Annotated in this window: 54 protein-coding genes and 1 pseudogene (2 of these 55 cut by a window edge); 35 read left to right on the top strand and 20 right to left on the bottom strand. The window is 74.6% G+C overall.

Annotated elements, in window-relative coordinates:
* From nusA to QDR37_RS14020, 4 genes and pseudogenes are all read left to right on the top strand, one after another.
* On the top strand, positions 1–167 hold the 3' portion of the coding sequence (nusA, locus tag QDR37_RS14035; RefSeq protein WP_279714406.1) for a transcription termination factor NusA. It extends 832 nt beyond the left edge of the window; only the last 167 of its 999 coding nucleotides appear in the window; the start codon falls outside the window, past its left edge; it ends in the stop codon at positions 165–167.
* Positions 168–475: 308 nt separating this feature from the next.
* A pseudogene (gene infB, locus QDR37_RS14030) lies at positions 476–3249 on the top strand (translation initiation factor IF-2).
* A 125-nt stretch (positions 3250–3374) separates the two neighbouring features.
* The gene (rbfA, locus tag QDR37_RS14025; protein WP_279714405.1) at positions 3375–3812 is read left to right on the top strand and encodes a 30S ribosome-binding factor RbfA; all 438 of its coding nucleotides are present in this window, start codon (positions 3375–3377) and stop codon (positions 3810–3812) included.
* Positions 3809–4198: a DUF6804 family protein gene (locus QDR37_RS14020; RefSeq protein ID WP_279714404.1), complete on the top strand. Its 390-nt coding sequence runs from the start codon at positions 3809–3811 to the stop codon at positions 4196–4198. The genes rbfA and QDR37_RS14020 overlap by 4 nt, the downstream gene beginning before the upstream one ends.
* A 6-nt stretch (positions 4199–4204) precedes the next feature.
* On the opposite strand, the gene QDR37_RS14015 is transcribed toward QDR37_RS14020, so the two are convergent.
* Positions 4205–5068: an A/G-specific adenine glycosylase gene (locus tag QDR37_RS14015; protein WP_279714403.1), complete on the bottom strand. Its 864-nt coding sequence runs from the start codon at positions 5066–5068 to the stop codon at positions 4205–4207.
* Positions 5069–5124: 56 nt separating this feature from the next.
* On the opposite strand from QDR37_RS14015, the gene QDR37_RS14010 reads away from it, so the two are divergent.
* Entirely contained in the window at positions 5125–5778 is a 654-nt protein-coding gene (locus QDR37_RS14010; RefSeq protein ID WP_279714402.1) for a uridine kinase, read from the top strand.
* Positions 5779–5870: 92 nt separating this feature from the next.
* On the opposite strand, the gene QDR37_RS14005 is transcribed toward QDR37_RS14010, so the two are convergent.
* A complete protein-coding gene (locus tag QDR37_RS14005; protein WP_279714401.1) occupies positions 5871–6866 on the bottom strand; it encodes a 2-dehydropantoate 2-reductase in 996 nt (331 codons plus the stop codon).
* 50 nt (positions 6867–6916) lie between these two features.
* Between QDR37_RS14005 and truB the strand changes: the two genes are divergently transcribed.
* Genes truB through QDR37_RS13985 form a run of 4 tightly spaced genes read left to right on the top strand, consistent with a single transcriptional unit; the run spans position 6917 to position 9563 of the window.
* Entirely contained in the window at positions 6917–7792 is an 876-nt protein-coding gene (gene truB / locus QDR37_RS14000) for a tRNA pseudouridine(55) synthase TruB (RefSeq protein WP_279714400.1), read from the top strand.
* A complete protein-coding gene (locus tag QDR37_RS13995; protein ID WP_279714399.1) occupies positions 7789–8157 on the top strand; it encodes a hypothetical protein in 369 nt (122 codons plus the stop codon). Before truB ends, QDR37_RS13995 begins: the two co-directional genes overlap by 4 nt.
* 43 nt (positions 8158–8200) lie before the next feature.
* A complete protein-coding gene (locus tag QDR37_RS13990) occupies positions 8201–8626 on the top strand; it encodes a hypothetical protein (protein WP_279714398.1) in 426 nt (141 codons plus the stop codon).
* A gap of 1 nt (position 8627) precedes the next feature.
* Complete coding sequence (locus QDR37_RS13985) at positions 8628–9563, top strand: bifunctional riboflavin kinase/FAD synthetase (RefSeq protein WP_279714397.1); 936 nt, start codon at positions 8628–8630, stop codon at positions 9561–9563.
* A 7-nt stretch (positions 9564–9570) separates the two neighbouring features.
* Here the strand turns inward: QDR37_RS13985 and deoC are convergent, their stop codons facing one another.
* Positions 9571–10296: a deoxyribose-phosphate aldolase gene (deoC, locus tag QDR37_RS13980; RefSeq protein WP_279714396.1), complete on the bottom strand. Its 726-nt coding sequence runs from the start codon at positions 10294–10296 to the stop codon at positions 9571–9573.
* An 83-nt stretch (positions 10297–10379) separates the two neighbouring features.
* Here deoC and QDR37_RS13975 point away from each other — a divergent pair, with 83 nt between their 5' ends.
* Positions 10380–10955: a GDSL-type esterase/lipase family protein gene (locus QDR37_RS13975; RefSeq protein ID WP_279714395.1), complete on the top strand. Its 576-nt coding sequence runs from the start codon at positions 10380–10382 to the stop codon at positions 10953–10955.
* A 111-nt stretch (positions 10956–11066) separates the two neighbouring features.
* Positions 11067–12641, top strand: coding sequence for a stealth conserved region 3 domain-containing protein (locus QDR37_RS13970; protein ID WP_279714878.1), 1575 nt, complete (start codon positions 11067–11069; stop codon positions 12639–12641).
* Here the strand turns inward: QDR37_RS13970 and QDR37_RS13965 are convergent.
* Positions 12616–13623: a phosphodiesterase gene (locus tag QDR37_RS13965; RefSeq protein ID WP_279714394.1), complete on the bottom strand. Its 1008-nt coding sequence runs from the start codon at positions 13621–13623 to the stop codon at positions 12616–12618. The two genes, QDR37_RS13970 and QDR37_RS13965, sit on opposite strands and share 26 nt — an antisense overlap.
* A 233-nt stretch (positions 13624–13856) precedes the next feature.
* Between QDR37_RS13965 and QDR37_RS13960 the strand changes: the two genes are divergently transcribed.
* Together QDR37_RS13960 and QDR37_RS13955 are read left to right on the top strand one after the other, a co-directional pair.
* Positions 13857–15311, top strand: a complete 1455-nt coding sequence (locus QDR37_RS13960; RefSeq protein ID WP_279714393.1) for an FAD-dependent oxidoreductase — start codon at positions 13857–13859, stop codon at positions 15309–15311.
* 178 nt (positions 15312–15489) lie between these two features.
* Complete coding sequence (locus QDR37_RS13955) at positions 15490–17589, top strand: DEAD/DEAH box helicase (protein ID WP_279714392.1); 2100 nt, start codon at positions 15490–15492, stop codon at positions 17587–17589.
* A 101-nt stretch (positions 17590–17690) separates the two neighbouring features.
* Here QDR37_RS13955 and QDR37_RS13950 read toward each other — a convergent pair whose 3' ends face one another.
* From QDR37_RS13950 to QDR37_RS13925, 6 genes are all read right to left on the bottom strand, one after another.
* Entirely contained in the window at positions 17691–17903 is a 213-nt protein-coding gene (locus QDR37_RS13950) for a hypothetical protein (RefSeq protein ID WP_279714391.1), read from the bottom strand.
* 203 nt (positions 17904–18106) lie between these two features.
* Positions 18107–18730, bottom strand: a complete 624-nt coding sequence (locus QDR37_RS13945; RefSeq protein ID WP_279714390.1) for a DUF559 domain-containing protein — start codon at positions 18728–18730, stop codon at positions 18107–18109.
* 395 nt (positions 18731–19125) lie between these two features.
* Positions 19126–21264: a S9 family peptidase gene (locus tag QDR37_RS13940; protein ID WP_279714389.1), complete on the bottom strand. Its 2139-nt coding sequence runs from the start codon at positions 21262–21264 to the stop codon at positions 19126–19128.
* Positions 21261–22643: a phosphotransferase gene (locus tag QDR37_RS13935; protein ID WP_279714388.1), complete on the bottom strand. Its 1383-nt coding sequence runs from the start codon at positions 22641–22643 to the stop codon at positions 21261–21263. Before QDR37_RS13935 ends, QDR37_RS13940 begins: the two co-directional genes overlap by 4 nt.
* A gap of 39 nt (positions 22644–22682) precedes the next feature.
* Positions 22683–23108, bottom strand: coding sequence for a hypothetical protein (locus tag QDR37_RS13930; RefSeq protein ID WP_279714387.1), 426 nt, complete (start codon positions 23106–23108; stop codon positions 22683–22685).
* 126 nt (positions 23109–23234) lie between these two features.
* Complete coding sequence (locus tag QDR37_RS13925; RefSeq protein ID WP_279714386.1) at positions 23235–25688, bottom strand: ATP-dependent DNA ligase; 2454 nt, start codon at positions 25686–25688, stop codon at positions 23235–23237.
* Positions 25689–25867: 179 nt separating this feature from the next.
* Between QDR37_RS13925 and QDR37_RS13920 the strand changes: the two genes are divergently transcribed.
* Together QDR37_RS13920 and QDR37_RS13915 are read left to right on the top strand one after the other, a co-directional pair.
* Positions 25868–26695, top strand: coding sequence for a Ku protein (locus tag QDR37_RS13920; protein ID WP_279714385.1), 828 nt, complete (start codon positions 25868–25870; stop codon positions 26693–26695).
* Positions 26696–26756: 61 nt separating this feature from the next.
* Positions 26757–27254: a hypothetical protein gene (locus QDR37_RS13915; RefSeq protein WP_279714384.1), complete on the top strand. Its 498-nt coding sequence runs from the start codon at positions 26757–26759 to the stop codon at positions 27252–27254.
* Between the two features lie 320 nt (positions 27255–27574).
* On the opposite strand, the gene QDR37_RS13910 is transcribed toward QDR37_RS13915, so the two are convergent.
* Positions 27575–28090, bottom strand: coding sequence for a DUF6328 family protein (locus tag QDR37_RS13910; RefSeq protein WP_279714383.1), 516 nt, complete (start codon positions 28088–28090; stop codon positions 27575–27577).
* A gap of 55 nt (positions 28091–28145) precedes the next feature.
* Here QDR37_RS13910 and QDR37_RS13905 point away from each other — a divergent pair, with 55 nt between their 5' ends.
* Positions 28146–29528, top strand: a complete 1383-nt coding sequence (locus tag QDR37_RS13905; RefSeq protein ID WP_279714382.1) for an FAD-linked oxidase C-terminal domain-containing protein — start codon at positions 28146–28148, stop codon at positions 29526–29528.
* A complete protein-coding gene (locus QDR37_RS13900) occupies positions 29525–31264 on the top strand; it encodes a glycoside hydrolase family 15 protein (protein WP_279714381.1) in 1740 nt (579 codons plus the stop codon). The genes QDR37_RS13905 and QDR37_RS13900 overlap by 4 nt, the downstream gene beginning before the upstream one ends.
* Before the next feature lie 10 nt (positions 31265–31274).
* Here QDR37_RS13900 and QDR37_RS13895 read toward each other — a convergent pair whose 3' ends face one another.
* The gene (locus QDR37_RS13895; RefSeq protein WP_279714380.1) at positions 31275–32075 is read right to left on the bottom strand and encodes an SDR family oxidoreductase; all 801 of its coding nucleotides are present in this window, start codon (positions 32073–32075) and stop codon (positions 31275–31277) included.
* A 94-nt stretch (positions 32076–32169) separates the two neighbouring features.
* On the opposite strand from QDR37_RS13895, the gene QDR37_RS13890 reads away from it, so the two are divergent.
* Together QDR37_RS13890 and QDR37_RS13885 are read left to right on the top strand one after the other, a co-directional pair.
* On the top strand, positions 32170–33042 hold the full coding sequence (locus tag QDR37_RS13890) for an SMP-30/gluconolactonase/LRE family protein (protein WP_279714379.1): 873 nt from the start codon (positions 32170–32172) through the stop codon (positions 33040–33042).
* Entirely contained in the window at positions 33039–34190 is a 1152-nt protein-coding gene (locus QDR37_RS13885) for a PrsW family intramembrane metalloprotease (protein ID WP_279714378.1), read from the top strand. Before QDR37_RS13890 ends, QDR37_RS13885 begins: the two co-directional genes overlap by 4 nt.
* A 10-nt stretch (positions 34191–34200) precedes the next feature.
* Here the strand turns inward: QDR37_RS13885 and QDR37_RS13880 are convergent, their stop codons facing one another.
* Complete coding sequence (locus QDR37_RS13880; RefSeq protein ID WP_279714377.1) at positions 34201–35511, bottom strand: MFS transporter; 1311 nt, start codon at positions 35509–35511, stop codon at positions 34201–34203.
* A gap of 64 nt (positions 35512–35575) precedes the next feature.
* Here QDR37_RS13880 and QDR37_RS13875 point away from each other — a divergent pair, with 64 nt between their 5' ends.
* From QDR37_RS13875 to QDR37_RS13860, 4 genes are all read left to right on the top strand, one after another.
* Positions 35576–35944 (top strand): FKBP-type peptidyl-prolyl cis-trans isomerase, encoded by a 369-nt coding sequence (locus tag QDR37_RS13875; RefSeq protein ID WP_279714376.1) that lies wholly within the window; start codon positions 35576–35578, stop codon positions 35942–35944.
* Between the two features lie 160 nt (positions 35945–36104).
* Entirely contained in the window at positions 36105–36632 is a 528-nt protein-coding gene (locus tag QDR37_RS13870) for an adenine phosphoribosyltransferase (protein ID WP_279714375.1), read from the top strand.
* Positions 36633–36726: 94 nt separating this feature from the next.
* The gene (locus QDR37_RS13865) at positions 36727–37905 is read left to right on the top strand and encodes a DUF4192 family protein (RefSeq protein WP_279714374.1); all 1179 of its coding nucleotides are present in this window, start codon (positions 36727–36729) and stop codon (positions 37903–37905) included.
* 72 nt (positions 37906–37977) lie between these two features.
* Positions 37978–40176, top strand: a complete 2199-nt coding sequence (locus tag QDR37_RS13860) for an AAA family ATPase (protein ID WP_279714373.1) — start codon at positions 37978–37980, stop codon at positions 40174–40176.
* 389 nt (positions 40177–40565) lie between these two features.
* Here QDR37_RS13860 and QDR37_RS13855 read toward each other — a convergent pair whose 3' ends face one another.
* A complete protein-coding gene (locus QDR37_RS13855) occupies positions 40566–41747 on the bottom strand; it encodes a MarP family serine protease (protein ID WP_279714372.1) in 1182 nt (393 codons plus the stop codon).
* A 192-nt stretch (positions 41748–41939) separates the two neighbouring features.
* Between QDR37_RS13855 and rpsO the strand changes: the two genes are divergently transcribed.
* The 3 genes from rpsO to QDR37_RS13840 all read left to right on the top strand — a co-directional run bounded on the left by rpsO (position 41940) and on the right by QDR37_RS13840 (position 43409).
* A complete protein-coding gene (gene rpsO / locus QDR37_RS13850; protein ID WP_279714371.1) occupies positions 41940–42209 on the top strand; it encodes a 30S ribosomal protein S15 in 270 nt (89 codons plus the stop codon).
* A gap of 93 nt (positions 42210–42302) precedes the next feature.
* The gene (locus tag QDR37_RS13845; protein ID WP_279714370.1) at positions 42303–42665 is read left to right on the top strand and encodes a nuclear transport factor 2 family protein; all 363 of its coding nucleotides are present in this window, start codon (positions 42303–42305) and stop codon (positions 42663–42665) included.
* A 36-nt stretch (positions 42666–42701) separates the two neighbouring features.
* Entirely contained in the window at positions 42702–43409 is a 708-nt protein-coding gene (locus tag QDR37_RS13840) for an SDR family NAD(P)-dependent oxidoreductase (RefSeq protein WP_279714369.1), read from the top strand.
* Positions 43410–43486: 77 nt separating this feature from the next.
* Here QDR37_RS13840 and QDR37_RS13835 read toward each other — a convergent pair whose 3' ends face one another.
* A complete protein-coding gene (locus tag QDR37_RS13835) occupies positions 43487–43903 on the bottom strand; it encodes a transferase (protein WP_279714368.1) in 417 nt (138 codons plus the stop codon).
* Positions 43904–44021: 118 nt separating this feature from the next.
* On the opposite strand from QDR37_RS13835, the gene QDR37_RS13830 reads away from it, so the two are divergent.
* The 3 genes from QDR37_RS13830 to QDR37_RS13820 all read left to right on the top strand — a co-directional run bounded on the left by QDR37_RS13830 (position 44022) and on the right by QDR37_RS13820 (position 45729).
* Positions 44022–44441, top strand: coding sequence for a hypothetical protein (locus tag QDR37_RS13830; protein ID WP_279714367.1), 420 nt, complete (start codon positions 44022–44024; stop codon positions 44439–44441).
* Positions 44442–44489: 48 nt separating this feature from the next.
* Positions 44490–45467, top strand: coding sequence for an aldo/keto reductase (locus tag QDR37_RS13825; RefSeq protein WP_279714366.1), 978 nt, complete (start codon positions 44490–44492; stop codon positions 45465–45467).
* Between the two features lie 88 nt (positions 45468–45555).
* Positions 45556–45729 carry a hypothetical protein gene (locus QDR37_RS13820; protein WP_279714365.1) on the top strand — a complete coding sequence of 58 codons (174 nt, stop codon included), beginning with the start codon at positions 45556–45558 and terminating at the stop codon, positions 45727–45729.
* A gap of 5 nt (positions 45730–45734) precedes the next feature.
* On the opposite strand, the gene QDR37_RS13815 is transcribed toward QDR37_RS13820, so the two are convergent.
* Positions 45735–46523, bottom strand: a complete 789-nt coding sequence (locus QDR37_RS13815) for a siderophore-interacting protein (RefSeq protein ID WP_279714364.1) — start codon at positions 46521–46523, stop codon at positions 45735–45737.
* A 51-nt stretch (positions 46524–46574) separates the two neighbouring features.
* Positions 46575–46973 carry a hypothetical protein gene (locus QDR37_RS13810; RefSeq protein WP_279714363.1) on the bottom strand — a complete coding sequence of 133 codons (399 nt, stop codon included), beginning with the start codon at positions 46971–46973 and terminating at the stop codon, positions 46575–46577.
* 146 nt (positions 46974–47119) lie between these two features.
* Here QDR37_RS13810 and QDR37_RS13805 point away from each other — a divergent pair, with 146 nt between their 5' ends.
* The 4 genes from QDR37_RS13805 to QDR37_RS13790 all read left to right on the top strand — a co-directional run bounded on the left by QDR37_RS13805 (position 47120) and on the right by QDR37_RS13790 (position 50389).
* Positions 47120–48181: an LLM class flavin-dependent oxidoreductase gene (locus QDR37_RS13805; protein ID WP_279714362.1), complete on the top strand. Its 1062-nt coding sequence runs from the start codon at positions 47120–47122 to the stop codon at positions 48179–48181.
* Positions 48178–49278, top strand: coding sequence for an FUSC family protein (locus QDR37_RS13800; protein ID WP_279714361.1), 1101 nt, complete (start codon positions 48178–48180; stop codon positions 49276–49278). Before QDR37_RS13805 ends, QDR37_RS13800 begins: the two co-directional genes overlap by 4 nt.
* 9 nt (positions 49279–49287) lie before the next feature.
* A complete protein-coding gene (locus QDR37_RS13795; protein ID WP_279714360.1) occupies positions 49288–50049 on the top strand; it encodes a metallophosphoesterase family protein in 762 nt (253 codons plus the stop codon).
* A gap of 97 nt (positions 50050–50146) precedes the next feature.
* Complete coding sequence (locus tag QDR37_RS13790; protein ID WP_279714359.1) at positions 50147–50389, top strand: glutaredoxin domain-containing protein; 243 nt, start codon at positions 50147–50149, stop codon at positions 50387–50389.
* A 17-nt stretch (positions 50390–50406) separates the two neighbouring features.
* On the opposite strand, the gene QDR37_RS13785 is transcribed toward QDR37_RS13790, so the two are convergent.
* From QDR37_RS13785 to QDR37_RS13775, 3 genes are all read right to left on the bottom strand, one after another.
* Complete coding sequence (locus tag QDR37_RS13785; RefSeq protein WP_279714358.1) at positions 50407–51201, bottom strand: hypothetical protein; 795 nt, start codon at positions 51199–51201, stop codon at positions 50407–50409.
* Between the two features lie 92 nt (positions 51202–51293).
* Positions 51294–52022, bottom strand: coding sequence for an aldolase/citrate lyase family protein (locus tag QDR37_RS13780; RefSeq protein ID WP_279714357.1), 729 nt, complete (start codon positions 52020–52022; stop codon positions 51294–51296).
* Positions 52019–52813 carry a putative protein N(5)-glutamine methyltransferase gene (locus QDR37_RS13775; RefSeq protein WP_279714356.1) on the bottom strand — a complete coding sequence of 265 codons (795 nt, stop codon included), beginning with the start codon at positions 52811–52813 and terminating at the stop codon, positions 52019–52021. The genes QDR37_RS13780 and QDR37_RS13775 overlap by 4 nt, the downstream gene beginning before the upstream one ends.
* 80 nt (positions 52814–52893) lie before the next feature.
* Between QDR37_RS13775 and QDR37_RS13770 the strand changes: the two genes are divergently transcribed.
* Together QDR37_RS13770 and QDR37_RS13765 are read left to right on the top strand one after the other, a co-directional pair.
* Positions 52894–54114 carry an MFS transporter gene (locus QDR37_RS13770; protein ID WP_279714355.1) on the top strand — a complete coding sequence of 407 codons (1221 nt, stop codon included), beginning with the start codon at positions 52894–52896 and terminating at the stop codon, positions 54112–54114.
* Positions 54115–54375: 261 nt separating this feature from the next.
* On the top strand, positions 54376–55772 hold the 5' portion of the coding sequence (locus QDR37_RS13765; RefSeq protein ID WP_279714354.1) for a polyribonucleotide nucleotidyltransferase. It continues 817 nt past the right edge of the window; only the first 1397 of its 2214 coding nucleotides appear in the window; the start codon lies at positions 54376–54378; the stop codon falls past the right edge of the window.

The following is a 55772-nucleotide window of genomic DNA, read 5'->3' as shown; positions in this document are numbered from 1 at the left end:
CGAGCGCGTTCGTGATCGACCGGAGCACGAAGGCCGTCCGGGCGCTCGTGCCCGACTACCAGCTCTCGCTCGCGATCGGCAAGGAGGGGCAGAACGCCCGACTCGCCGCGAAGCTCACGGGCGCGAAGATCGACATCCAGCCCGACTCGATCCTGGAACAGGACTGAGTCCACGGGCGCAGCCGGTCCTGGAGCAGCACTGAGCACGAGGCGCCGAGGCCGGCGCCTGGAGCGCACGGGAATGCGGGCGGCGACCGCCGTGTTCCCTCCACGTCGCCGCAGGACCGTCCGAAGTCGGTCCCGCGGACGGTAGACTCTCGATCCGTCGGCCTCGGCCGGCGTTCTCAGGCCCGGATCCGTCCGGGCATCCTCCCCGTAGAGGTGGAACAGGCACATGGACAAGCGATGAGCGACTCGAGATGAGATCCGCACCGCACTAACGGCCTGCCTGTCTGGCAGGTCCAGACAGGAGAACTGTGGCGAAACCACGCGTCCACGAAATCGCATCCGATCTCGGCATCGACACGAAGCTCGCACTCGCGAAGCTGAAGGAGATGGGCGAGTTCGTGAAGGGCCCGTCCTCGAGCGTCGAGCCCCCCGTCGTCCGCAAGCTCCGGGCGAAGCTCGCCGCTGACGGCATCCCCATGGGCAACGGCGGCGCCGCACCGGCGACCCCCGGCCCCCAGCGGCCCGTCGCGCAGGCGCCGCGGCCGCAGGGCGTCGTGCCCGGCCCGAGCGCGCCCGCCGCGCCGCAGCCGTCCGCGCCGGCCACCTCCGGCTCCCGCCCGACCCCCGGCCGCTGCGGGCGGCACCCCAGCAGCCCGCGCCGCAGCAGGCGCCCCAGCAGGAGCGTCCGTCCGCGGGCGGCACCGAGGCGCGCCCGGTTCCGGACGGCGCCGCGCGCCCGACGCCGAACAACGCGATCCCGCGTCCGCAGCCGCGTCCGGGTCAGCCGCGCCCGGGCAACAACCCGTTCGCCTCGAGCCAGGGCATGGGCCGCGCGCCCCGTCCGGGCAACAACCCCTTCGGCGCGAACCAGGGCATGCGACCCGGTGCCGGTGGCGGTGCTGGCGGCGCGATCCCGCGTCCGGGCGCTCCGCGTCCCGGCGCCCCGCGACCCGGCGCTCCGCGTCCGGGGGGTCCCGGCATGGGCCAGCGCCCGACCGGCTTCGGTCAGCGTCCGGGCGGCTTCCAGCGTCCCGGCGGTGCCGGCGGCGGTGCCGGAGCACGCCCCGGCGGTGCCGGCGGCGGCTTCCAGCGTCCCGCGGGCGGCTTCAGCGGCCCGCGTCCCGGTGGCGGCGGTCGTGGCCGCGGTCCCGGCGGCGGCACCGCGGGTGCCTTCGGCAAGGGCGGCGGCAAGTCCCGCCAGCGCAAGTCGAAGCGGACGAAGCGCGCCGAGTTCGAGATGCGCAGCGCCCCGACCCTCGGTGGCGTCAGCGTTCCCCGCGGCGACGGCAGCACGGTCATCCGGCTGCGTCGCGGTGCGTCCATCACGGACTTCGCCGACAAGATCGACGCGAGCCCGGGCAATCTCGTCACGGTGCTGTTCCACCTCGGTGAGATGGCGACGGCGACGGAGTCGCTCGACGAGGCGACCTTCCAGGTCCTCGGCGAGGAGCTCGGCTACCGCATCGAGATGGTCTCGCCCGAGGACGAGGACCGCGAGCTGCTCGAGGGCTTCGACATCGAGTTCGAGTACGACGAGGACGACGAGGATCTCGAGATCCGGCCCCCGGTGGTCACCGTCATGGGCCACGTCGACCACGGCAAGACGAAGCTGCTCGACTCCATCCGTAACGCGAACGTCGTCGCGGGTGAGGCGGGTGGCATCACCCAGCACATCGGTGCCTACCAGGTGTGGACGGAGCACGAGGGCTACGAGCGGGCCATCACCTTCATCGACACCCCGGGCCACGAGGCGTTCACCGCCATGCGTGCCCGCGGTGCCCAGGTGACCGACCTCGCGATCCTCGTGGTCGCCGCGGACGACGGCGTCATGCCGCAGACCGTGGAGGCGCTGAACCACGCCCAGGCGGCCGGTGTGCCGATCGTCGTGGCCGTGAACAAGATCGACAAGGAGGGCGCGAACCCGGCGAAGGTCCGGCAGCAGCTCACCGAGTTCGGTCTCGTCGCGGAGGAGTACGGCGGCGACACCATGTTCGTCGACGTCTCGGCGCGGAACAACATCGGCATCGACAGCCTGCTCGACGCGGTGCTCCTCACCGCCGACGCGGGGCTCGACCTCCGGGCGAACCCGGATCGGGACGCCCGTGGTGTGGCCATCGAGGCGCGGCTCGACAAGGGCCGCGGCGCGGTCGCGACGGTGCTCATCCAGACGGGCACGTTGCACGTCGGTGACGCCATCGTGGCGGGCACGGCCTACGGCCGCGTCCGGGCGATGACGGACGAGAACGGTGTGGCGCTCACCGAGGCGGGCCCGTCGCGGCCCGTGCAGGTGCAGGGCCTCTCGACGGTCCCGCGGGCCGGTGACACGTTCCTCGTGACCGAGGACGACCGCACCGCCCGCCAGGTCGCCGAGAAGCGTGAGGCCGCGGAGCGCAACGCGCAGCTGGCGAAGGCCCGCAAGCGCATCTCGCTCGAGGACTTCATGGGTCAGATCGAGGCCGGCAAGGTCGACTCGCTCAACCTGATCATCAAGGGCGACGTCTCCGGTGCCGTCGAGGCGCTCGAGGAGTCGCTGCTGAAGATCGACGTCGACGAGAGCGTCCAGCTGCGGATCATCCACCGCGGCGTCGGCGCCGTCACCGAGAGCGACGTGAACCTCGCCACGGTCGACAACGCGATCATCATCGGCTTCAACGTCCGCCCCGACCCGAAGGCCCGCGAGCGCGCTGCGCGCGAGGGCATCGACGTCCGCTTCTACTCGGTGATCTACTCGGCCCTCGAGGACGTGGAGAACTCGCTGAAGGGCATGCTGAAGCCGGAGTTCGAGGAGGTCCAGTCGGGCCTCGCCGAGATCCGCGAGATCTTCCGCTCGTCCAAGGTGGGCAACATCGCGGGTGTCTACGTCCGCAGCGGCACGATCACGCGCAACGCCAAGGCGCGCGTCATCCGCAACGGCGTCGTGGTCGGCGACAACCTCGCCATCGACTCGCTGCGCCGCTTCAAGGACGACGTCACCGAGGTGCGTGCGGACTACGAGGCCGGTATCGGGCTCGGCCGCTTCAACGACATCCAGATCGGTGACGAGATCGAGACGATCGAGACGAGGGAGAAGGTCCGGGCCTAGCGGTCACGGATCCGGAGCTCCCTCGCGGATCCGGAGCTCCTCGACGGCGCGCCGCCCGCTCACCCGAGTGGGCGGCGCGTCGGCCGGGGGCTCCGGGTCCGCGTCTCGTTCAGAAGGAGGAGGACATGGCCGATCACGGACGCGCCGCGAAGCTCGGCGACCGCGTGAAGGAGATCGTCGCGAAGCGCCTCGAGAAGGGTCTGCGCGACCCGCGCCTCGGCTTCGTCACGATCACGGACGTCCGCATGACGGGCGACCTGCAGCACGCCTCGATCTTCTACACGGTGTACGGCACCGAGCAGGAGCGCGAGGACAGCGCGGCCGCGCTGAAGGCCGCCACCGGCCTGCTCCGCACGGAGGTCGGCCGGAACATCCACGCGCGGCTCACGCCGTCGCTCGAGTTCATCCCCGACGCGATCCCCGAGAACGCCGCGCACGTCGCCGACCTGCTCGCGCAGGCGCGGGAGCGCGACGAGGCGGCACGCGCGATCGCGGAGCGGGCGTCGTACGCCGGCGACCCCGACCCGTACGTGCAGCCGCGCGCCCGCGACGACGAGGAGTGAGTTCGGGCAACCGGCGGGAGCGCCGGGCGGCGGCGACCGCACCGCGGTCGACCGTCGAGCACCGCTACGGCTCGCCCGTCGAGCGGCGGGCGCTCGTGCCGGCCGTGCTCGGCGCCATCGTGCTGCTCGCGGGAGTCGCCCTCATCGACACGGCGGGGTTCTCCTGGATCCGCATGTCGGCGGCGGTGCTCGCGTTCATCACCGCCGTGCTCGTGTGGCAGGCGGGGCACCGCGTGCTCGTGGTCGTGCCGATCGTGCTCGGGGTGCTCTGGAACCCCGTGGTCCCCTTCCCGTTCTCGGGTGAGCCGTGGCGCATCGGCCAGGTCGTCGGCGCCGCGGTGCTCGTGGTCACCGGGTTCCTCTCGAAGGGCCGACGGCAGGACTGAACCGCGTCATGCGGTCGGCAGCGTCCATCCCGCCGGCGTCGCGACGGCCAGCCCGTCGGCGGCGAGGCCGGTGAGCACCCGCGCGCGCACCACGCGGTCCGGCAGCACGGCGGCGAGCTCGGCGTCGGTCACGGGCACGTCGCTGCCGCGGAGCTCGGCCATGACGAGTCCCCGACGCTGCCGGTCGGATCCCGCGAAGCGCGGCTGCCTGCGCACGCCGCCCTCGCCCGCGGGGGAGCCCGCGAGGCGCCACGCGCACGTGTCGCGGAGCGGGCACTCGTCGCAGCGCGGCGACCGTGCCGTGCAGACGAGCGCGCCGAGCTCCATCATCCCGGCGTTGAACGCCGCGGCGTCGGCAAGGTCCTCGGGCAGGAGCGCCGTCATCGCCGGCAGGTCGCGGCGCGCGTTCGGCGCGCCCTGGTCGGGGCGCCCGAGCTCCGCTCTGGCGATCACCCGCCGCACGTTCGTGTCGACGACGGGATGGCGGTGGCCGTAGGCGAAGACCGCGACCGCCCGGGCCGTGTAGTCCCCGATGCCCGGGAGGGCGAGCAGGTCGTCCACGTCCTCGGGCACCCGGTTGCCGTGGTGCTCGGCGATCGCCCGGGCGCAGCGGTGCAGCGCGAGCGCTCGCCGCGGGTAGCCGAGCCGCCCCCACGCGCGCAGCACCTCCGACGGCGGCGCCGACGCGAGGTCCGCCGGCGTCGGCCAGCGCTCCAGCCACGCCTCCAGCACGGGCACGACGCGGGCGACCTGCGTCTGCTGCAGCATGAACTCGGACACGAGGGTGCCCCAGGCCGGGAAGCCGGGACGCCGCCAGGGCAGGTCGCGCCGGTGCTCGCCGTACCACCGCACCACCGCTGCCTCGTCCATCCGGGCTCCAGGCTAGGAGTCGGCGGGCGGGCACGCGGCCCGGCTAGCGTTCCCGCATGGCCAGATGGGCGCCGGAGCGCGGCGCGGTGCTGTCCGAGCTCGCCGAGGAGGTGCTCGCGGTGTTCCCGCGCGGCCGGATCCTCGTGGGCGTCGACGGGGTCGACGGCTCCGGCCGCACGACCTTCGCGCGGGACCTCGCCGGCGCCCTGCGGGCGCGCGACGTGTCCGCGGCCGCCTGCTCGCTCGACGACTTCCACACGGCCGAGTCCGGTTGGGCCGACGCGGACGCGCGGACGTACTACGCCGCGGCCTACGACTACGCGGCCTTCCGCCGCCTGGTGGTGGAGCCCTACCGCCGGGGCGACCGCATCCCGCTCGCGCACCGCCCGAGCGGGAACGGGACGATCCTCGACCCACCGGTGTTCGCCCCCGCCGAGCGGGCGGTGCTCGTCGTCGAGGGCCCGTTCCTGCACCGCCCCGAGCTCGTCGGGCTCTGGCACACGAGCGCCCTGCTGCAGGTGCCGCGTGCCGCGGCCCGCCGGCGCGCCGCGGAGCGGGACGGCATCGCGATCGACGACCCGCGCCTCGAGCGCGAGTTCCAGGCCGTCGAGCTGTACTACCGCGCCGTGGACGCCCGGAGGCTCGCGAACGCGAGCTTCGACATGACCGACCCGGCGCACCCGCGCCGCGTCTTCGCCGACGCCTGCTGACCGCGCCGGGACCCGGGCGGGTTCCGACGCGGCGGGCGCGGAACGACGCCCGGGATGTCGGCAAGCGCCCCGGAGACGGGCCCAGCGGGCGCTCAGGCGAGGATGCGGGCCGCCGCCTCGGCTGCGGGCAGGAAGCGACCGGTCGACTCGACCTCGTGCACGAGCGCGACGATGCGCCGGTTCAGCGGCGTCGGCACGCCGAGCCGCTCGCCCTCCTCGACGACGGCGCCGGAGAGGTGGTCGATCTCGCTCGGCCGCCCGCGACGGATGCTCTGCAGGGTGCTGCCCGGGTTCGGCACCGCTCCCATCCGCTCGACCATGCGTGCCGCGAGCAGCCGCCCGGACACGGCCGGGGGCAGGCCCGCGAGCATCCGCAGCCGCCCGGGGGTGAGGCCCGGCAGCCCGAGGAAGGTCGCGCCGGCGGCGCGGCCCACGCGCACGGTCTCCCGCATCGCACCCGCCACCGCCCGGCGCAGCGCGGGCACCGCGAGCGCCTCCTGCGCCGAGAGGCCGGTGAGCGCGGGCGCGGCGTTCAGCTGGTTCACGACGAGCTTCGCCCACTGCGTGCCGACGAGATCCGCGGTGAGCACGACGGGCACCGCCTCGCCGAGCACGGCGGCGGCGGCCGCGAGCTGCGCGCCGCTCGCCGTGTCGGCCCCGAGCACCGTCGGGCCGGGCGCGGTCACCGTGACGATGCCGGGCTCGAGGTACGAGGCGGCGATCATCGACAGGCCGCCGATCAGCGGTGACGCGGGGAGCACCTCGCGCAGCGCCTGCGGTCCGCGGAGCCCGTTCTGCACCACGACGACCGGAGCGCCGGCGAGCAGGTCCGCGTGCGCCGCGGCGGCGGCCGGCGCGTCCTGCGCCTTCACGGCGAGCAGCGCCAGCTCCGGCGGCTCCGGCAGCACCTCCGCGGCGCCGACCCGGGCCACGTGCTCGCCCCATGCGCCCGTGAGCCGCAGCCCGCGGGACCGGATCGCCTCGAGGTGCTCGCCGCGTGCCGTGACGTCGACCTCGTGACCGGCCCGGTCGAGCAGGGCCGCGACCGTGCCGCCGATCGCGCCGGCTCCGACGATCCCGATCCGCACCGGTCCACAGTAGGGGCGGCCACGGCGCGGCCCGCTGGCAGGATGGGCACGTGACGGCCGCCGGGATCCTGCTCGTCGACAAGCCCGCCGGGCCGACGTCGCACGACCTCGTGCAGCGCGTGCGGCGCCTCGCGCACACCCGCCGCGTCGGTCACGCCGGCACCCTCGACCCCGCCGCGACCGGCCTGCTGCTGCTCGGCGTCGGTCCCGCGACCCGGCTGCTCACGGCACTCACGGGCCTGCCGAAGACCTACACGGCGACCATCCGCCTCGGCCTCGCCACGACCACCGACGACGCCGAGGGGGAGGCGGTCGGCCCCGAGCTTCCGGTGACGGGGGAGGTGCTCGCCCGGGTGCCGGCCGCGATGGCGGCGCTCACGGGTGAGATCGACCAGGTGCCGTCCTCCGTGAGCGCCGTGCACGTCGACGGCCGGCGGGCGCACGAGCTCGTCCGGGAGGGGGTCGAGGTGACGCTGCCCTCGCGGCGCGTCACGGTCTCGCGCTTCGCGCTGCTCGAGCAGCGCGGGTCGCTGCTCGACGTCGTCGTCGACTGCTCGTCCGGCACCTACATCCGCGCCCTCGCCCGCGACCTCGGCGCCGCGCTCGGTGTCGGCGGCTCGCTCACCGCCCTGCGCCGCACCCGCATCGGACCGTTCCGCGTCGAGGACGCCGAGGAGCCCGCCGAGCCGCTCGCGCTGCGCACCCCCGCCGAGATCGCGAGCACGCTGTTCCCCGCGGTGCACCTCGACGAGGCGCGCACGCTCGCGCTGCGGCAGGGCAAGCGCATCCCGGTGCCCGAGCTGCCGGACGCCGACACCGCCGCGGCGCTCGCACCGGACGGCTCGCTCGTCGGCCTCGCCCGCATCGCGGGCGGCACCGCGACGGTGCTGCTGAACCTGCCGGCCCCGGAGGGAGCGGCAGCGTGATCCTCGGGTACACGACCTTCGCCGTCGTCGTGGCCGTGGCGGCCGGGGTGCTCGCGATCGCGCTCGGACTCGCCGGGCGGAAGCCGTCGGACCTGTCCCTCGCCGGCCCCGCCGTGCTCGAGCTGCTGCTGCTCGCGCAGCTCGTGATCGCGATCGTCGCTCCGGCGGCGGGCAACCGACCGACCGGGAACCCGATCGAGTTCTACGCCTACGTCGTGGGCGCGCTCGTGATCCCGCCCGCGGCGGTGTTCTGGGCGCTCACCGAGCGCACCCGCTGGTCCGTGGTGGTGGTCGGTGTGGGGTGCCTCGCCGTCGCGGTCATGTTCGTGCGGATGCAGCTGATCTGGTCGGTCCAGGGCTCCTGATCGTGCGGGCCGCCCAGCCGGCAGGTGGAAGAATCCTTCGGCGATGACCGAGACGAGCGTGCGGCGACCGAAGACGTCCGGCCCCGGCCGCACCCTCATCGCCTTCTACGGCGTCATGACGCTCGCCGCGCTGGTCCGCTCGATCGTGCAGATCATCAGCGACTTCGGCGCGGCGCCGCTCGCGATCCTGCTGTCGTTCCTGTCCGGGGTCGTCTACCTCGTCGCGACGATCGCGCTCGCCCGGCCCGGTCGCCGGGCGTACCGCACGGCGATCGGCACGATCGCCTTCGAGCTCGTCGGGGTCCTCGTCGTCGGGGCGCTCTCGCTCGCGCTGCCGGCCGTCTTCCCGTTCCGGTACACGGTGTGGTGGGGGTTCGGCATCGGCTACCTGCTGCTGCCGCTCGCCCTGCCCGTGCTCGGCCTGCTGTTCCTCCGCAGCCAGCGCGCCCGCTTCGCGCAGGAGGCCTGACATGCAGGTCTTCACGCGCGTCGAGGACGTGCCGGACGGCTTCGGGCCGTCCGCCGTCACGATCGGCAAGTTCGACGGGCTGCACATCGGGCACCGCGCGGTGCTCCGCGACCTGCTGGCCGCCGCCGGCACCGACCTCGTGCCGACGGCCGTCACCTTCGACCGCAACCCGCTCGAGCTGCTGCGCCCCGAGGCCTGCCCGCCACCGCTCGTCGGGTCCGGGCAGAAGCTCGAGCTGCTCGAGCGGGCCGGGGTCGGCGCCGTGCTCGTGCTCGAGTTCGACCGGGTCCGCGCCGACCAGGAGCCGGAGGCGTTCATCGCCGAGGTGCTCGTCGCGGCGCTCCGCACCCGGGTGCTGCTGATCGGCGACGACTTCCGGTTCGGCCACCGCGGCCGCGGCGACGTCGCGCTGCTGCGGGCGGCCGGGCTCGAGGCAGGCTTCGAGGTGCGGCCCGAGCCGCAGGTCGAGACCGCGGCGCGCCGCGTCTCGTCCACCTGGATCCGCGAGCTGCTCGCCGCCGGCGCGATCGAGGAGGCCGCGCGCCTGCTCGGCAGGCCGCCGGCGGTCCGCGGCGTCGTCGTGCACGGCGCGCACCGCGGGCGCGAGCTCGGCTACCCGACGGCGAACCTCGCGCAGGAGTCCGACGGCATGATCCCCGCCGACGGCGTGTACGCCGGGCGCCTCATCGACCACGGGCGCGGCCGCGAGAGCCTGCCGGCCGCGATCTCCGTCGGCAGCAACCCGACGTTTACGGGGGTGCCGCCGAAGCAGGTCGAGGCGTACGTGCTCGACCGCACGCTCGACCTCTACGGCCACACCGTCGACGTCGTGTTCACGCACCGCATCCGCGGCCAGATCGCCTACGAGGGCATCGAGCCGCTCATCGCCCAGATGGCGGTCGACGTCGACCGCGTCCGGTCGCTCGAAGGAGCGTGAGCGGGGCTCAGTAGCTCGACGCGTCGGTGGCGCCCGTTGCGCTGCCCGTCGCGACCACGCGCTCGGCGTCGGTGAGGATCGTGGCGGTGGCGCTCGTGCCGAACCGGTCGGCGCCCGCGGCGCTCATCGTGAGCAGGGTCTCGAGGCTGCGCACGCCGCCCGAGGCCTTGATCCGGACCGCGGGGGAGACGCTGCGCCGCATCAGCTCGAGGTGCGGCACGGTCGCGCCGCCGCCCGCGAAGCCGGTCGAGGTCTTCACGAACGAGGCGCCCGCGGCCTCGGCGGCCCGGCTGCCCGCCGCGATGGAGGGGTCGTCGAGCAGCGCCGTCTCGAGGATCACCTTGACGACCCTGCCCTGCGCCTCCGCCACCACGGCCGCGATGTCGTCGCGCACGGCCTCCACGTCGCCGCTGCGCAGCCGGCCGATGTGCAGCACCATGTCGAGCTCGGCGGCGCCGTCGTCGAGCGCACGGCGGCTCTCGGCGACCTTCGCCGCCGTCGAGGTGGTGCCGTGCGGGAACCCGATCACCGTGCCCGTGAGCACCCCGGTACCCGCGAGCCGCGCGACGGAGCGCGGCACGTCGGACGGCCGGACGCAGACGCTGAAGACGCCCCAGCGGGCGGCGACGTCGAGGTCGCGCGCCACCTCCGCGTCGGTCAGCTCGGGCTTCAGGATCGCGTGGTCGATCAGCGCCGCGACGGCCTCGACGGTGACCTGCTCGATGCTCAGCACGGGGCGAAAGCCTACGAGGGTCGCGCAGCCCGCCGCGCCGGGGGACGTTGTCGGCGTCGGTGCGGAGCCGTAGCCTCGAGGACGTGACGGACGTCGAGCCCACCACCGCCTCCTCCGACGAGAGCAGGACCGACGCGCCGGCGGACGGGCCGGTCGTCTTCGTCGGTGACGCCCTCACCGGCGCGGGGCCGTGGCAGGACGCGTTCCCCGAGCTCGAGATCGAGAACCTCGGGCGCACCGGCGACACCACCGCCGACGTGTTCGAGCGGCTCGACGAGGTCATCGCCCTCGAGCCGTCGGTCGTGGTGCTCATGGTCGGCACGAACGACTTCGGCCACCGCGCCACGGTCGAGCAGGTGGTGCGCGGCACCGAGAACATCCTCTGGCGCCTCCACCACGACCTGCCCGCCACCCGCGTGCTCGTGCTCTCGGTGCTGCCGCGCGAGAAGGAGCGCGCCGAGTGGATCCGGCAGGTCAACATCCACGTGCGGCAGTTCGCCTCCGCGCCCGCCGTGCAGGCCGAGTTCGTCGACCTCTGGCCGGAGTTCGCCCAGGAGGACGGCGAGCTGAGGCCCGACTACACGCCCGACCGCGTGCACCTCAACGAGGCCGGGTACAGCGCCTGGGCCGACCGCCTGCGGCCGCTGCTCGCCGACTGACCCGAGCCGCGGTGCCGCCGTCCCCGTAGACTGCGGCGGCAGGGCATCCCCTGCCCTCCCGGATCGCCTCGCCGGGTAGGACGCCGACCGCGAGGGGGATCCTTGGCCGACGTGCGCTCGAAGCTCCGACCGCTGCAGACCCCGGCGTCCCGGGTCCGGTCCCGCAAGGACGTCGCCGAGTCGGGCGGTCTGCTCGCGCTCGCGCGCACCGAGCCGCCCGCCGACGCCCTCGCCGAGGACATCCGTCTCGTCGCCGACGCGCTCGAGGCCGCCGGCGTCGAGGTGCTGCTCGCCCGTGACGACGCCGACCGGCCGATCCTCGCCGTCGACGAGCGCGACCGCGTCGCCGTGCAGCGCGCCCTCGCCACCGCGTTCGCCGACGAGCCCTGCTACGCGATCCGGCTCCGCCGCCGCGACCTCACGCCGAAGGGCGTCCCGCTGCTCGTCGCCGACGGCGAGCTCGCCGAGGGTCGCGACGTACGGCTGCTCGAGCTCGTGCGCCCCCGGGTCGACGCGGCCGGCACGCTGCACACCGAGCACGCCATCCGCTTCGAGCTCTGGCTGCGTCAGGGCCCCGAGGTGCGGGTGCCCGCACCGAACGCGCTGACCCGCAAGTCGTTCCGGGCCGACGAGACCGAGATCGTCGAGGTCGAGCGCTACGGGCGCACCTGGCGCACGCTCGCACACATGTTCGCGGACCACGTGAGCGAGGTCACGTTCGACGTCGACATGGTCTTCTCCTGGGTCGACGGCACCGACAAGGAGTGGCAGCGCGCCCGCGCCCGCCGCATGGCCGCCTACGTGGTCGGCGAGGGCGACGAGGCCGAGGCCCGCTACCGGCAGATCGACGAGCTGCGCTACGCGCTCCGCTCCGTCTACGCGTACCTCCCGTGGGTTCGGCGCATCTACATCGCCACCGACTCGACCCCGCCCGCGTGGCTCGCCGACCACCCTCGGGTGCGCGTCGTGCGGAGCGAGGAGTTCTTCGCGGATCCGAGCGTGCTGCCGACCCACAACTCGCAGGCGGTCGAGAGCCAGCTGCACCGCATCCCCGGCCTCGCGGAGCACTTCCTCTACTCGAACGACGACATGTTCATCGGCCGTCCGCTCGGCAAGGAGGCCTTCTTCTCGCCCGGCGGCGTCTCGAAGTTCATCGAGGCCGAGACCCGGATCGGGGTGGGGGACAACGACCCGCGTCGCAGCGGCTTCGAGAACGCCGCCCGCGTGAACCGCAGGCTGCTGCAGGAGCGGTTCGGCCGGGTCACGACGCGGCACCTCGAGCACGCGGCCACGCCGCTGCGCAAGAGCGTGCTCGAGGAGCTCGAGGCGACGTTCCCGGACGAGTTCGCCGCGACCGCCGCGAGCCCGTTCCGCGCGATGGACAACGTGTCGGTGACGAACTCGCTGTACCACTACTACGCGCTGCTCACCGGGCGGGCCGTGCAGAACACGACCTCGACGGTGCTCTACGTCGACACGACCACGCGGAAGGGCCTCGCGCTCCTCAAGCGGCTGCTGAAGACGCGGGCGTGGGACTTCTTCTGCCTGAACGACGGCAGCTTCCCCGAGGTGTCGCCCGAGGAGCGCTCCCGCAAGGTGCAGGCGTTCCTGCGGCGCTACTTCCCGCTCTCGGCCCCCTGGGAGACCGAGGCGGCCGACGTCACTCCGAGCGCCGCGGCAGGGTGATCGGCGAGGTCATCGCCTCGAGCTCGCGATCGATCCGGTCGGGCCGGCGGACGGCCTCGAGCGGCTCGTTGCGCCGCGCGGGCACGGTGACGCCGTGCGCGGCGAGCACCGCGGCGCTGTCCGCCGCCGAGGTCGTCGACAGCGTGCGTCCGGCGGTGATCGGCACCACCGAGTTCAGCACCATCTCGTCGAACACGTGCACGAGGTTGTACGACTGGGCGCCGTCCTGCGGGCGGGTGCCGCGCGCCTCCGTCGTGAGGTCCTGGGTGTAGCAGGTCGCCGAGGCGACCGACACGGGGACGCCGGCGAAGGTGCCGCTCGTCGAGAAGTGCACGTGCCCGGCGAGGATCGCGCGGATGTCGCTGCCCTCGACGACCTCGCGGAGCTCGGCCTGGTCGCGCAGCTCGACGAGCACCGCGAGATCCTGGATGCACGGCAGCGGCGGGTGGTGCATCGCGAGGACGGTGCCGTGCGGCGCACGGGTGGCGAGCTCCTCGGCGAGCCAGTCGAGCTGGGCGCCGGAGAGCGCGCCCCAGTGCTCGCCGGGGACCGACGTGTCGAGCGTGATGACCCGCAGGCCGTTCACGTCGTAGACGCGGTCGACGGGGCGGGTCGAGCCGAGCTGACCGAACAGCTCGCGGCGGAAGGTGCGGCGGTCGTCGTGGTTGCCCATGCACCAGATCACCTCGGCACCGAGGCGGGCGGCGGCGGGCTCGACGATGCCGCGCAGCAGGCGGTACGCGTCCGCGTCGCCGTGGTCGGCGAGGTCGCCCGTGAAGACGATCGCCTCAGGGTGGGTCCCCGAGGCCTCGAGGTCGGCGAAGATGCGGGACAGGGTGCGCTCCGGGGCGACCGAGTCGTAGAGCTTCCCGCCGGCGGGCAGCAGGTGGGTGTCGCTCAGGTGGAGCAGGAAGTGGTCCGGACGGGCGTGCTCCGCCGTGCGCGGGATCGGGCGGCTGTGGGAAGCGCCTCGCGAAGACATCGACTCCTGCTCTCGCCGGGAATGGGCTGTCGTGCATCGTGCCGGTGCCGGGGGCTCGTTCCCCGTCCGGTGGGCGACGCGCAGGCGACCCGCTGATGAACAGGCATCGTCCCCGCTTCCCCGGGCGCGGCCCGCAGGGCGCGCGGCGCGCCGGGAATTCCCCGATGCACAGGTACGGCGACGACGGAGCAGCCCCTCGTTCCGCGCTCGGTGACGCTGTGTACGGTGCACCCATGGCCGACGGGACCGAGACGCTCGTCGTCGGCGCAGGGATCGTCGGGCTGACCACCGCGCTGCTGCTCGCCGAAGCCGGCCGCCGCGTGGTCGTGATCACCGCCGAGCCGGTCGGCGGCGGGTCGAGCGGCCGCTCCGCGGGCGTCGTCAGCCAGCTGCACGGCACCGCCTACCGGCGGATGGCCGCCGAGACCGCGCACCGAAACGCCGCCGCCTACCGCGCGGCGAACGCGGCCGGCTTCGCCCTGATCGAGGACTTCGCGGCGCGGCGCGGGATCCCTGTCGACCGGCGGGACGCGCTGCTCGTCGCGCTCGAGCGGGGCGGCGCCTCCCGCATCGACGACGAGCACCTCGCCGCGCAGCGGGCGGGGCTCAGAGTCGTCAAGGAGCGCGACCCCGATCTCCCGTTCCGCACCTTCGGTGCGCTGCGGCTCCGCGACCAGCTGCTGCTCGACCCGCGCGTGCTGCTGCGCGAGCTCGCCCGGGCGGCGCAGGGGCTCGGCGTCGAGATCGTCGAGGGCGAGCGGGTGATCGGGCTCGACGTGCGCCCGCTCGGCGGCAGCCGCGTGCGCACCGCCGTCGCCGAGCGCAGCGCGCACGACGTCGTCCTCGCCACGGGCACGCCGATCCTCGACCGCGGCCTCTACGCGCTGAAGACGCAGGCGTTCCGCATCCTCGCGCTGCACGGCACCGGCGTCGACCCCGGCCTGCCGCTGCTCACCGCGCTCGGCGCGACCGGCAGCACGACGATCGCGTCGGCACCGGACGGCGGCACCACCGTGATCGGCGGGGCGCATCCCGTCGGGGTCGACGGCCCGGAGACCCGCTTCGCGGCCGCGCTCGAGCGCTTCGCGACCGCGCACCTCGAGGGCTTCGCCGAGGACGCGCGGTGGAGCGGCCAGGACTACCGGCCGTTCAACCCCATCGCGTTCGTCGGCGCGCTCCCCGGCGGTGGCGGCCGGGTGCGGTTCGCCACCGGCTTCGACGGCTGGGGACTCACCCACGGCGCGGCGGCCGCCATCCGCATCGCCGCCGAGATCCTCGGGACGTCGCAGCCGGCCTGGGCGCGGACGATCGGTCGCCGCGTGACGCGGCCGGCGAGCGGCGCGATCGGCCTCAGCGCGGACGCGCAGGCGGCCGCTCGGCTCGTCCGCGGCGCGCACCGGCTCACCCCGGCCGACCGGCGCCTGCTCGGCGAGGGCCAGGGCGTCGTGCACCGCACCGACCGCGGCCTCGTCGCGACGAGCCGAGTCGGCGGCGTGGTGCGCAGCGTCTCCGGGCGCTGCACGCGCCTCGGTGGCGCGCTCACCTGGAACGACCTCGAGCGCAGCTGGGACTGCCCGGTCTGCGGCAGCCGCTTCGCCCCCGACGGGGCCGTGCTCGAGGGCGGCGCACGCGGACCGCTGCCGGTGGTCGCGGACCCCGCGGACTGGGGCAGCGCGTCGTCCGGCTGAATCCCGTTCCGGCGGTATCATGGGGCCACCACGGCCGGGTGCCTCGAAGCTCCGCCCCGGGTCCGGCGTCGCCGACCCGCCCCCGTCCGGCCGCGGGACCATCCCACCGGTCCGCACCTCCCGTCCCGGCCTTCCCGAGGCCGCTTCAGGCGCGGACGTGGCACTCCAGGAGAGCAGCTTGGCCCGTACGACGGCGACCGCGCCCCGTCCCCGCGCGCAGCGCAAGGGGACCTTCGACAACACCGGCCTCATCCCCGTGCTCGCCCGCGCCGTGCGCGAGGTCGAGACGGCGGCGTCCCGCGGCCCGGTCAGCCCGTCGGGGCGCACGAAGTTCCAGGTGATCGCCGTGCTCGCCCGCGAGGAGCGCGCCCGGGCGAAGTCCGACCCCGACCTGCCCGAGGACGCTCGCGCCGAGACCCTCAAGCGGCTCGACGGCATCGCGACGATCCTCGCCAAGACCGCCGCCCGCGACACCTCGCTCATCGCGCTGCTCGAGCCGGGCCACACGCCGTCCGACGCCGCCCGCGCGCTGCGGCGCCGCATGCTCGAGGAGGCCGGCTACGAGGTGCCCGAGGACGAGGCCCCGGCCCCCGTCCCGAGCGTCGCCGACCCGTTCGCCGAGCGCCAGGTCGTGCCGCGCAGCGTGCGCTCCAGGCAGCTCGCGAACCCGTTCCTCGTCCCCGACTTCTCGCTCGGCCTCACGCCGCATCTCACCCGGCGTCTCGCCAACTGGGAGCTGCTCGGGCCGCTGTTTCGTGCGTTCGAGCAGGGCGGCTCGGTCACGAGCATGGCGCTGCCGGAGCCGCCCGCCCGGCCGCGCTGGGCGCCGCCGGGGCAGACGCTCATGCACCACCAGGCCGAGCTCATCGAGTCGGTCGTCGAGGGGCACCGCACGTTCCTGCTCGCGGACGAGCCGGGCCTCGGCAAGACCGCGCAGAGCCTGCTCGCGGCGAGCGTCGCGAACGCCTACCCGCTGCTCGCGGTCGTGCCGAACGTCGTGAAGATGAACTGGGCGCGCGAGGTGCAGCGGTGGACGCCGCAGCGCACCGCCACCGTCATCCACGGCGACGGCGAGGACCTCGACGCCTTCGCCGACGTCGTGATCGTGAACTACGAGGTGCTCGACCGGCACTCCGGCTGGCTCCGCACGCTCGGGTTCAAGGGCATGGTCGTCGACGAGGCGCACTTCATCAAGAACCTCTCGTCGCAGCGGTCGAAGCTCGTGCTCTCGCTCGCCGCGGCGCTGCGTGAGCGCCAGGCCGACCCGCTGCTGCTCGCGCTCACCGGCACCCCGGTGATCAACAGCACCGAGGACTTCAAGGCCATCTGGCAGTTCCTCGGCTGGATCGACGAGACGAAGCCGCGTCCCCGCCTCATGGCGGCGCTCGAGGAGACCGGGCTGTCGCCCGCCGACCCCGGCTTCCTGCCCGCCGCCCGTCAGGCGGTCATCGACATGGGTGTGGTGCGGCGCCGCAAGATCGACGTCGCCGCCGACCTGCCGGCCAAGCGCGTGGTCGACCTGCCCGTCGAGCTCGACGACGAGCTGGGGCGCTCGATCAAGCAGGCGGAGCGCGAGCTGCAGCAGCGGCTCGTCTCCCGGTACCGCTCGCTCGTCTCGGCGCGCAAGCCCACCACCGACGAGGAGCGCCGCGGCCTCATCCGCATGGTCGCCGAGGCCGAGCTCGAGGAGTCGCGAGCCGCGACCACCGGCGAGAACATCTTCACGATGGTCCGCAAGATCGGCCAGGCGAAGGCGGCGCTCGCCGCGGACTACGCGACGCAGCTCGCCCGGTCGGTCGGCAAGGTCGTGCTGTTCGCGAAGCACATCGACGTGATGGACCAGGCCGAGGCCACCTTCGCGCGGCGCGACATCCGCAGCATCTCGATCCGCGGCGACCAGTCGGCGCAGCAGCGCCAGCGCGAGGTCGACGCGTTCATGACCGACCCGAAGGTGAAGGCCGCGGTCTGCTCGCTCACGGCGGCCGGCGTCGGACTCAACCTCCAGGTCGCGTCGAACGTCGTGCTCGCCGAGCTGTCCTGGACGGCCGCGGAGCAGCAGCAGGCGATCGACCGCACCCACCGCATCGGGCAGTCCGAGCCGGTGACGGCCTGGCGCATCATCGCGGCGCACACGATCGACGCGAAGATCGCCGAGCTCGTCGACTCGAAGGCGTCGCTCGCGGCGCGCGCGCTCGACGGTGACGACAGCGAGGTCACGGGCGAGACGAGCGTGCAGCTCGACGCGCTCATCGGACTCCTGACCGACGCCCTGCACTAGCCCCATACCGCGTGTAGGTACTTCGCGCTCGTGTAGGTCGGAGACGACCGTGTCGACCTACACGAGGACGGATCACCTACACGCGGTGCCCGGCGACGCGATCACACGTCGAAGGCGGTGCCGCACTCCGCGCACGTGACCGTGTCGGTGTCCGCGCGCACCTCCGTCACCGTCATCGCCCGGCACCCGGCGATCGGGCACACGCCGTGCACGGTGACGGATGCGGCGCCGGGCGAGTGCTGCGCCTTCAGGGTGTGCTTCGCGCGGCCGACGGCGTCGAGCAACGTGCCGTTCGCCTCGGTGGTCTGCGTCATGGTGGATCCCCCTCGCGGCTCGGGATCCGGTCAGGCTAGGGACGACGCCCGCGACCCGCCAGAGCGGGAGGCGAGTCGTCGTCCGTAGTTCACCCCTTCGGGTGGGCCCGCCGTCCGCGTTCAGGCAGCAGCGCCCGGATCAGGCCAAGCAGCCGCCCCGGCGCCTGAAGCCGGGCTGACTGCCTGAACGCGGACGGGGGCGATCAGGACGCCAGCGCCGCGAAGACCGCCTCCTGCGCCCGAGGCCAGCGGTACATCACCTGCCGATAGCTGAGGCGGAGGCTGCGGTACCCGTCGACGGCAGCGGCGACATCACGGACGCGGTCCCGCTCGAAGGCCTCACCGCCGTCATGGGTCTCCCGGCCGTCGAGCTCGACGATGAGCCGGCCCTCGACGAGCAGGTCGACCCGTCCCACGCCCCGGATCACGACCTGCACCTCGACGCGGAGCCCCGCGAGCCGCAGTCGGTAGCGGGCGAGCGTCTCGATGCCGGACTCCGCCCGCCCGTCGGCGGCCGCGACGACTCGCACGAGGTGCGCGGGCAGGACCGCTGACAGCGCGGCGAGATCGCGCTCACGCAGCAGCCTCATGCTCAGCGCGGAGTCGACCATGGTCAGGACGTGCTCCGGCGGCAGGCAGTCGAACGCGTCCTCGAGCAGCGCCGGCATCGAGGCGGTCCGCGTCGGCGTGTCGACGTCGAGCGCACCGGAGGACCAGTGCAGGCAGAGATCCGGCCGGGGGATGAACGCTGTGACGGCGTCGTCCGGGTCCCGGAGCCGGCTCGCGCCATGGGGGAGCGCGACGTGAAGACGCCGGTCCGGGGGCACCCAGAGCCCGGGCTCGCGGCCAGCGGTCGTCGCGGTCGCGACGCCGCCGAGCCTCGCGGCACGGACGAGCTGGAGCGGCGCGTCCGGGAGGCGTAGTGGCCCCGGCGCACGACAGCGATGCTGCCGACCTCGACGGCCCGGGCGATCCGCTGCTTCGACCAGCCTGCGGCGCGGAGCTGCGCCGTGGTCCAGAAGTTCCGTTGCACGGCGGCGAGTGTGGCCATCGCAGGGGCGGTGCGGACGCGACGTGAGTGAACAGCGCCGGTTCGCGCCGCTCCCGATCGCTTGGGGAGGAGCGGATCACCCTTCTGCGATCAGGCGGACGGCCCTCGTTCAGGCGGGAGGCGCGCCCTGGTGCCTGAACGAAGCCGTTCCGCCTGAACGCGGATCAGGGCTCAGCGAGTCGGATGGGCGCCCGGCGACGCGGGCTGGGCGTCGGCGAGGCCCAGGACGTCGAGGATCCAGGCCAGCTCGAACGCCCGCTCGCGCCAGGCGGCGTAGCGGCCGCTGACGCCGCCGTGGCCCGCGCTCATCTCGGTCTTCAGCAGCACGTCGGCCCCGACCTCGCGGAGCCGTGCGACCCATTTCGCCGGCTCGACGTAGAGCACGCGGGTGTCGTTGAGGCTCGTCGTCGCGAGGATGCGCGGGTACGGGTGATCGCGGATGTTCTCGACCGGCGAGTACGACTTCATGTACCGGTAGACCTCGGGGTCGTGCAGCGGGTCGCCCCACTCGTCCCACTCGATGACCGTGAGGGGCAGCGACGGGTCGAGGATGCTCGTCAGCGGGTCGACGAACGGCACGCCGGCGTGGATGCCCGCGAACAGCTCGGGGGCGAGGTTCGCGACCGCGCCCATGAGGAGGCCGCCCGCGCTCGCGCCCTCGGCGACGAGCCGGTCGGGCGATGCGAGGCCCGCCTGCACGAGGTGCCGGGCCGCCGCGACGAAGTCGGTGAACGTGTTGCGCTTCGTGAGCGTCTTGCCCTGCTCGTACCAGGCGCGACCCATCTCGCCGCCGCCGCGCACATGGGCGATCGCGAACACCGCGCCGCGGTCGAGCAGCGACAGCCGCGCGATCGAGAACGACGGGTCCATGCTCGCCTCGTAGGAGCCGTAGCCGTACAGCAGCATCGGCGCGGGACCGGCGCCGTCGCCGAGGACGTCGCGGCGGCCGACGAGCGAGATCGGCACCCGGGTGCCGTCCTCGGCGAGCGCCCACTCGCGGCGCTCCGCGTAGTCGGCGGGGTCGTAGCCGCCCAGCACCGGCTGCTGCTTCAGCACCGTGAGGTGCCGCTCGGCGACCGCGTAGTCGAGCACCGTCGACGGCGTCACCATCGACGTGTAGCCGAGCCGCAGCGTCGGCTGCGCCCACTCCGGGTTCGCTCCGAGCCCCGCCGAGAACAGCGGCTCGTCGAAGCGGACCTCGTCGATCGGGTCGGCGCCCCCGGGCGCCAGCACGCCGACACGGGCGAGCCCGTCGCGGCGGTAGGACACGGCGACGAACCTCGCGAACGCGTCGACGTCCTCGAGGCGGGTCGCCGGATCGTGCGCGATCAGCGTCTCGCGACCGGCCGCGTCCTCGGGGCGGTCGGGGTCGACCGCGACGAGCTCGAAGTTCTCGGCGCCCTCGTTGTGGAGCACGAGCAGACGGTCTCGGCCGTCGAGCACGGCGTGCTCGACGGAGTACTCGACGCCTTCGCGCCGGGGCCACACCACCCGGAAGCCCTCGTCGGGACGCTCGGTGTCGAGCAGCCACGACTCGCTCGTGATCTTCGATCCGACGCCGATCTCGAGGTACCGGCGGCTGCGGGTCATGCCGACGCCGACCCAGAACCGGTCGTCGGGCTCGCTGAAGACCTGCTCGTCGTCGCCGGTCGCACCGAGCCGGTGTCGCCAGACGGTGTCCGGACGCCACGCCTCGTCGCAGGTCGTGTAGTAGACGCTGCCGGCATCGGGCGCGAAGAGCGCCCCCGGCATCGTGCCCTCGATCACGTCGGGCAGCACCTCGCCGGTGTCGATGCGCTTCACCCGGAGCGTGTACCGCTCGTCGCCCTCGGTGTCGACCGCCCAGAGCACGAGCGTGCCGTCGAGGGAGACGTCGAAGCTGCCGAGCGAGTAGAAGTCGTGGCCCTCGGCCTCGGCGTTGTCGTCGAGCAGCACCTGCTCGCCCGGCACGGTCGCCTCGAGCGCGGGCGGGGTCCAGTCGTCCTTCCCCGCGATCGGGGCGCGGCAGTGCCGGGCGTACTGCTTGCCCTCCTCGGTGCGCGAGTAGTACCACCAGTCGCCCTCGCGGCTCGGTACCGAGAGGTCGGTCTCCTTCGTCCGCGCCTTGATCTCGCCGACGATGCGCTCGCGCAGGCCCTCGAGGTGCGCGGTGCGGGCGTCCGTCCAGGCGTTCTCGGCCTCGAGGTGGGCGCGGACCGACTCGTCGTCCTTGTCGCGCAGCCACTCGTACTCGTCGACGACGGTGTCGCCGTGGTGCGTGCGCTCCGTCGGATGCTTCGCCGCGACCGGCGGAAGGGCTGTGGTGCTCACGCGGCGACCTCCAGGAGTCGGTGGACGGCCCGCTCGGGGATCGGCAGCCAGTCGGGTCGGTTGCGCACCTCGTAGACGCACTCGTAGAGCGCCTTGTCGAGCTCGAACGCGGCGAGCAGCCGCGCATGGGCCTCGATCGGCTCGCCGAGACCCGTGGCGTAGCCCTCGAGGAACGCGGCCCGTGCGGCGTCGGCGCCCGCCCGGGCGCGTGCGACGTCGCCGCCCTCGAGCTCGAGCGTGCCGGCGACGTAGTCGAACGAGCGGAGCATGCCCGCGACGTCGCGCAGGGGTGAGTCGGGTTCGTTGCGCTCGTCCATGGGCCGCAGCGGCTCGCCCTCGAAGTCGAGCAGCACCCAGCCGCGGCCCGGCACGAGCAGCACCTGGCCGAGGTGGAGGTCGCCGTGGATGCGCTGGAACCGCGGCCACTCGTCGGCGGCCGCGGCGGAGAGCACCGCGTCGATGTCGCCCGTGCGGGTGCGCAGCGACGGCACCGCGGCCGCGGCCTGGCCGGCGCGGCCGCGCATGCTCGCGAGCACCGCGTCCTTCGCGCGTCCATCGGCGTCGGTGGTCGGCAGTGCCTCGGCGAGCACGCGGTGCACCTCGGCCGTCGCGGCCCCGAGGTCGCGGGCGGGACCGCGGAAGTCGGCGCCGGTGCGCGCGGCGGCGAGCGTGACGCGCCACGCGTCCTCGGTGTCGGCGAGGAACTCCTGGGCGACCGCGAGGTGCCCGGTGGCGCGGCCGCCGGGCCGTCCGCGGTCCGGCCACTCGCCGAGCAGGGCGCCGTACGTGCGCGGCACGCGCTGCGAGCCTGCCGCGGCGATCGCCGACTGCAGGACCACGTCGGGGTTCTCTCCGTGGTGCAGGGCGCGGAAGACCTTGACGATCACGGCCGGGGCGGGGCCGTCGTCGCGGGCGGTCTCGATGATGATCGAGGTGTTCGACTGCTCGCCGGACAGCACGCGGGCCGAGACGATGCGCGGCACCGGCCCCTCCCAGCCGAGCGGTCGGCCCTCGGCCCGCACCGTGTCGCCCTGGGCGCTGCCGCCGCCGAGCACCAGCCGGAGCAGCGCGGCGACGTAGGCGAGGTCGCGGGGGCCGTCGAGGACGACACCGTCGCGGTCCGCCGCGATCGGCACGCGGTCGCCGTCGTCGTGCGGGCGGTGGACGACGGGCACCTGGTAGAGCGCGGCAGCCCCTGGCGAGCTGTCGAGCACGAGCAGCGTCTCGACCGAGCGGGCGTCGCCGGGAGGCAGGGGGAACGAGCCGAGCCGCGTGAGCGCGGGGGCCTCGTCGCTGTTCGCGAACCAGCGCTGCCCGCTCATCCAGCGGACGAGGTCGGGCCCGAGCGCGGACGGCGCGGTGCCGGTGCCGGAGGTCATCGCTGCAACCTATCGGCCCAGCCTGACGCGGAACCGAGGTCAGCGCGCGGGGTCGTGGCCGGCCGCCGGCCGCGGCTGCTCGTCGTCGGTGTCGTCGGTGTCGTCGGCGTCGTCGAGCGAGGCGTCGCGGTGCTCGGCGGCGGTGAGCAGGGCCCGCTCGAGGTTCTCGTCGGCGCGGTTCCGCCAGTCGCCGGCCGTGTCGGCCGCCCGGGCGCGCAGCTCGTCGGCGGTCTCGGTGAAGCGGTCGCGGACCCCGAGTGCGGCGTCGGTCCACCGGTCGCGGGCGTCGGTGGTCGTCTCGGTCCACCGGTCGCGGACCTCCTGGACCGTCTCGAACGCGCGCCGCGCGACGATCGCGGCGGAGTCGATCAGCCGCCGCCGCCGCTCCTCACCGGCCGCGACGAGCGCGGCGGCGAGACCGGTGGCCGCGAGCAGTCCCGCGGTGAGGCGACGGCCTGCCGTCACGCCGGCTGGTCCGGCTCGGCGCCGGTCTCGAGGTAGGGGTCGGCCGGCGTCGTGAAGTCCTGCTCGACCTCGTCCTCGCTCGGGGTGTCGTCGGGGTCGGTGGGCCTTGCTGCCATGCCGACGAGGCTAGCCCCGCGGGGCGACGGCCGCCTCGGGCTCCCGCACGACGTCCTCCGGCCGCTTGTCCGGCCGCCAGCCGCGCCAGCTCGGCTGCCGCAGCCGCCCGGCGCCCGTCCACTCGGCGAACCGCACCTCGCCGACCAGGTCGGGGACCACCCAGTGCGCGTCGCGCGCGTCGGGGCGCGGCACATCGACGAAGGGGGCCGTGTCCGCCGTCCGCTCGGCGAGCCGGGCACCCACCCGCTCGAGCTCCTCGTCGCTGAACCCGGAGCCGACCCTGCCGACGTACTCGAGCCCGTCCGGGCCCGGTATCCCGACGAGCAGCGAGCCGACCCCGCCGCTGCGGCGCCCGTCGCCCGGCCGCCAGCCGCCGACCACGACCTCCTGCGTGCGCTCGTGCTTCACCTTGAGCCAGTCGGAGGTGCGGGCGCCGGGCCGGTAGCGCGAGTCGGTGCGCTTCAGCACGAGGCCCTCCAGACCGAGTGCGCGGCTGGTCGCCAGCGCCCGCGCGACGAGCTCCGGCAGGTCGCCGCCCGTGCCGGCCCCGACCGCGGGCGGGATCTCGATGCCCGGCTCCGGGCTGAGGAGCCGCTCGAGCCGCCGCCGGCGTTCGGCGTGCGGGACGGCGGTCACCGGCTCGCCGTCGACCTCGAGCAGGTCGAAGAGGAAGAGCTGCACCGGCGCCGCGCGCCGGGCGCGCTCGACGTCGCCCGGACGGGTGAGCCCGAACCGCTGCTGCAGCAGCGCGAAGCTCGGCCGCCCGGTGGCGTCGAGCGCGAGGATCTCGCCGTCGAGCACGGCGGAGGAGGCCCCGACCGCTCGGGCCAGCGCCTGGAGCTCCGGATACGTGGCGGTGAGGTCGAGCTCGTTCCGGCTCGTGAGCGCGACGACGCCGTCGCGCACCTCGGCGAGCGCGCGGACGCCGTCCCACTTCATCTCGATCGACCACGCCTCGTCGCGGTTCGGTCCGCCCGCGGGAGCCGCGGCGGCGAGCATCGGCCGGACCGGGCGGGGGAGCGGCTCGGACCGTGCCGCCGGCGTCGCGGGCTCGGGCAGCGCCATCCGGTGGATGAGCCACTGCTCGCCCGAATGATCCGACGGGTCCTGGCCCGCCCGTGGGCTCGCCTCGCCGGTGCGGACGAGCGCGACCCGCACCGGGCCGCCGCCGAGGCCGCCGTCCGGGGCGCCCGCGAGCGTGGCGATGACCTCGCCGTCGCGCCACTTCTCGGCCGTGTAGGTGCCCGCGTCGAAGCGCAGCACCGAGCCGCCGCCGTACTCGCCCTTCGGGATCTCGCCCTCGAACGACGCGTAGTCGAGCGGGTGGTCCTCGGTGTGCACCGCGAGGTGGTTCCGCTCGCCGAGCCCGGGCACGCCGCGGGGGAGCGCCCACGAGACGAGGACGCCGTCGCGCTCGAGCCGGAAGTCCCAGTGCAGCCGCCGCGCGTGGTGCTCCTGGATGACGAACGAGTCGCCGCGGCCCGTGCTCGGGGCGGCGACCTCGCGCACGCCGGGTTCGGGCGTCCGTCCCGCATCGCGCATGCTGCGGTACCTCGCGAGCGGGTCGCGTTCGGGCACGAGCGCGGCGAGCAGGTCGCCGTCGCGCTCGAGCCGCTCCACGACCTCGTCCGGTGTCAGCTGCCGCAGCCCTTCGTCGTCGAGCTCCTCCCACGTGCGCGGCGCGGCCGCGCCCGGCCGCAGAGTGCCGCGGAGGGAGTACGGGACGAGGGTCGTCTTCGCGGCTCGGTTCTGACTCCAGTCGACGAGCACCTTGCCCGCGCGGATGCTCCGCTTCATGTCGCTGACGACGAGGTCCGGGTGGTCGCCCTCGAGCATGCGCGCGAGCGCGTGGGCGACCTCGGTGACCTCGTCGGACGTCTGCTCGCCGGGCAGCGGGGCGTAGAGGTGGATGCCCTTCGAGCCGCTCGTCACGGGCAGCGGCGCGAGGCCCATGCCCTCGAGGATCGGACGGATGAGGCGCGCGACCTCGGCGCACTCGGCGAGGCCGGCGCCCTCGCCGGGATCGAGGTCGAGCACGAGCCGGTCGGGGTTCGCCGGGCTGCCGTCGTCCCGGAAGCGCCACTGCGGCACGTGCAGCTCGAGCGCCGCGGTCTGCGCGAGCCAGACGAGCGTGGCTCGGTCGAGCAGCAGCGGGTACGTGTTGGTGGAGTGGTGCGTGACGAGCGCCCGGCGCGGCAGCCAGTCGGGGGCGTGGCCCTCGAGGTTCTTCACGAAGAACATCTCGCCCGGCGCCTCGGCGGTGCCGACGCCGTCGGGCCAGCGCTTGCGGGTGACCGGCCGCCCGGCGGCGAGCGGCACGAGCGCGCCGGCGACCGCCGTGTAGTAGGCGAGCACCTGCCCCTTCGTGAAGCCGGTGCCGGGGTAGAGCACCTTGTCGAGCGAGGTGAGCGCGACGCGGCGGCCGTCGACGTCGACGACCTGCTTCTGCGCGCTGCCCGGCATGCTGCTCAGCGTGGTCTGAGCGTCTGCTGAATCGCTGAGACGGCCTGCGTAGCCGCGCACATCGGCCGGGTGGCGGACCCCTCCGTCGTCCACACCCGTGATCTGGGGCCGCGGAAACGCGGTGCGGAGGGCCATACTGTGCCTCCACCAGGGATTCCCCACCCCTAGGAAGGCGAAGCATGCGCAGCATCTGGCGCGGTGCCATCACGTTCGGGCTCGTCAACGTGCCCGTGAAGCTCTACGCGGCCACCGAGGATCACGACCTGTCCCTGCATCAGGTCCACGACGCCGACGGCGGCCGCATCCGCTACCAGCGGCGCTGCGAGATCTGCGGCCGCGTCGTCGACTACCAGCACATCGACCGCGCGTACGACGCGGGCGACCGCACCGTGGTGATCACCGACGAGGACCTGAAGACGCTGCCGGTCGAGAAGAGCCGCGAGATCGACGTCGTCGAGTTCGTGCCGACCGAGCAGGTCGACTCCATCCGGCTGGAGCGCAGCTACTACCTCGAGCCCGACTCGAAGAGCCCCCGCTCCTACATGCTGCTGCGGCGGGTGCTCGAGCGCACCGACCGCATCGCGATCGTGCAGTTCACGCTGCGGCAGAAGACGCGCCTCGGGGCGCTCCGGGTGCACGGCGACGTGCTGCTGCTGCAGTCGCTGCTCTGGGACGACGAGGTGCGGCAGGCCGACTTCCCGTCGCTCGACGCCGAGGTGAAGCTGCAGGACCGCGAGGTCGAGATGGCCGAGTCGCTCGTGCGCAGCTTCGAGAGCGACTTCTCGCCCGCGGACTACACCGACGAGTACCAGGTGCAGCTGCGCCAGCTCGTCGAGGCGAAGCTCGCGCAGGGCGACGCGGTCGACACGGAGCAGACCTTCGGCCGGCAGCCGGAGGAGGCCGCGGGCGACGGCGAGGTCATCGACCTCATGGAGGCGCTGCGGCGCTCGGTCGCCGCGAACCGCGAGGCCGCGGAGGACCGGAAGACGAAGGCGAAGGGCGCCTGAGCCGTCGGGCCCGATCCGCCGGGCCCGAGCAGTCGGGCTCGATGCGGCAGCATCGAGGATCGTGACCCTGCAGCAGCGCTACCAGGTCCGCTTCGACTGGGGCGTCGCCGGCGCCTCGGCGATCGGGGACGACGCGGACGTGCTCGTCTGGGTCGACGCCCTCGGCGACGTCGACGTGCCGCTCCGGGACCTGCCGGAGCGGTGCGCGGTGATCTCGACCGGGCTCGCCGGCGCCGTCGACGCGGCCGTCTGGATCCTCGCGCTGCAGGAGGCGCGGCAGCAGCGCACGATGGTGGCCCTCGTCGGCGCCGGTGCGCCGCGTTCGGACGCGCTCCGCTTCGCGGCCGAGGACCTGCTCGCCGCGGGCGCCGTCTGCGACGCCCTCGAGTCGCGCGGCATCGACGCGATGAGCCCCGAGGCAGCGGTCGCGGACGCGGCGTTCCGCACGCTGCGTCCCGCCGTGCGGGCGCTGCTCGCGTCCGTCGTCGACGGCGGACAGGAGACCGGCGGCGGCCTCGCCGTGCACCGGCAGCACCCGGACGCGTCGGTCGAGGCCTGAGCCGTCGTGCCCTGCGCGCCGCGGATCCGGTCCAGCGGCGCATCCGCACGCGATTCGGGCCAGGGGCCGGATCCGGTGCGGGCGACCGAATCGGTGGCGCCCGTCACCGGGACGTCGCCCGAATCCAGGCCGTCCGGCCGGAGCCGCACCGTCGCAGGACCCCGGGTCCTGAATCCTGGTCTCGGTCCTGAAGCCTGCTCGCGCCGCGGGTTCCGTCTCGCCACGGATTCGGTCCAGCGGCGTATCCGCACCGGATTCGGATCAGAGGCGGGATCCGATGCGGTCGACCGAATCAGTGGGCCCGGATTCTGGACCGGCCGTCAGCGGCGACCGGAGCGCGCGCGGAGCACGCCCGGCGCCACGAACCACGCGACGGCGACCCCGACGAGCGCCACGACTCCGGCTCCCGCAGCGAGCGCCGGCCCGGCGGCGACGCTGAACACGAGCACCGCGACCCCGACGACGACGAGCCCGACCACGGCGAGCGCCGCGCGGAGCAGGACGTCCGTCCAGGCGACGATGCGGTCCATCGCCCGCTGCCGGAACAGCGTCCGGTGCAGCGCCACGGGCATGAGGGCGAGCACCGTCGCCGAGGTCGCGAGCGCGACGAGCACGAGGTAGAGCGTCTTCTCGGGGGCCGCGAGCCCGCGGAACGTCGGTTGGAACGCCACGGTGAGCAGGAAGCCGGTGAGGATCTGGGTGCCCGTCTCGACGACCCGCAGCTCCTGCAGCAGCGCGTTCCAGTTGCGGTCGAGCCGCTCGGTCGCGGTCTCGTCGCGGCCGTCGTCGGGGTCCGCGTCGACCCGCTCGCCGCCCGGTCCGGCCTGATCCGTCACAGCGCGCACTGTAGCGAGCGTCCCCTCGTCCAGCGGCGGTTCGTAGGCTGCGGGGATGCCGGTCCTCGACGAGCTCGCGACGCGGCTCGGCCCAGCGCTCGTCACCGATCCGGGCGCGCTGCAGCCCTACCGCACGGATCGCAGCGGCTGGACGACGGCGGACGAGCCGCTCGCCCTGGTCCGGGCCCGTTCCATCGAGGACGTGCAGGCCGCGCTGCGGTTCGCCACGGCCCACCGGGTCCCGGTCGTGCCGCGCGGCGCCGGCACCGGGCTCGCCGGCGGGTCGGTCGGCACCGCGGGCTCGCTCGTGCTCGACGTCTCCGGGATGGACCGGGTGCTCGAGATCGACGTCGAGGACGAGGTCGCGGTCGTGCAGGCGGGTGTCGTCACCGACGACCTCGCCAGGGAGCTCGCTCCGCACGGGCTCTGGTGGCCGCCCGATCCGGCGAGCCGTGCGATCTCGACGGTCGGCGGCAACGTCGCGACGAACGCCGGCGGACTGCTCTGCGCGAAGTACGGCGTCACCCGCGAGAGCGTGCTCGGCCTCGCGGTCGTGCTCGCCGACGGGCGTCTCGTGCGGCTCGGCCGCCGCACCGTGAAGGGCGTCACCGGCTACGACCTCACCGCGCTGCTCATCGGCTCCGAGGGCACGCTCGGGGTCGTCGTCGAGGCGACGCTGAAGCTCCGCCGGATCGACACCACCCCGGCGGTCACGGTCGCCGGCACCTTCGCGAGCGTCGAGGACGCGGCCGCCGCGGCCGCCGCCATCACCGCCTCGGGGCTCCGGCCCGCGGCGCTCGAGCTGATGGACGCCGCGAGCTGCGCCGCGATCGACGCCCTCTACGCCGCACGCGGCGAGACCACGCCGCTCGCCGGCCGGGGAGCGTTCCTGCTCGTCCGCACCGACGGGGCCGCCGCCGAGGCCGAGGCCGCCCGCGCCGTCGCGCTGCTCACGGAGGTGGGCGGCGCCGCGGAGCGCAGCACCGACGAGGCGACGGGGGAGCGGCTGCTCGCGCTGCGCCGCAGCGCGCACCCCGCGTTCATGCGCCTCGGCGAGGTGCTGATCGAGGACGTCGCGGTGCCGCGCAGCGCGCTGCCCGCGATGTTCCGCGCGATCGAGCGGATCAGCGTCGAGCACGGCCTGCCGATCCCCACCGTCGCGCACGCGGGCGACGGCAACCTGCACCCGAACGTCGTGATCCCCCCGACCCTCCCGCACGCACCCGGCGAGATCCCCGACGCGGTCTGGTCCGCCGCCGACGCGATCTTCACCGCGGCGATGGCGCTCGGCGGCACCCTGACCGGCGAGCACGGCGTCGGCGTGCTGAAGCGGCGCTGGATCGAGCGCGAGCTCGGCGAGGACGTGCTCGAGCTGTCGCGCCGGGTGAAGGCGGCGTTCGACCCGCTCGGCATCCTGAACCCGGGGAAGGCGCTGTGACGCGGCCGCCGCTCTCGACCCACTCGATCCGCGACCTCGCCCTCATCGCCGACGGCGAGCGCGGGGCGGTGCTCGCCCCTGACGGCAGCATCTCGTGGCTCTGCGCGCCGCGTTGGGAGAGCCCGGCCGTGTTCGCGGAGCTGCTGGGCGGCGCCGGCACGTTCAGCGTCCGACCCGCGAGCCCCAGCATCTGGGGCGGCAGCTACGAGCCCGGCAGCCTCATCTTCCACAGCCGCTGGATCGGCCGCACCGAGCGGGTCGAGGTGCTCGACGCCCTCGCGCTGCCGTCGTACCCCGACACGCTCACGCTGCTGCGGCGCATCGAGGCCACCGACGGCGACGTCGTCGTCGAGGTCGAGCTCGACGTGTCCGGCGACTACGGCCGCGCGAAGCGCTCCCGGAGCGTGCGGCGCGACGACGCCGGCGTGTGGACCGGCACGAACGCCGACGGCCTGCGCTGGCGGTTCCAGGGCGCCGCCGAGGGCGAGGCCGACACGTCCGGCGTGATCCGGATGCGCCTCGCGCTGAAGTCCGGCGAGCAGCGCGACCTCGTGCTCGAGCTCGGCACGACGTTGCCCGACCGGCCGCTGCGCGCCGAGGTGGCGTGGCCGGCGACGGAGCAGTCGTGGCGGGAGCGCGTGCCGTCGATGAGCGCGTCGATCGCTCCTCGCGACGCGCAGCAGGCGTACGCGGTCATGTGCGGCTTCACGTCGTCGGGCGGCGGCATGGTCGCCGCGGCGACGACGAGCCTGCCGGAGAACATCGGCGGCTCCCGCGACTACGACTACCGCTACACCTGGCTGCGCGACCAGTGCTTCGCCGGTCAGGCCGACGCGGCCGCCGGCGGCACCTCGCTGCTGAAGCCGGCGCTCGACTTCGTCACCGCCCGGGTGCTCGAGGACGGCCCCGGGCTGAAGCCCGTCTACACCTCGTACGGCGGGTCCATGCCGCCGGAGGTCGACCTCACGCTCCCCGGGTACCCGGGCGGCCGCACCGTCGTCGGCAACCGCGCGCACCGGCAGTTCCAGCTCGACGTGTTCGGCGACGCCCTGCTGCTCTTCGCGGCGGGGGAGCGGGCGGGCCTGCTCCACTCGGACGGCCGGCGGGCCGCGAACCTCGCCATGCAGGCGATCGGGGAGCGCTGGGACACCCCCGACGCCGGCATCTGGGAGATGGAGCCCCGCTGGTGGACGCAGTCGCGGCTGCTCTGCGTCGCCGGGCTGCGTTCGATGGCCCGTCAGCAGGGCCCGGCCGAGGCCGCGCGCTACCTGCGGCTCGCCGACTCGCTCGCCGCGGAGGCGACGTCGCGGGCGCTCCACGCCGACGGCTACTGGCAGCAGCACCCCGACACCGACGGCACCGACGCGGCGCTGCTCATGCCGGCGGTCCGCGGCGCGTTCGCGCCCGACGACCCGCGCAACCTCGCGACGCTGCAGCGCGTGCTCGACGACCTGACGGCGGACGGCTACGCGTACCGGTTCCGCGCGCACGGCCGGCCGCTCGGCGAGGAGGAGGGCGCCTTCCTGCTCTGCGGCTTCATGATCGCGCTCGCGCACCACGCGGTCGGCGACCGGGTGGAGGCCTTCCGCTGGTTCGAGCGCAACCGGGCCGCCGCCGGGTCGCCGGGGCTCTTCGCCGAGGAGTTCGACGTGCAGCAGCGGCAGCTCCGAGGCAACCTGCCGCAGGCCTTCGTGCACGCGCTCATGCTCGAGACGTCGCTGCGCCTCGCCGGGTGATGCGCCGCCGTCAGATGCTGCCGACGCTCCCCGCGTCGACGCGGTAGTTCGCCCCGTTCACGAACGACGCCCCCGCCGAGCAGAGGAACGCGATGACCGCGGCGACCTCGTCGGGCTCGCCCCGGCGCTTGATGGCCATGAAGGGGCGCTTCGTCTCGAGCATCTGCTCGACGGCGTCGTCGAACGAGATGCCCTGCTCCCTCGACGACTTCTCCATCATCGCGTCGGTCATCGGGGTGTGGATGAAGGCGGGCGAGACGGCGTTCACGGTGAGGCCCTCCTTCGCGTAGGTGCGCGACATGCCCTTCATGAGCGCGAGCACGCCGGCCTTCGCCGAGCAGTAGGGGATCTCGTCCTCGTACGGCTGCACGGCGTCCTCGCTCGCGAGGAACACGAGCCGGCCCCAGCCACCCGAGCGCAGGTGCGGCAGGAAGGTGCGGGCGATGCGCACCGGCCCCATGAGGTCGACCTCGATGGTGCTCGCCCAGCCCTCCTCGTCGATCTCGTGGAAGAGGCCCTGCGCGCCGGTGATGCCGGACGCCTGCACCAGGATGTCGATCCCGCCCACCGACGCCTCGGTGCGGCGCTTCAGCGCGTCGAGGTCGTCCTGCTTCGTCACGTCCGCCGCGAAGGCGAAGAGGCGTCCGTCGGGGGCGCCGAGCCGACCCGCCGCCTGGTCGAGGCGGTCCTGGTCGATGTCGGTGAGCACGACGATCGCGCCCTCCGCGAGCAGCCGCCTGGCCGTGTGCCAGCCGATGCCCGAGTCGCCGCCGAAGACGAGTGCCCGCTTGCCGCCGATGCCGAGATCCATGCCCGAGAGCGTACGAACGCGTTCCCTGGGCGGTCAGCGCCCGCCGACCGGCTTCCCAGGCGGCGGTCAAGAGCGGGGGCCTTCACTTGGTCCCATGGCCAGTGCGGTGCTGAGTGAGGTGCGCGTCTTCCGCGACGTGCGCGCGAACCTCGTGGAGGGTCCCTTCTACGACGACGGGACGGTCTACTGGACCGACATCGAGCAGGGGCTCCTGCACGTGTCGCCGTGGGACGGCCCGGCCGACGGCTCGGGCGACCGGGTGCTCACGGTCGGGCCGCCGCTCGCGTCGTTCGCGCCCGCCCCCGGCGGCTTCGTCGCGGCGCTCGGCGACCGCGTCGTGCTGCTCGATGCCGACGGCGCCGTGACGCGGGTGCTCGCCACGGTCGAGCACCCGTCGCCCGGCATGCGCTTGAACGAGGGCAAGGCCGACCCGCAGGGGCGCTTCCTCGTCGGCTCCCTCACGCGCGACAAGAAGAACCCCGACGCGAGCTGGTACCGGGTCGGGGAGGACCGCACCGATCACCTGATGGGCGGGTTCGGCACGACGAACGGCCTCGAGTGGTCGCCCGACGCCACCCGCGTCTACCTCGCCGACACGGCGGTCGACACGATCTACACCGCGCCGTGGGACCCCGAGGCCGGCCCCGGCGAGCTCGAGACCTTCGCCACCGGCCACCACTTCGACGGGGCGGCGATGGACGCCGAGGGGCACCTCTGGTGCGCGGTGTACAGCGAGGGCGTCGCCGTCCGCCTCGACGAGCACGGCGAGGTCATGGAGCGCGTCGAGGTGCCCGCGCCGCACGTCTCCGGGATCGCCTTCGGTGGACCGGACCTCTCGACCCTGCTGATCGGCGGGGCCGCCCAGCACCTCTCCGACGAGGACCTCGAGCGGTACCCGCACGCGGGCGCGATGTTCGCGGTCGAGACCGCTGTGCGCGGTCTCCCCGTGCGACGCTTCGGGGGATGAGCCTCCTCGCCCGCCCGGCGCAGCCGCAGCAGCCGATCTGGCAGGAGCGGCAGCGGCCGGGGTCCGCAGCGGCGGTCGTCGCCGCGGTGTTCGGCATCGCGATCGCCGCGATCGCCTGCGCGGCCGTGCTGCTCTACCTGATCAGCGGGCTCGGCACGCTGGGCGTCGCGATCGCGGGGCTCGCCGCCCTCGTGCCGTTCCTCCTCGTGCTCGCCGTCGTGCGGTGGATCGACCGCTGGGAGCCGGAGCCGCGCGCCGCCCTCGTCTTCGCCGTGCTGTGGGGCGCAGGCGTCGCGGTCGTCGTCGCGCTCCTCTTCGACCTCGGCGTGCAGATCGTCGTCGGCGCGAGCGGCGGCAGGCCGAACGACCTGCTGCAGGCGGTCGTGCAGGCGCCGCTCGTCGAGGAGTCCGCGAAGGGCACCGGCGTGCTGCTGCTGCTCTGGTTCAACCGGCGCAACTTCGACGGGCCCGTCGACGGCCTCGTGTACGCCGCCGCCGTGGCGGGAGGATTCGCCTTCAGCGAGAACATCCTCTACTTCGGGCGCACGCTCGCCGAGACCGGGCTCGGGCCCGACTTCGCCGTCATCTTCGTCGCCCGGGGCCTGTTCTCGCCCTTCGCGCACGCGCTCTTCACCTCCTGCACCGGCTACGCGCTCGGCAAGGCGGCCGAGCGCACGAACGGCTTCGGGGCGATCGGGTACTTCGTGGTCGGGCTGATCCCCGCCGCGATCCTGCACGCGCTCTGGAACGGCGGCCTCTCGCTCGCCCGCAGCCAGATCGGGTGGTACTTCACGATCGAGGTGCCGATCTTCCTGATCGCCGTCACCGTCGTGCTCGCGGTCCGCACCCGCGAGCGGGCCATCACCCGCGCCCGGCTCGGCGAGTACGCCGACGCGGGCTGGTTCACGCCGGACGAGGTCGCGCTGCTGTCGACCTGGGCGGGACGCCGGCACGCGATGCGCTGGGCGGACGTGCAGCCCGACCGGCGGCGCAAGCGCCTCGCGATGCGCCGGTTCGTCCGCGACGCCACCCGCCTCGGCCACGCGCGCCAACGGCTGCTGCGGCAGCGCGCGGGCGTCGGCCGCACGCCGGACGAGCAGGAGCTGCTCGCCCGCATCTCGGCGGACCGCGCGGTGCTCGTCTCCTGACAGGCGCCCGTCAGGGCCGCGGATCGGCGGCGTCGTACGCGAGGAAGCCGAGCCGCCGCACGAGCACCGCGACGATCACGATCACGAGCGCGCCGCCGACCACCGGCGGCAGCCAGAGCAGCCCGAGCGAGGCGACGACGCCGACGTAGAGGTCGCCGATGCGCGGGCCGCCGGTCACGACGACGATGAACACGCCCTGCAGCCGTCCGCGCATGTCGTCGGGCGCCGCGGCCTGCAGCACCGTCGAGCGGAAGATCGCGCTCACGTTGTCGGCGGCGCCCGCACCGGCGAGCAGCAGCGTCGCGAGCGCGATCGCGGGCAGGTCGACCGCGGGCGGCGGCGGCGCGACCCCGCTCGCGATACCGAGCCCCGTGACCCCGAGCACCGCCCCGAAGAGCAGGATGCAGGCGCCGTACGCCTGGATCGCGAGCTCGATGGCGCGCCCCTGCCGCCGCACGGCCCCGAGCCGGCCGGAGAACACGCTGCTGAGCAGCGCGCCGACGGCGTACGCGGCCGAGAGCACGCCGACCGTGACGGCGCCGCCGCCGAGGAGCACCGCGCCCGCGGCGGGGAACAGCACGCGCGGCTGCCCGAAGGTCATCGCCACGATGTCGACGAGGAAGCTCGCGCGGATGTTCGGCGCGGCGCGCAGGAAGCGCATCCCGCCGAGCAGCGACTCGAGCCCGGGCCGGTCGACGTGCTCCGCAGGCGGCAGCGCGGGCAGGGTGAGCACGCCGAGGAGCACCGCGACGAAGAGCACCGCGTCGACCGTGTAGCACCACGAGTACCCGACCGCGGCGACGAGCACACCCGCGAGCGCCGGACCGAGCGTCACCGCGATGCCGGTCGAGATGCCGCCGAGCGCGGCCGCGGCCGGCAGCAGCCGAGCCGGGAGCAGCCGGGGCGTGATCGCCGACTCGGTCGCGAGCAGCACGGTCGTCGCCACCGCGTTCACCGCTGTGAGCACGTAGAGCGACGGCGCCGTCTCGGCGCCCGCCCACGACAGCACCGCGATCGCGACCGTCGACGCCCACGAGAGCAGGCCGGACACGAGCGCGACGACCCGGCGGTCGAACGCGTCGGCGAGCATGCCGCCGTACAGGCCGGCGAGGATCATCGGCACGAGCGCGACGACGCCCGTGAGCGAGACCGCGAAGGTCGATCCGGTCAGCGCGTAGACGTTGAGGCCGACCGCGACGATCGTGAGCTGGCTGCCGATCCCGGCGATGCTGCGACCCGCGAGGAGCCGCGCGAAGGGGGCGCTCGCGGTGATCGGCTCGAGGTCGACGAGGGCGCCGCGGCGGCGGGGGGCTGCATCCATGGAGGTCCCCATCCTCGTCGCCGGACCCAGGCGCTGCGGAATCCTCCTGCGGTTGACTGCTGCCATGACCGATCTCAACAGCAAGCCCGAGCTCGACCCGCCCACCGGCCCCGCGCCGACCGACCTCGTGATCGAGGACATCGTCGAGGGCTCCGGCGCCGAGGCCCAGCCCGGGGGCACGGTGACCGTGCACTACCTCGGCGTCGACTACGACTCCGGGGAGGAGTTCGACTCGTCGTGGAGCCGCGGGCAGTCGATCACCTTCCCGCTCACGAGCCTCATCGAGGGCTGGAAGCGCGGGATCCCCGGCATGAAGGTCGGCGGCCGCCGCAAGCTCACCGTCCCGCCGGAGCTCGCCTACGGTCCCGCCGGCGGCGGCCACCGGCTGTCCGGGCAGACGCTGATCTTCGTGATCGACCTCCTGAACGCCTGAGCGACGCGCCGGGCGGCCTTGCGCGAGCGGGGCGCCCGGCGCACACTGAGCGAGTCGATTCATCGCCCGGGCGAGCTGCAGGCAGCGCCGCACCACCGGGCGATGAATCCTTTTCCGGGCCGTTCCGGAGCGCCGCAACCGCGCCTCCTAGGCTGATGCGGTGACGCGCGCCGCCGACCTCGTCGACCGACTGACGGCCGTGGTGCCGGACTTCCCCGTGCCGGGGGTGCTGTTCCGCGACCTCACGCCGACGCTCGCCGACGCGGAGGCGCTGAAGGCCATCACCGACGAGCTCGTCGGGGGGTTCGCGGGCCGCTTCGACCTCGTGGCGGGCATCGAGGCGCGCGGGTTCCTGCTCGCGGCGGCCGCGGCCTACGCGAGCGGCAGCGGCGTGCTCGCGGTGCGGAAGGCGGGCAAGCTGCCGCCCGCGACCCTCGCCGTGCACTACGACCTCGAGTACGGCTCCGCGTCGCTCGAGGTGCGCCACGACGACTTCCCGGTCGGCGCCCGCATCCTCGTGCTCGACGACGTGCTCGCCACGGGCGGCACGGTCGCGGCCACCTGCACGCTGCTCGAGCGCGCCGGCGCGACGATCGCGGGCGTCGGCGTGGTGCTCGAGCTGACGGGGCTCGGCGGCCGGGCCGCGCTGCCCGAGCGGGAGATCGCCGCGATCCGCACGATCGCCTGATCCACTCCTCCCCAGGCGCTTCCGGCCGCCCCCGCGCGGGCGCTCGATGTGGAGGGCGGCCGGGAGCGGCCGCGCAGCCGCCACGCTGCCCGCCATGCAGCACCAGCACCCCGACGTGGTCCGGGCCGACGACGCCGCGGCGTTCCTCGGCCTCGTCCCCGCGCTCACCGGAGGCACCCCGCAGGAGAGCCTCGTCCTCGTCGCCTTCACCGGGCGGCGCACCGCCGGCGCCCTCCGGCTCGACCTGCCCGTCTCGAGCGCGCGCGGCGTCGGGAAGCGCTTCGCGACGACCGCCGTCGGCATGCTCTGCAAGGTCGAGCGCGTCGACGGCGTCGTGCCCGTCGTCTACACCGGCCTCCCGTTCGCCCGCGCGCCGTGGCCGCTGCTCGAGCGTGTCGCGAGCCGGGCCCGCGAGGCGGGGCTCGACGTGCGGGACCTCCTCGTCGTGGCCGCCGACGGCTGGGGCTCCCTGCTCGACCCGGCCCAGCCCGTGGGAGGCCGCCCGCTCGCCGAGATCGGTCCGACCCCGCAGGGGACGCGGCTGCTCGAGGTGGACGAGGCGGTGCGCCTGCCCGAGGTCCCCGAGCCGGAGATCGAGGTCTTCCTCGACGCGCTCGTGCGCTGGGAGCTGCTGCCGGAGGGCGCCGGCCGCGTGCACGGGCTGGACCCCGCGAGGGGTGTGCGCGGGCGGGCCTTCGGGCCCGCGGCGGCGCCGGAGCGCTTCGTGGGCCGGGTGCTCGGCGGTCTGGACGTCAGCGCGGCGATCGAGGGGATGCTCGAGGAGCATCCGGACGGGCCGTGCGCGTGCTCCGCGCTGCTCGCGGCGCTCGCCGGGCTGCCGGTGCTGCGCGACCTCGTCATGATGCAGTTCGCGTGGGGGCCGGAGTTCGGCGCCTACGTCCGCGAGCGCACCCTCGTCTCGGCCGAGCCCGTCGAGCCCACCGACCCGGTCGTGCTCGCCTTCAGCGGCGGCGACATGGTGCGACCCGATCCCGACCGCGTCGAGCGCGGCATCGCCGCCGTGAAGCGCGCCGCCGCGTGCCTGTCGCCGGCCGACCGCGCGCCGCTGCTCACCGTCGCCGGGTGGCTGTCGTGGACGCTCGGCCGCGGCACGATCGCAGCGGCATTCGTCGACCGCGCGCTCGTCGCCGACCCCGCGTACCCGTTCGCGTCGCTGCTCGGCACGATGCTCGGCGCGGGGATGCTGCCCGAGTGGGCGTTCCGGACGGAGCCGCTCGCACCCGCCGCGCGGGCCTGGCTGCCGGCGGGCTGAGCGGGCAGCGCGGGAGCGCGCGCCGGCGCGGCCTAGACTGGTCGGCCGCGATTCCTCCCGGGAGGTGCAGGCGTGACCGACACGGCGGAGGGCGAGCTCGCCCGCGAGCAGCACTACGTGTCCGCGCTCTACGAACGGCTCGACGCCCTGCGGGCCGAGACGTTCGACGAGCTCGAGCGGACCCGCCGCGCCGGCGCCTCCGGCACGCATCAGGCCCGCAGCGAGCGTGACGCGATGGCGCGGCTCTTCGAGGACCGGCTGAAGCAGCTGCGCGACGTCGACGAGCGGCTCGCCTTCGGCCGGCTGCAGACCGACGAGGGCGCGCTGCGCTACATCGGGCGGATCGGACTCCGCGACGACGACCAGCAGCCGCTGCTGCTCGACTGGCGGGCGCCGCAGGCGAGCGCCTTCTACCAGGCCACCGCCGCGACCCCGCTCGGCATCCGGGTGCGCCGGCACCTCGCCACCCGAGGGCGGCGGGTCACGGCGATCGAGGACGAGGTGTTCGACCCCGAGCACATCACCGACGACTCGATGCTGACGGGCGAGTCGGCGCTGCTCGCCGCGCTGTCCGCGCAGCGGACCGGGCGCATGCACGACATCGTCGCGACGATCCAGGCCGAGCAGGACCGCATCATCCGCTCGGAGGCGCGCGGCGTGCTCGTCGTGCAGGGCGGCCCCGGCACCGGCAAGACCGCGGTCGCCCTGCACCGCGCCGCCTACCTGCTCTACGCCCAGAAGGAGCGGCTCGCCCGCAACGGCGTGCTCGTCGTCGGGCCCTCGCGGAGCTTCCTGCAGTACATCGAGCAGGTGCTGCCGTCGCTCGGCGAGAGCGGCGTGGTGCTCCGCACGGTCGGGCAGCTGTACCCGGGCGTGGACGCGAGCGCGCTCGACGCCCCGCACGTCGCCGAGCTGAAGGGGCGCCTCGCGATGATCTCGGTGCTGCGCCGCGCGGTGCACGCCCGGCAGGTCGCGCCGCGGGAGGCCACCGAGATCCGGGTCGAGGGGGAGCGCCTCGTCGTGCCGCCCGAGCTGATCGTCCGTGCGCTGCGCCGGGCGCAGCAGACCCGCAAGCCGCACAACGTGGCCCGCAACACCTTCGTGCGCGAGGCGCTCACCGACCTCACCGAGCTCCTCGTGCAGAAGGTCGGGGCCCGCGGCACGACGATCGACGACGAGGACCGCCGGCTGCTGCGCGAGGACCTGCGCACCGCGCACGACGTGAAGGTGCTGCTGAACACCGCGTGGCTGCCGCTCACGCCCGAGAAGCTGCTCGGCGACCTGTACGCCCGCCCCGCCTACCTCGCTCAGGTGACGCACGACTGGCGGCAGGACGACCGAGACGCGCTCGCGCGCGCGCGATCGGCCCCGTTCACGGTCGCCGACGTGCCGCTGCTCGACGAGGCCGCCGAGCTGCTCGGCGAGCTCGACGCGGGCGCGGACGCGCGTCGCGCCGCCGCGAAGGCGCAGCGCGTCCGCGACCTCGAGAACGCCGAGGCCGCGATCCGCAACATGGGCGTCGAGGGCATCGTGTCCGCCGAGTCGCTCGCCGACGGGTTCGCCGATCCAGGCGAGCTCCTCACGACGGCCGAGCGCGCAGCGATCGACCGCGGCTGGACGTACGGGCACATCGTCGTCGACGAGGCGCAGGAGCTGTCGCCCATGCAGTGGCGGCTGCTGCGCCGCCGCGGGCCGCTGCGGTCCTTCACGATCGTCGGCGACCTCGCGCAGGCCTCCACCTCGCGGCCGCCCGCGTCGTGGGCCGACGCGATCTCGGCGCTCGGCGACACGTTCCGGCTCGAGCAGCTCACGGTGAACTACCGCACGCCTCGAGCGATCATGGCGCTCGCCGAGGCCCGCGCGCTCGCCGACGGCCTGCCGATCACGCCGTCGCGCTCCGTGCGGGAGGGCGAGGTGCCGCCGGACCTCCGGCGGGTGCCCGTCGACGGGCTCGTCCGGTCCGCGGTCGAGGCCGTGCGCCGCGACCGCGACGCCGATCCCGACGGCACGGTCGCCGTCATCGCGCCCGAGGCCCTCGTCCGTCCGCTGCACGACGCCCTCGCGACGGCGATGCCGGAACCGGTCGGCTACGGCGCGGAGGGGCTCCGCGCGAAGGTCTCCGTCCTGCCGCCCCGGATCGCGAAGGGCCTCGAGTTCGACGCGGTCGTCGTGGTCGACGAGGAGCGCATCGCCGCCGAGGACGGCAGCGGCTCGCTCTACGTCGCGCTGACGCGCCCGACGCAGCGCCTGGCGGTCGTCGACCCCGAGTAGCCGGATCCGCGGTGAGCGGACGCCGCCGCGATTCAGGACCGCGGCACGGATTCAGGACCGGTGGTCCTGAATCACGGCGCCCGCGACCGCTGGGCCGGAGTTCCGGTGGCGCGCGCCACCGATTCGGACGCCCGCCGCGGAACCTGTCCCTGAGCCGAATCGGTGGCGATGACGCTGCTCAGCCGGATCCGTGGTGGACGGAGGCCGCCGCGATTCAGGACCGCGGCACGGATTCAGGACCGGTGGTCCTGAATCACGGCGACTGCGACCGCTGGACCTGAGTTCCGGCGCGTGCCGCCGATTCGGACGTCCGCAGCGGATTCCGCGTCTGCACCGGATCGGTGGCGAGGACGCCGCTGAGCAGATCCGGTGGCGGGCCGCGGTGCTCGTCAGTCGCGGGTGCAGGCCCCGGACGAGACGGCGCTCGTGAGCGACGGCGCCTTCGCCACCACGCCGCCGAACTGCTTCGGGGTCATCGCGTAGCCGAGGTCCGCGGTCGTGGAGCTCTTCGCGAAGACGATGCCGATGACGTGACCGGCCGCCGTGAGGAGCGGGCCCCCGGAGTTGCCCTGCTCGACGTCCGCAGCCAGGGTCGCGAGGGAGCGCGGGCTGGTGCCGCGGCCGGCCACGTCGGGCACCTCGGTCGTGCCGACCTGCAGCACCTTCGCGCCGCCGGTGCTGAAGGGGCCGCCGAACGGGTAGCCGTCGATCACCCCGGTGGTGCCGATGGCGGGCACGGGATCGATCGGCAGCGCGGGCCGATCGAGGCCCGAGACGTCGATGAGCGCGAGGTCGGCGGTGGGGTCGAAGTACGTGACGCGGCCGACGATCGGCGTGCCGTCCTGCCGCAGCACCACGGGGGAGGTCACGCCGGCGAGCACGTGCGCGTTCGTGAGCACCCGGTCCTTCGCGACGACGAAGCCCGTGCCGCTCTGGTCCTGCCCGCAGGCGTACGCCGTGCCGGTCACCTTGACGACGGACCGCGCGGCGCGGGCGAGCGCCGGGGTGCCGGTGTCGACCTTCGGGACGGCGGGGTTCGGGGTCGTGCCGCCGAGCGCCCGGCCGAGCTGCGGGATGCCGCTGCCGAGCACGGCGCTGCGCAGCTGCGCGAGCGCCGAGTCGACCGGCGCGGGCGTCAGCTGGTCGAGGGTGCGGAGCACCACCGACGACGCGATGGGCTGCGCGAGGAACGGTACGCCGAGCGCCGCCACGACGCCGGCGACCACCGAGAGGGCGAGGCCCGTGACCACGACGTTCGCTGCCGCGCCGAGGATGCGGTCGATCACGCCGAGGGGGCTCTTCAGCAGCGGCCCGACGACGAGGGAGCCGACCGCGACCCCGGCGGCGTGACCGATCGCGACGAGCACGAGCGCGACGAGGATCGTGGCGCCGACGCGGGCCGGCCCGTCGGCGACGAAGCGGGTGATGATCGGCGTGACGAACGTCGCCGCGATCGCTCCGGCCGCGATGCCGAGCAGCGCGCCGACGCTCCTGATGAGGCCGAGCCGGTAGCCGCGCACCAGGTACGCGAGCAGCACGATCACGAGCACGACGTCGAGCACTCCGGGCACGCACGCCTCCTTCCCCGCCGGAGCACCGAGCGTAGGGGGCGACCCGAGGCGTGCGGGGGAGCGCAGCCCCCCGCGAGCGAGGGGGACCGGCGGGATCCGGTAGACTCGCTGGTCGCCGTTCACCGGCCGCGGAGAGAGAGCGTCGGCGCATCGTGCGCCGGCACCGCGCAGCGAGAGAGAGGGAGGCCCCGTATGGCATTGGATGCGGACACCAAGAGGGCGATCATCGAGGAGTACGCCACCCACCCGGGTGACACGGGCTCTCCCGAGGTGCAGGTCGCGATGCTCACCACGCGAATCAAGGACCTGACCGAGCACCTGAAGCAGCACAAGCACGACCACCACTCGCGTCGTGGCCTGCTGCTGCTCGTCGGCCAGCGCCGGCGGCTGCTCGGCTACCTGCAGGACATCGACATCGCGCGCTACCGCTCGCTGATCGAGCGCCTGGGCCTGCGCCGCTAGCACCGCGCCCCACACGTGTCAGGAGGCCGTCCCGTCGAGTCCGACGGGGCGGCCTCTTCCGTTCCCGCAGGACCCTGGTGTAAGCCCGACGGCATGACCGACCGCGAGGCCGTGCAGGACTGGGTGCGCCGCTACGAGCGGGCGTGGGCGACGAACGACCCCGACGACGTCCGCGCGCTCTTCGCCCCCGACGGCGAGTACCGGTTCCACCCGTGGGACGAGCCGGAGCGCGGGTCGGAGGCGATCCTCGCCGCCTGGCTCGAGGCGCAGGACGACGCGGACGACCACGAGTTCACGTGGGAGGTCGTGGCCGTCGACGGCGACACCGCGGTCGTGCAGGGCCACACCGAGTACACCGACGGCGACGCGTACGAGAACCTCTGGATCCTCCGGCTCGACGACGAGGGGCGGGCCCGGTCGTTCACGGAGTGGTACATGGAGGCCCCGAGCGACTGAGCGCCGTCCTCGAGGGGCGGCGGCGAGGCTGGGGTCATGAGCGAGCTCGAGGGACGGGTGGCGCTCGTGACCGGCGCGACGGGCGGCATCGGCAGGGCGCTCGTCGCACGGCTGCGCGGGGCGGGCCTCACGGTGGTCGCCACGACGCGCCGGGCCGAGGGGTCGGGGCTGCCGGACGGGGTCGACGTCGTCGAGGCCGACATGCGGCAGGCGGACGCGCTCCCGGGTCTCGTCGCGGCGGTGCAGGAGCGGCACGGCGCCCTCGACGTGCTCGTGCCGAACGCCGGGGCGGGGGAGCGCCGGTCGCTCGAGGACACGACGCGCGAGGACTGGGACGCCGCGCTCGCCGTCAACCTCACGGCGCCGTTCCTGCTCGCGCAGGCCGCGGTGCCGGCGATGGCGGCGCGCGGCTTCGGCCGGGTGCTGCTCGTCTCGAGCGTCGCCGCCTTCACGGGCGGCGCGATCGGCCCGCACTACGCCGCGTCGAAGGCGGGGCTGCAGGGGCTCGTCGGCTTCCTGTCGTCGCGGTACGCCGCCCGCGGCGTCACCGTGAACGCGATCGCGCCGGCGGCGATCGGCGGCACGGGCATGGGCGACGCGCTTCCCGCGGAGACGGTCGCCGCGATCCCCGTCGGGCGCACCGGCGAGCCCGCCGAGGTCGCCGACCTCGCGCTCGCGATGCTCGCGAACGGCTACCTCACCGGCAAGACCGTGCTGCTCGACGGCGGGATGCTGCCCCGCTGAGCACCGGACCCCCCGGGAACGACGAAGCGCCGGCAGGCGGACCTGCCGGCGCTCGAACCCGTCGAGGGGCGGACGCGTTATGCGGCGGCCCCGAACGCCGACTGCCCGGGGAGGACGGCGTCGTCGCTGACCTGCTGGTCGGCCGCGATGCGTGCACCCGGCCCGACGATCGCGCGGGCACCGATCTTCGAGTGGCTGCCGACTCGCGCGCCCTCGCCGACGACGGCCGCGGCTCCGACGTGCACGGCCGCGCCGATCTCGGCGTGCGGGCCGACGACGGCCTCCCGGTCGACCCATGTGCCGGCGGCGATACGGGCCGCGCGTCCGACGCGCGCGCCCGACTCGACGTAGACGCTGGGGGCGAGGAACGCCGTCGGGTCGACCGAGGCGTCCGTGGCGACGAGACCGCGGCCGTTGGGGTGCCTGCGGTACCGGGTGACGGTACCGAACTCGTCCTCGATCTCTTCGGCGATCCTGGGGGTCCTGCGTTGCATGCCCAGGACAACCGGGGCACGCCCCCGTCCATTCCCCGGCGCGCCCCCTGGTGCATAAGAGATCGATAAGAGCACGCCGCAGGAACGCCCGGAGCGCCGCCTTGCCACAATGGGTCCCGTGTTCTTCCGGAAGACCCAGGTCGACCCCGCGTTCGCGAAGACGGACCAGGGCAAGGGGTCGCTCGACGACTACAAGTTCGATCTCGTGCCGTCCTCGAACGGCACGACGATCCGGCTCGCCGGCAGCGACCCGCATCAGGACCTGCTCGCCTCGCTGCTCGGCGAGGAGGGGATCGAGACGGCGATCGGACCGCGGACGATCGAGGAGGAGCGCGTCGACGCCCCCATGCAGGTGCGTCTGTTCGCCGGGGGACGGGTGGTCGGCCCGGTCGGACAGGTGCCGCGCGGGCTCGAGGCCGTGGTGAGCGAGGCGATCAGCCGGCTCGAGCTCGCGGGCCGCAAGACCCGGATCCCGGTCGAGGTGGTCCGCACGAAGCAGGGCCTGCGGGTCGACCTGCTGATGGGTCGGACCCGCTAGCGCGAGCACCCGGGTGCGCATCCAGCCGTGCCGCCGCAGGATGGAGCCATGGAGACGGTGAACCTCGGCACATCCGGACTGCAGGTGTCGCGCGTGGTGCTCGGCTGCATGAGCTACGGGCAGCCCGACCGCGGCAACCACGCCTGGAGCCTCGACCTCGACGCCTCCCGGCCGTTCTTCCGCCGGGCGGTCGAGGCGGGCATCACGACCTTCGACACGGCGAACGTGTACTCGCTCGGCTCGAGCGAGGAGATCACGGGCACGCTGCTGAAGGAGTTCGCGCAGCGCGACGAGGTCGTGATCGCGACGAAGGTGCACGGCCGGATGGGTCCGGGGACGAACGGCTCCGGCCTCTCCCGCGGCGCGATCATGACGCAGGTCGACGCGAGCCTGAAGCGCCTCGGCACCGACTACATCGACCTCTACCAGATCCACCGCTACGACGACGGCGTGCCCGTCGCCGAGACGATGGCCGCGCTGCACGACGTCGTGAAGGCGGGCAAGGTGCGCTACCTCGGCGCCTCGTCGATGTGGACGTGGCAGTTCGCGGAGATGCAGCACACCGCCGCCATCGAGGGGCTCACCCCGTTCGTGTCGATGCAGGACCAGTACTCGCTGCTCATGCGCGAGGAGGAGCGGGAGATGCACCCGTACTGCCTCGAGACCGGTGTCGGCGTGCTGCCGTGGTCGCCGCTCGCCCGCGGCAGGCTGACCCGCGACTGGGACGCGACGACCGACCGCTCCGAGAACGACGAGTTCGGGCGCACCCTGTTCCGGCAGGCCGAGGAGTCCGACCGCCGCATCGTCGACGCGGTCGCGCGCATCGCGGCCGAGCGTGGCGTGAGCCGGGCGCAGATCGCCCTCGCCTGGGTGCTCGCGCAGGAGGCCGTCACCGCGCCCATCGTCGGCGCGACGAAGCCGCACCACCTCGAGGACGCGATCGCCGCCGAGGCGCTCGAGCTCGACGACGACGAGCTGCAGGCGCTGGAGGAGCACTACGTCCCGCACGCCCCCACCGGGTTCTGACGAGCCGTCCGGGCGCCGCGAGCGGCCGCCGGTCACGCCGTCGAGCCGGCTGCTGTTCTGGCTGCGCATCTCGTTCGTCGGCGACGCGGTGCTCGCCGCGATCGGCGGGCTGCTCGTCGCGGAGGGCGAGGAGGCCACCGGCATCGCGCTGCTCGTCTTCACCGCGCTGCGCGCGGTCATCGGCGTGATCGCCCTCGTCGTCGCCGCCCGGGCGCTCGCCGACCGCAACCCGAACGACGACCGGCCGTCGATCCTCGGGTAGCGGCGCTACTCCGGATCGCTCGGGTCGAGCGGCGCGTGGTGGTCGAGGCCCGCGACGCCCTGCTTCCAGTAGCCGTGGAGCGAGAGGTGCTCCTTCGGCAGGCCCAGCTCGCGGCGCAGCCACCGCCGCACGGGGATGAGCGCGTTCGCCTCGCCCGCCGCCCAGACGAAGGTGTCGGCGGTGACGTCCTGCGCCTGCAGCACCTCGAGCAGGTCGTACCGGGGCGCCGACGCGACCTGCGGGGTCGCGGCGAGCCCCTCGGTGCCGTCGAGGTAGCCGGGCAGCGACTCGTCGTCGCCGAACAGCACCGCGTGCACCGGCGTGACGCCTGCGAGCGCGCGGATCCAGCGGCGCAGCGCCGGCATGCCCGTCGCGTCCGCGACGAGCAGCGCGTTGCCGAACCCGGACGGCGCGAGCCGCGAGCCCCGCGGGCCGCCGATCTCGAGCTGGTCGCCCGGCGTCGCTCGCGACGCCCACGCGGTGGCGGGCCCCGCGTCGCCGTGCACGACGAGGTCGAGGTCGAGCTCCGGTCCGCTCGAGGCGCCGACCGGCCGGAACTCGCTCGGTGTCCAGTCGCGCCCGACCATGCCGTGGGCGACCGGGAAGAACGCCTTCACGTGATCCTCCGGCCCGAGGCTCGTGAAGCCCTCGAGGTCGCCCCCGAAGGTGAAGCGGACGAGGGTGTCGGTGAGCGGCTCGCGCGAGAGGAGGCGGAGGCTGCGCCGACGCGCGGTCTCGTGCCGGATCACCTCGCGGACGCGCGGACCGGCGGCCGACAGCGGGAAGGTGCCCATGGGGGCGATCCTTCCAGACGCGCCTGCGGTGCCCCGGTCCGGAGCAGCGGCTCAGTGGGAGAGCGGGTGCGCCGAGTCGTACGTGGCCGAGGCGCCGCGGTCGCTGATCGTCAGCAGGATCTGCTCGCCGTCGACGCTGCGGACGTAGTCGACGGTGACGCCCGTCGGCACGCCCGCGATGACGTTGCCGGTGTCGATGTCGACCACGCGGGTCCCGGCGAGCACGAGGTCGCTCGGCCAGTCCGCCCCGGCCTCGTGCTCGACCGTGAGCGCCGACCGGACCGCGTCGAGCGTGCGGTGAGCGGTGTCCTCGCCGCTCGCTCGAGCGGCGGCCGTGGTGACGACCGCGGTGACGGTGACGACCGTGACGACGGCCGATGCGGCGATCAGCCGGGCCCAGGCGCCTTGGAGCACGTCGGGGAGGCGCGCGGTCGACGCGGCGACGGTCATCGAGTGGTCCTGACGGCAAGAAGAGGCGGATCGCGGCGTCCGGACGGATGGCCGCACGAGAATCCAAGCCGCAGCGGCGAGCGGGCGGGAGGCCCCAGAACGGGCGGGCGGAATGCGGGACCGGGCGCGGTGCGTTGCGGGAGGACATGGTGCTGTCGCTCTCCGTCCTCGACCTCGTGCCCGTGCGGAAGGGGCAGACCTCGGCCGGCGCCATCGCCGCGACCATCGCGCTCGCGACACGGGCCGACGAGCTCGGCCTCGCGCGGTACTGGCTCGCGGAGCACCACAACATGCCCTCGGTCGCCTCGACGAACCCGCCGGTGCTGCTCGGCGTCCTCGCCGGCCGCACCTCGCGCATCCGGCTCGGCTCCGGCGGCGTGATGCTGCCGAACCACGCGCCGTTCGTCGTCGCCGAGCAGTTCGCCGCCCTCGAGGCCGCAGCTCCCGGGCGGATCGACCTCGGGATCGGGCGCGCCCCCGGCAGCGATCCCGTCATCACCGCGCTGCTGCGCTCGAGCGGGCACACGAGCGACGTCGACGCCTTCCCGGGCGCCGTGCAGGACATCGGCATGCTGCTCGGGCCGGAGGGCGCCGGCCTCCGGCTCGCGACGGGGGAGTCGTACGTCGTGCGCGCGACGCCCGCGGCCTCGTCGAGCCCCGACATCTGGCTGCTCGGCTCGAGCGACTACTCCGCCGCGCTCGCCGCCCGGCTCGGGCTGCCCTACGTCTTCGCGCACCACTTCTCCGGCGAGGGCACGGAGCGAGCGCTCGACCTGTACCGCTCCGAGTTCCGCCCGAGCGAGACGCTCGACGCCCCGCGCACGTTCCTCACCGCGAACGTCGTCGCCGCCGACACCGCCGACGAGGCCGCGCGGCTCGCCCTGCCGCAGCTGCAGCACATGGCGAGGCTCCGCACCGGCACGCCGCTCACCGCGCTCGACGTCGTCGAGGACGCGCTCGAGACGCCGCTGACCGAGCCGCAGCAGGACCTCGTCGCGACGATGCGGGGCCGCTGGTTCATCGGCGACGCCGACGACGTCGCCGAGCGCCTCGCCCGGTTCGCGGAGCGCCACGAGGTCGACGAGGTGATGATCAGCCCCGCCGCCGGTGCCCGTCGCGCCGACCCCGCCGACCGGGTGCCCGCCCGCGAGCGGACCCTCGAGCTGCTCGCAGCCCGCCTGCCGCAGGCCGTGCCCGCGGCGGCGTGAGCGGCGCCGTCCCGCTCCGCTCCCGGGCCGGCGCGGTCGCCCGGGCCGTCGTGCGGCCCGGGCCGAACCCGCCGCGGCTCGCGATCGCGACGCAGGCGGGCCTCACGATGGCGCTCGCGATCGGCCTGCCGGCGCTCGCCGGGCGGGCGGATCTCGGCCTGCTCGCGTCGAGCGGAGCGCTCACCTCGCTGTACCTGACGTCGATGAACCGGGTCGCGCGCCTCAGGCGCCTCCCGGTGCTGCAGGCGCTGCTGCTCGCGGTGGCCGCGCTCGGCGCCGCGGCCGCGGGGAACCCGGTCCTCGCGGACGTCGTGCTCGCGGCGGTCGCGGTCGCGGGCGCCGTGCTCGTCACCGGGCTGGCCGTCGGGCCGCCGGGGCTCGTCTTCGTGGTGCTGACGACCGGGGTGACGATCCGGCTCACCGCGCCACGCGCGCTCGGCGGCGCCGGCCTCGACGCCCGGGTGGTGCTCGCGGCGGAGGCCGCGGGCTGCCTGCTCGCCCTCGCACTCGCGGCGCTCGCGCTCCTCATCCCCGGCGTCCGCCTGGCGGACCGCGACCGGCCGGTCGAGCCCGTCGCCTTCCGGCTCGACCCGGCCGCGCGGATCGTCGTGCTGCGGCTCGCGATCGCCGCCGTCGCCGCGACGGTGCTGAGCGCCCCGCTCGGCGTCCATCGGGTCTACTGGGTGCTGCTCGCCGCCGTCGCCGCGCTGCAGGCCGGCCGCAGCCGGGCCCTCACCGGCGCGCGGGCCGTGAACCGCGTGCTCGGCACGCTCGCCGGACTCCTGCTCTACGCGGCCGTCGCGCTCCTGCAGCCGGCGGGGCTGCTGCTCGCGCTCGTCGCCGCGGTGCTGCAGTTCGTCACCGAGCTCGTCGTCGTGCGGCACTACGGGGTCGCGTTGCTCTTCATCACGCCGCTGGCGCTCACGATCGCCGAGGCCGGAGCCCGCCAGCCCGTCGGCGCGGTGATGCTCGAGCGGCTGGGCGACACGGTGCTCGGCGCCGCCGTGGCCCTCGCGGTGCTCGTCGGCGACCTGCTCGTCGAGCGGGCCGCCGCGCGCCGCCTCGACCGCCGTGCGACCGACGGCGGCCGTCCGTAGGGTGACGGCATGACCGTGGCCTCACGGGTCGCCGTGCTCGCGGACGTGCACGGCGTGCTGCCGGCGCTCGACGCCGTGCTCGCCGAGCCGGACGTGCAGGGCGCCGACCGGATCGTCGTGTGCGGCGACTCCGCCTCCGGGCCGCAGCCGCGCGAGGTGCTCGACCGGCTCGCGGGCCTCGGGGACCGGGCGGTGCTCGTGCGCGGCAACGCCGACCGCGAGCTCGTCGACCTCGTCGACGGCCGCCCGGTCGACGTCCCCGATCCGATCGTGCCGTGGGCGGCGGGCGTGCTCGAGCCGCGGCACGTCGCCCTGCTCCGGAGTCTGCCGCACCCGGTCGTGCTCGAGGTCGCCGGCTTCGGTCCCGTGCTGCTCTGCCACGGCTCGCCGCGCGCCGACGACGAGGTGCTGCTCGTCGACACCCGGCCTGCGCGCTGGGCCGAAGCCTTCGCCGACGTGCCCGAGGCGGTGCGGACCGTGGTCGGCGGGCATACGCACATGCCGTTCGTGCGGCTCGTGGACGGCCGGCTCGTGGTGGTGCCGGGGAGCGTCGGCATGCCGTACGGCCGGGCGGGCGCGCACTGGGCGCTGCTCGAGGACGGCCGCGTGACCCTGCGTCGCACCGAGTACGACGTCGCGGCGGCGATCGACGGGGTGGTCGCGTCGGGCTACCCCGACGCGCGCGCGTGGGCCGAGACGTACCTCACGGGGACGATCTCGGACCTCGAGGCGCTCGCGGCCTTCGCGTCGCGCGACGGCCGGGACGGCTGACCGGGCCGCACGGCATACGGAGCCGCGGCTGCGCGCCCGTCGACCGCCTCGACCATGGCGGCGCGGCGATCTCCTCGGCCCGATCTACGCTCGTGGCATGACTTCGAACGACACGATCACGATGTACGGCGCCGACTGGTGCGGCGACTGCCGTCGCTCGAAGTCGGTGCTCGACCGCGCCGGCGCTGCCTACGAGTACGTCGACGTCGCGGCGTCGCAGGAGGCCACGGACCGCGCGATCGAGATCAGCGGCCGCCCCAACATCCCCGTGATCGTCTTCCCCGACGGCTCGCACCTCGTGGAGCCGTCCGACGCGGAGCTGCTCGCGAAGCTCGGCTGAGCCGAGGCGGCCTCCCGTCAGGAGGCGGCGAGGCCGGCGCGGTCGACGCGCCGGTGGTAGCGCATGCCCGCGAGGCCGCCGAGGAGCGCGCCGATCAGCATGACGACGAGCACGACGGCCGCGGTGACGACCCCGGCGGCGGTGAGCGTCGACGGACTGAGGGGCAGGTTCGGGATGCTGCCGAGCTGCCCGACGATGCTCGCCTGGGTGCCCGCGACCGCGCCGACGATGCCGAGCAGCACGGCGATGATCACGGCCCACAGCCAGACGGCGAGCCCCTGCTTCGCCCCGCTGAAGCGCGCCATGCGCCCGGCGACGTAACCGCCGCAGTAGTAGCCGACGAAGAGGATCACGACGAGCGCGACAGCGCTCGCGATGCCCGCGGTCTGCGCACCGCTCGTCCGCAGCAGGTTCTGCGCACCGAAGAGCGCGGCGACGGCGCCGACCGCCGCGATGAGCAGCACGGTCATGCCGGTCGCGGTGAGCCAGCCGAAGAAGGCGGTCCAGAACCGCATGCCGCCGAACTCCTCGCGCTCCCGCTCGAGGACACGCAGCCGCTCGGCGACCGGGTCGGTGCGCGGCGAGTCGCTGCGGGCGTCGCCGCCCGCAGCGACCGCGGAGCGCTCAGGCAGCACGGTCGTGGCGTCGTCGTGCCGCCGGTCGGCCGCGGGGTAGGCGCGCGTGGCGCCGTCGTCGGCCGTCTCGGCGCGGGCCGGGTAGGCGCGGGTCGCGCCGTCGTCCGCAGCGCCGTCGTGCGTGGCGCCGTCGTTCTCGGGGGTGGTCGGAGCCGGGTCGCTCCTCCGGTCGGTCATGCCCGCACGGTAGCGGCGCTCGGTCCGCATCCCGCCGAGGCTCGACGTTCTCCCAGCCGGCGTTCGGGAAAGCGATATCGATCGAGCGTCGGCTACCCCTCGATCGAGCGCCGCACCCGCGCCGCGAGCGCCGCGCCCGACGCGAGCAGCTCCGTGTCGAGCGCCGCCGCGACCCAGTCGAAGCCGAGCCGGGCGAACGCCTCGGGTCGCCCGGCCCCGAACGCCCCCGCGAGCACCCCGGCCGTCCGGCAGGCCGCGAGGACGCGGGCGAGCACGCCGTCCCGCTCCTCGAGCAGCGCGGGGATGGTCGTGCCGAGCGCGAGCGAGAGGTCGAACGGGCCGACGAAGACCATGTCGAGGCCGGCCGTCGCGGCGATCTCCTCGACGCGGTCGAGGCCCGCGGCGGTCTCGACCATCACGGCGACGAAGGGCTTCGGGCCACCGGGTCCGGGCACGCGATCGACGCCGTGCAGCAGGCCGAGGCTGCGGCCGCCGCGCGGCGGGAGGTGCGCGGCGGCCACGACCGCCTCCGCCTGAGCGGCGGACTCCACGAGCGGCACGATCACGCCGTCGGCGCCCGAGTCGAGGGCCCTGCCGATGCCCGCGGGATCGTCGGACGGCGGGCGCACGAGCAGCGGCACGAGTGGCGAGCGGCGCAGCGCGAGCGTCTCCCGCACCGCGCGGTCGTCGAAGTGGCCGTGCTGCATGTCGAGCAGCAGCCAGTCGAGCCCGGAGGCCTCGAGCGCGGCGGCGCCGCGGGGCTCGCCGAGCGTCGCCCAGGCCCCGAGCCGGACGCCTCCCGGGTCCGTCGTCGCGCTCATCGCGCTCCCTCCCGGCGGCCCAGGGCCACCGTCCCGTCGATCTCCTCGTCGTGGCGGATCGTCACGACGAGTCCTGCCGCGGCGAGCAGCGCGGCGGTCGCCTCCGCCTGCTCGTCGCTCGTCTCGATGAGCACCGTCCCACCCGGCGCGAGCCAGCGCGGGGCCTCCTCGGCGACCCGTCGGTGCACCGTGAGGCCGTCCGGTCCGCCGTCGAGGGCGACGTGCGGCTCGTGGTCGCGGGCCTCCGGCGGCATCGTCGCGATGCCCGCCGTCGGCACGTACGGGGCGTTCACGGCGAGCACGTCGACCCGGCCCTCGAGCCGCGCCGGCAGCGGCGCGAAGAGATCGCCGAGCAGCACCGTTCCACCGAGCGGCTCGAGGTTCCGCCGCGCGCAGGCGACCGCGGCGGGCTCGACGTCGAGGGCGAGCAGCTCGCCGGGAGCGGCGAGCGCCGCGATCGCGACGGCGACCGCACCCGTGCCGCAGCAGAGGTCGACGACGGTCCCGCCCACGGGGAGCGCCGCGGCGGCCTCCCGCGCGAGCAGCTCCGTGCGCCTCCGGGGCACGAACACCTGGGGTTCGACGGCGATGCGGAGGCCGCAGAACGCGGCCCAGCCGACGACCGCCTCGAGCGGCTCGCCGGCGATCCGGCGCGCGAGCAGGGGCTCGAGGTCGCCGCCCTCGGCGAGCAGCAGGGCGGCCTCCTCCTCGGCGAAGACGCTGCCGGCGGCCCGCAGCCGCGCGGCGACCGCCGCGGGATCGGCGGCGGTGGTCCGGGTCGGCTCCGACATCGCTCCGCATCGTAGGCGGCCGTCCCGCCTGACGATCGGCCGCGAGCCGGGCGAACGCCGGAACAGCGCGGGCGCACCGCGTGCTCGTCCCGGATGTGACCCCCGCCGACGCCCGGATCCCGCGGCTGCCCGCGGCCGCGGCCTTCTGGACGACGGCCGCCGTGTTCCTCGCCGCGATGGCGTTCACCACGGTGCCGACGCCCCTCTACGCGCTCTACCAGTCGCGGGACGGCTTCCCGACCTGGCTCACCACCGTGATCTTCGCGGCCTACGCGGTCGGTGTCGCCGTCAGCCTCTACCTCGTCGGGCACGTCTCGGACTGGCTGGGCCGACGTCCGCTCGCGCTGGCTGCCCTCGCCGCGGAGGTCGTCGCCGCGGTGCTGTTCCTCGTCGCGCCGAGCGTGCCGGGCCTGCTGGTCGCGCGCCTCGTCACGGGGCTCGGCGTCGGCGCGCTCACCGCGTCGGCCACCGCGCACCTCGGCGAGCTGTGGCGCAGCGGGCGGCCGGGGCGGTCGGGCGCCGTGCCCGCGGCCGTCGCGGTCGTCGCGAACATCGGCGGCCTCGGGATCGGTCCGCTCGTCGGCGGCGTGCTCGCGCAGGTGGCGCCCGCGCCGCTCGTCACGCCGTACGCGCTGTCCCTCGTCGTGCTGGTGCTCGCCGCCGTCGCGGCCCTGCTCGCTCCCGAGACGGTCGAGCGGACGCGTCGGCCGTGGCGGCCGCAGCGTCTCGCCGTGCCGAAGGAGGGCCGTGCCGACTTCTCCGCGGCGGGAGCCGCCGCCTTCGCCGCGTTCGCCGTCTTCGGGCTGTTCTCCGCCCTCGCGCCGACGTTCCTCGCGGGCGAGTTCGACGCCCGCTCGCGCCTCGTCGCGGGCGCCGTGCCCTTCGGGGTGTTCGCGGTCGCCGCGGTCGCGCAGATCGTGCTCGCCGCGGTGCCGCTGCGGGCCCGCCTCCTCACCGCGGTCGTGCTCATGGTGGCCGGCCTCGCCGGGCTCGCCGTCGCCGCGCTGGCGGTGGTGCTCTGGCTGTTCGTCGCCGGTGGCCTCGTCGCCGGGGCCGGGGTGGGACTGCTGTTCCGGGCGTCGCTCGACGTGGCCGGTGGCGTCGCCGAGCCGGACACCCGCGGCGAGGTGCTCGCCGCGATGTTCCTGCTCGCCTACGTGGGCCTCACCGTGCCGGTGCTCGCCGTCGGGCTCGCGCTCGCCGTCGCGCCCGCGGTGCCGGTGCTCGTCGCCTTCAGCGCGGCCGTCGCGGTCGTGGTCGTCGTCGCCGGCGCCCGCATGGTCGGGCGCCGCACCACCTGACGCCGAGAGGCGCCGTCACCGGGCTGGTACCATGGGGCCGTCCCCGGAATCCTCCGAGGACGTGGAGCAGACCGGCAGGGAGCTGGTCGTTAGTGGTGGATCTCGGATCCGTGCCTCGCCGCACGGGGGCCGCGTTCTTCTACTGATGACCAGGAGCCGTTCCGGCGCGAGGCATCCGGCCAGGGTGTCCGACCCGCGGCTTGCCACGCTCCTTCCTGCATCGTCCGTCTGCTCCTACCGATCAAGGTAAGGAGCGACCTCTTGGAAGGTCCCGAGATCAAGTCCGCCGAGGCGGTCATCGACAACGGGCGCTACGGCACCCGCACCATCCGCTTCGAGGCCGGCCGCCTCGCCCAGCAGGCGCAGGGCAGCGTCGCCGCGTACCTCGACGAGGACACGATGCTGCTGTCCGCCACGAGCATCAGCAAGCAGCCGAAGGAGCAGTTCGACTTCTTCCCGCTGACCGTCGACGTCGAGGAGCGCTCGTACGCCGCGGGCAAGATCCCCGGCTCGTTCTTCCGCCGGGAGGGCCGCCCCTCCACCGAGGCGATCCTCGTCTGCCGGCTCATCGACCGGCCGCTGCGCCCGTCGTTCGTGAACGGCCTCCGCAACGAGGTCCAGATCGTCATCACGGTCCTGTCGATCGCCCCGGGCGAGTTCTACGACGCCCTCGCGATCAACGCCGCGAGCGCGTCGAGCCAGCTGTCCGGCGTGCCGTTCTCCGGCCCCATCGCCGGCGTGCGCCTCGCGCTGATCGACGGCCAGTGGGTCGCCTTCCCGACCTACGCCCAGCTCGAGGACGCGGTCTTCGACCTGACCGTGGCCGGCCGCGTCACCGAGAGCGGCGACGTGGCGATCATGATGGTCGAGGCCGAGGCCACCGAGACCGCGTTCGAGAAGATCCGCGCCGGTGCCCAGAAGCCGAACGAGGAGGTCGTGGCCCAGGGGCTCGAGGCCTCGAAGCCGTTCATCAAGGTCCTCGTCGAGGCCCAGGCGCAGCTCGCGGCGCAGGCCGCCAAGGAGACCCGCGAGTACCCGGTCTTCCTGCCCTACTCCGACGAGACCTACAGGGTCGTCGAGGACCTCGCGCTCGAGGACCTGCAGGCCGTTTACCAGATCGCCGGCAAGGTCGAGCGGCAGGACGCCGACGACGCCCTCAAGTCGCGCGTCAAGGAGACCGTGGCCGCGAAGGTCGAGGCGGGCGAGCTGCCCGCGCAGGCGCTGAACGAGGTGTCCGGCGCCTACAAGTCGGTGACGAAGAAGGTCGTGCGCGGCCGGATCCTCGCCGAGGGCGTCCGCATGGACGGCCGGGGCCTGAAGGACATCCGCCCGCTCGACGCCGAGGTCGGTGTCATCCCGCGGGTGCACGGCTCCGCCATCTTCCAGCGCGGCGAGACGCAGATCCTCGGTGTCACCACGCTCAACATGCTGAAGATGGAGCAGCAGATCGACTCGCTGTCCCCGGTGACGAAGAAGCGGTACCTGCACCACTACAACTTCCCGCCCTACTCGACCGGTGAGACCGGTCGGGTCGGCAGCCCGAAGCGCCGCGAGATCGGGCACGGCTTCCTCGCCGAGCGCGCGCTCGTGCCGGTGCTGCCGGCGCGCGAGGAGTTCCCGTACGCCATCCGTCAGGTGTCGGAGGCGCTCGGCAGCAA

Origin of the sequence: Amnibacterium sp. CER49 (assembly GCF_029846255.1) — a bacterium.
GTDB lineage: Bacteria > Actinomycetota > Actinomycetes > Actinomycetales > Microbacteriaceae > Amnibacterium.
Note: the sequence above shows the minus strand (reverse complement) of the source record. Positions and strands in the feature narration are given on the sequence as shown.

What these genes read in the sequence shown, in the direction of transcription:
- QDR37_RS13785 (WP_279714358.1), bottom strand. Translation starts at nt 51,201, where the DNA reads ATGACCGACCGGAGGAGCGACCCGGCTCCGACCACCCCCGAGAACGAC.
- QDR37_RS13775 (WP_279714356.1), bottom strand. Translation starts at nt 52,813, where the DNA reads ATGTCGGAGCCGACCCGGACCACCGCCGCCGATCCCGCGGCGGTCGCC.
- QDR37_RS13825 (WP_279714366.1), top strand. Translation starts at nt 44,490, where the DNA reads ATGGAGACGGTGAACCTCGGCACATCCGGACTGCAGGTGTCGCGCGTG.
- QDR37_RS13865 (WP_279714374.1), top strand. Translation starts at nt 36,727, where the DNA reads ATGCAGCACCAGCACCCCGACGTGGTCCGGGCCGACGACGCCGCGGCG.
- QDR37_RS13895 (WP_279714380.1), bottom strand. Translation starts at nt 32,075, where the DNA reads ATGGATCTCGGCATCGGCGGCAAGCGGGCACTCGTCTTCGGCGGCGAC.
- QDR37_RS13965 (WP_279714394.1), bottom strand. Translation starts at nt 13,623, where the DNA reads ATGTCTTCGCGAGGCGCTTCCCACAGCCGCCCGATCCCGCGCACGGCG.
- QDR37_RS13790 (WP_279714359.1), top strand. Translation starts at nt 50,147, where the DNA reads ATGACTTCGAACGACACGATCACGATGTACGGCGCCGACTGGTGCGGC.
- QDR37_RS13875 (WP_279714376.1), top strand. Translation starts at nt 35,576, where the DNA reads ATGACCGATCTCAACAGCAAGCCCGAGCTCGACCCGCCCACCGGCCCC.
- QDR37_RS13845 (WP_279714370.1), top strand. Translation starts at nt 42,303, where the DNA reads ATGACCGACCGCGAGGCCGTGCAGGACTGGGTGCGCCGCTACGAGCGG.
- QDR37_RS14015 (WP_279714403.1), bottom strand. Translation starts at nt 5,068, where the DNA reads ATGGACGAGGCAGCGGTGGTGCGGTGGTACGGCGAGCACCGGCGCGAC.
- QDR37_RS13935 (WP_279714388.1), bottom strand. Translation starts at nt 22,643, where the DNA reads ATGACCTCCGGCACCGGCACCGCGCCGTCCGCGCTCGGGCCCGACCTC.
- QDR37_RS13835 (WP_279714368.1), bottom strand. Translation starts at nt 43,903, where the DNA reads ATGCAACGCAGGACCCCCAGGATCGCCGAAGAGATCGAGGACGAGTTC.
- QDR37_RS13985 (WP_279714397.1), top strand. Translation starts at nt 8,628, where the DNA reads ATGCAGGTCTTCACGCGCGTCGAGGACGTGCCGGACGGCTTCGGGCCG.
- QDR37_RS13925 (WP_279714386.1), bottom strand. Translation starts at nt 25,688, where the DNA reads ATGCCGGGCAGCGCGCAGAAGCAGGTCGTCGACGTCGACGGCCGCCGC.
- QDR37_RS13795 (WP_279714360.1), top strand. Translation starts at nt 49,288, where the DNA reads ATGACCGTGGCCTCACGGGTCGCCGTGCTCGCGGACGTGCACGGCGTG.
- rbfA (WP_279714405.1), top strand. Translation starts at nt 3,375, where the DNA reads ATGGCCGATCACGGACGCGCCGCGAAGCTCGGCGACCGCGTGAAGGAG.
- QDR37_RS13810 (WP_279714363.1), bottom strand. Translation starts at nt 46,973, where the DNA reads ATGACCGTCGCCGCGTCGACCGCGCGCCTCCCCGACGTGCTCCAAGGC.
- QDR37_RS14010 (WP_279714402.1), top strand. Translation starts at nt 5,125, where the DNA reads ATGGCCAGATGGGCGCCGGAGCGCGGCGCGGTGCTGTCCGAGCTCGCC.
- QDR37_RS13840 (WP_279714369.1), top strand. Translation starts at nt 42,702, where the DNA reads ATGAGCGAGCTCGAGGGACGGGTGGCGCTCGTGACCGGCGCGACGGGC.
- QDR37_RS13920 (WP_279714385.1), top strand. Translation starts at nt 25,868, where the DNA reads ATGCGCAGCATCTGGCGCGGTGCCATCACGTTCGGGCTCGTCAACGTG.
- QDR37_RS13815 (WP_279714364.1), bottom strand. Translation starts at nt 46,523, where the DNA reads ATGGGCACCTTCCCGCTGTCGGCCGCCGGTCCGCGCGTCCGCGAGGTG.
- rpsO (WP_279714371.1), top strand. Translation starts at nt 41,940, where the DNA reads ATGGCATTGGATGCGGACACCAAGAGGGCGATCATCGAGGAGTACGCC.
- QDR37_RS13950 (WP_279714391.1), bottom strand. Translation starts at nt 17,903, where the DNA reads ATGACGCAGACCACCGAGGCGAACGGCACGTTGCTCGACGCCGTCGGC.
- QDR37_RS13960 (WP_279714393.1), top strand. Translation starts at nt 13,857, where the DNA reads ATGGCCGACGGGACCGAGACGCTCGTCGTCGGCGCAGGGATCGTCGGG.
- QDR37_RS13805 (WP_279714362.1), top strand. Translation starts at nt 47,120, where the DNA reads ATGGTGCTGTCGCTCTCCGTCCTCGACCTCGTGCCCGTGCGGAAGGGG.
- QDR37_RS13780 (WP_279714357.1), bottom strand. Translation starts at nt 52,022, where the DNA reads ATGAGCGCGACGACGGACCCGGGAGGCGTCCGGCTCGGGGCCTGGGCG.
- QDR37_RS13880 (WP_279714377.1), bottom strand. Translation starts at nt 35,511, where the DNA reads ATGGATGCAGCCCCCCGCCGCCGCGGCGCCCTCGTCGACCTCGAGCCG.
- QDR37_RS13990 (WP_279714398.1), top strand. Translation starts at nt 8,201, where the DNA reads ATGACCGAGACGAGCGTGCGGCGACCGAAGACGTCCGGCCCCGGCCGC.
- QDR37_RS13885 (WP_279714378.1), top strand. Translation starts at nt 33,039, where the DNA reads ATGAGCCTCCTCGCCCGCCCGGCGCAGCCGCAGCAGCCGATCTGGCAG.
- QDR37_RS13905 (WP_279714382.1), top strand. Translation starts at nt 28,146, where the DNA reads ATGCCGGTCCTCGACGAGCTCGCGACGCGGCTCGGCCCAGCGCTCGTC.
- QDR37_RS13890 (WP_279714379.1), top strand. Translation starts at nt 32,170, where the DNA reads ATGGCCAGTGCGGTGCTGAGTGAGGTGCGCGTCTTCCGCGACGTGCGC.